Below are 55,789 nucleotides of genomic sequence, written 5' to 3'. Positions count from 1 at the left end.
CTTGGGGGTTGAACCAGCTTTGTGGCTCCGGTTTGCGGGCTGTCGCCTTGGGCATGCAGCAAATCGCCACCGGCGATGCCAACATCATTGTCGCTGGCGGACAGGAATCCATGTCGATGGCGCCCCATTGCGCCCATTTGCGCGGAGGCGTCAAAATGGGCGACTTCAAGATGATCGACACCATGATCAAGGACGGTTTGACTGACGCGTTTCATGGCTATCACATGGGCATTACTGCGGAAAACATCGCCCGGAAATGGCAGTTGACGCGGGAGGAGCAGGATAATTTCGCCTTGGCCTCCCAACAGAAGGCTGAGGCTGCGCAAAAAGCCGGACGATTCAAGGATGAAATCGTGCCCTTCACCATCAAGACCCGCAAGGGCGATGTGGTCGTTGCCGATGATGAGTATATTCGTCACGGCGCAACGCTCGAGTCGCTGTCGAAGCTGCGCCCGGCCTTCGATAAAGAGGGAACAGTCACCGCCGGTAATGCATCGGGGCTGAATGATGGCGCCGCGGCTGTTGTCCTCATGAGCGAGGACGAGGCAAAGCGCCGTGGCATCACGCCATTGGCGCGCATTGTTTCTTGGGCAACGGCAGGTGTTGATCCGGCCATTATGGGAACAGGGCCAATTCCGGCCTCACGCAAAGCACTGGAAAAGGCTGGCTGGAAGGCAGAAGACCTTGATCTTGTAGAAGCAAACGAAGCCTTTGCGGCCCAAGCCTGCGCGGTCAATAAGGATCTGGGTTTCAACCCGGATATCGTCAACGTCAACGGTGGGGCGATCGCTATAGGCCATCCAATTGGTGCCTCCGGCGCGCGCGTGTTGAATACATTGCTTTTTGAATTGAAGCGGCGCAACGGGACCAAGGGTCTTGCCACACTTTGCATTGGCGGCGGTATGGGCGTCGCTCTCTGCATCGAACGCATCAAGGATTAAACCAAATTTTGCCGGCTCTGCGCTTAGCGGGGCCGGCGTTTCTGCGGTGCGTCGTGCACTTCACACTTGTGATTTATTGACTGCATTTACGAGAGATTATTTCAGGGAGGGGAAACATGACAAAAACAGCTATCGTAACTGGTGGTACGCGCGGTATTGGTGCTGCAATCAGCATCGCTTTGAAAGATGCAGGCTACAAAGTCGCAGCAAGCTATGCAGGCAATGATGAAGCGGCAAAAAAATTCAGTGATGAAACCGGTATAGCGACCTATAAATGGGATGTGTCGAGTTACGAAGAATGTACAGCCGGTATTGCCAAGGTGGAGGCCGATCTGGGACCCATTTCGGTGCTCGTAAATAACGCCGGTATCACGCGCGACGCTATGTTTCACAAGCTCACACCAGGGCAGTGGACGGATGTCATCAATACCAATCTGAATGGCCTGTTTAATATGACTCATCCGCTATGGACGGGGATGAGAGACCGCAAATTTGGACGCATCATCAACATATCGTCGATCAACGGGCAAAAGGGTCAGGCTGGACAGGTCAATTATTCGGCTGCCAAGGCGGGCGATATAGGATTTACAAAGGCACTGGCACAAGAGGGTGCGCGGGCTGGCATTACTGTCAATGCGATCTGTCCCGGTTACATCGGAACGGAAATGGTGCGTGCAATTGATGAAAAGGTTTTAAACGAGCGCATCATCCCGCAGATTCCGGTCGGTCGTCTTGGCGAGCCTGAAGAGGTGGCGCGCTGTGTCGTTTTCCTGGCCTCAGACGAATCCGGTTTCATAACCGGCTCAACGCTCTCAGCCAATGGCGGACAATATCTGAGCTAAGACCGTTTTTACTGCAGGCGCGCTGCCGGCTGAGAATCCAGTCGGCAGAGGTGCTTGACTCTTGGTAAAAACTGATAATTCGCGGCGATGCGCAAAAGTTAATTTTTTTGCGCGATGTGGGCCTCCAACAAGTTGAGTGATTCAGCATGTAGTGATTATGCTTGGAAAAAATCTATATATCGCCGTGAACAAATCGGGAATATGAGCCTAAAGCTGATTCGTAGCCGATTCGTTCTGCTCGCGTTCTATTTCTTAACGGTATATTCCGTGAATCGATTAATGATTGTTTATCTGGATTGAGCCACTTACGTTCTGTAGATGCTGAGAATGCTATTTGGATGAACGCCAAACTTTGGTTTGCTCATTTGGGCGGTACTGGATTGTAGTTGATGAACCTTATGCCCAAGACCGAACTGCCTCTCACACTGACTGGCCGCGATGTTACGGCAGTTTTGGGGCCCACAAACACTGGCAAGACTCATCTTGCGATTGAGCGCCTGCTCGCGCACCGATCCGGTATGATCGGTTTGCCGCTGCGGCTTTTGGCGCGCGAGGTTTATAATCGTGTCGTGGAGCGAGCAGGCATTGCCAATGTCGCGCTGATTACCGGCGAAGAAAAAATCAGTCCGCCTGGCGCCCGTTATTCAGTTTGCACCGTAGAGGCCATGCCGCGCCATACGGATATGGATTTTGTTGCCATTGACGAAGTTCAGCTTGCCAACGATCTTGAGCGTGGCCACATTTTCACGGATCGCATTCTGCATCTCCGCGGGCGTCAGGAAACAATCCTCCTGGGCGCTGCAACGATGCGTGGCATTCTAGAGAAGCTTTTGCCGGGCATATCCGTGGTTACACGGCCAAGATTGTCCAATCTCGCCTATTCCGGTTCGAAAAAGATTACCCGCCTGCCACCGCGCACGGCGATTGTGGCTTTCGCGGCGGAAGAAGTCTATTCAATCGCGGAATTGATCCGGCGGCAGAATGGTGGCGCTGCGGTGGTCATGGGAACGCTAAGCCCACGAACGAGAAACAAGCAGGTGGAGCTTTATCAGTCCGGGGATGTGGACTATCTGGTGGCAACCGATGCCATTGGCATGGGGCTCAATCTCGACGTGGACCACGTTGCGTTTGCACAGGACCGGAAATTTGATGGATATCAGTTCCGCGATCTTTCACCGGCAGAAATCGGTCAGATAGCCGGGCGAGCCGGGCGCCATTTGCGTGACGGAACATTTGGCGTGACGGGCCATGTGTCAGGTTTCTCCGAAGCGCTTGTTCAACGTGTTGAATCCCATGCTTTCGATGCAGTGAAGATTTTGCAGTGGCGGAGTGCTCGTTTTGACTATTCCAGCCTCGATGCGCTGAAGCGCTCCATTGACACTCCGGCACCGATTGATGGTCTGACCAGAGCTCTTCCGGCGGTTGACCAGCAAGCTTTGGAGTTTCTTTCGCGTGATCCCGATATTGCTCCACTCGCAAATACGCCCGAACGTGTAGCACTTTTATGGGACGCCTGCGCCTTGCCGGATTATCGCAAGATTGCACCGGCGCAACACGCTGACATCATTGCGTCCGTATATACTGATCTTGTTGAAAAAGGTCATGTGAACGAAAATTATATGGCAGAAGAGGTTCGGCGGGCTGATTCCATTGATGGCGATATCGACGCTCTTTCGCGGCGTATAGCCCAGATCAGAACGTGGACATTTGTGTCTCATCGACCCGGTTGGCTGGCAGATCAGGCACATTGGCAAGAAAAGACGCGTGAAATTGAGGACAGATTATCCGATGCACTGCATGAACGGTTGACGAAACGCTTCGTAGACCGCAGGACAAGCGTGCTTATGAGGCGCCTGAGAGAGAATACAATGCTAGAAGCCGAAATTAGCCCTGCCGGGGACGTTGTTGTCGAGGGGCACCATGTTGGACGATTAGACGGGTTCCGTTTCACTGCGGATGCTCAAGATGATGGAGCGGACGCCAAGGCGATCAAAGCTGCAGCGCAAAAAGCGCTGGCGGCAGAGTTCGAAAATCGCGCTGAGCGGTTTTCGGCATCCGCCAATGGCGATTTTGCTTTGGCGTCAGATGGGACGCTGCGCTGGATCGGTGCGACTATTGCTTCCGTTGTATCCGGAGAGCAAGCGCTCAAGCCGCGCGCCGTATTGCTGGCTGATGAGCAGCTCACTGGCCCGGCTCGCGACAAGGTTGCCGCGCGGGTTGATCGCTTTCTCAACCACCATATAGACACGGTGTTAAAGCCGCTTGTTGATCTTGCCAATGCGGATGCGCTGGTCGGAATCACGAAAGGTCTTGCCTTCCGGCTGGTCGAAAACTTCGGTGTTTTGCAGCGCCGCGATGTTGCAGAAGAAGTTCGCGGGTTGGATCAGGACTCCCGAGCAGCCCTGCGCCGTCTCGGCGTGCGCTTCGGGGCGTATCACGTATTCTTGCCGGCTCTACTTAAACCGGCTCCCGCTGGTCTCTTGACGCTGCTCTGGGCGCTCAAAGAAGATGCCAAGGACCGTCCCGGGTATGGCGACGTCGTTCAGGTATTGTCCGCAGGCAGAACCTCTGTGGTGACCGATGCAAGCTTTGATCCCGCATTCTATCGTCTGGCAGGATATAGATTGCTTGGTCGCAGAGCTGTCCGCATCGACATCCTTGAACGTCTGGCGGATCTCATCCGTCCTGCGCTGGCCTGGAAGCCCGGCACGGGCACTCGTCCCGATGGCGCCTATGACGGATCACGCTTTCTGGTAATCCCAGCCATGATGTCGATCCTCGGTGCAACTGCCGATGATATGGAGGAAATCCTCAAAAATCTTGGCTATCGTCAGGAAGCCGTTGAACCTGCGATTGTTGCTGCCAAATTGGCGGAGCTAGAAGCGGTCGCAAGTGCTGCACCAACGAAAGAGACTGCAGTGCCTGCTGCAGAACCGGTTGGTCCGGGGTTTGCAAATGCGCCAGTGGTGCAAGCTATAGCCAAACCATCCCAGCCGACTGCTGAAACAGCAACGCCAGCGGTGTCGGAAGAAGCACCAAAGCCAATTCTCTTGTGGCGTCAGGCACGTTTCGATAATCGCAATAATCGTGGAAATCACGAGAAACGCGATCATCAGCGCGGTGGGCAAGCACGAAACGGCCAATCTGAGCAGAGAGCTGCCCAGCCCAACCGCCCGGCTGCGCCGCAGAATGAACGTGGTGAACGCAAGGAACATTTCCGGGGCAAAGGCAAGCCCGCAGGCAATGAGCGCTTTAAACAGGATGGCGCGAAACATGGCGGAAAACCACAGGGACAACATAAGGCTCCAACCAAGCGTCCCGAGCGTGAGGAACGTCCAGTTAAAATCGACATGGACTCGCCTTTTGCCAAGCTGCTCGCTTTGAAGGAACAAATGAAAAAATAAAATGATGGCAGAGGCCGATAACGAAGGAAAGAAAGGACGGCGCATTGATAAATGGCTGTTCTTTGCGCGGGTGGTAAAATCCCGCTCCCTTGCGGCCAAGCTGGTATCCAGCGGGAATGTCCGTCTAAACAAAGTGAAAATTGATCAGCCATCGCAGAATGTCAAAGTAAGCGATGTGCTGACAATTTCCTTGGACCGTCGTGTCCTGGTTTATGAAGTTGTTGCGGGTGGAGAAAGGCGCGGGCCAGCTGAAGAGGCGAAGAAACTCTACAGGGATCTGTCTCCGCCGCCCATGCCGAAAGAAATTAGCCGTCTGGACGCTTTACCAAAGCGTGATGCCGGCAGCGGCCGACCAACAAAAAGGGAGCGCCGGCAAGTTGATCGTTTGATGCAGGGCAAAAACGATGATTCCAACTCATAATGTGGCCAACGTTTAATCGAAATAAATTTGCTCGGTTTTGACCTAAGTAGAGTACACTATACCGATAATACACCATTCGCCGGGAACGAATTGCTTGTTTGCGCTTGTTGAAGGTGCGAACAATGCGATCAAAGGCTCGCCGGTAAACCAACGCCCGCGTTCTGGTGCCGCAGTCTTGTTCTTACCTCTTGTCAGTTTGGCAGCAAATCGTTACCTCACGATTGTACCCCGCTGATCGTGGTGTCTTCTGGAGCCAGTAAATGACTTATGTTGTGACCGACAATTGCATCCGCTGCAAATATATGGATTGCGTTGAGGTCTGTCCGGTCGACTGTTTTTATGAAGGTGAAAACATGCTCGTCATTCACCCGGACGAATGTATTGACTGCGGTGTTTGTGAACCTGAATGTCCAGCGGAAGCTATCAAGCCGGACACTGAGCCAGGTTTGGACAGCTGGTTGCAGCTGAATGCCGAGTATTCCGAGAAGTGGCCCAATATCTCCACAAAGGGCGACGCCCCGTCGGATGCCAAGGAAATGGACGGTGTGGCAGGCAAATTCGAGAAATTCTTTTCTCCGGAGCCTGGCGAAGGCGATTAATAGCCCAGGAATCAGACTTGGCTAAACTGGAGTTGGTGCAATAAGCAAGGCTTTGAGCCCCATTTTTTGAGCAATTGCAGCAAAAATTTGATTCTACGCGGTTTTCATGTTATGGTGCTGAAATATGTTGATCATTGGACGTCAATTTCGTGGCGCTAAAGTATAAATCACCACTTGGCTAGATTTTTTTCGGACGCAACAGTTCAGGGTATGCTTGTTTGTCATTCAGCCCAACTGATCCGTCCGGATTGCTTTTGCGCGACACTATTGACGACCGACAAACCGGGTTCCGGTTTCCAGTGGTTGGTTTAACCGGTGCGTTTTGCCGGGCGCAGCAGGGAGTAATGAAGCGCATGACAGTAGTTCCGCAGAAAAAAGCCGCCCAGCGTATTGGATTTAAAACGGGCGAATTTATTGTATATCCGGCACACGGCGTTGGTCAAATTGTCAATATTGAAGAACAGGAAGTTGCGGGCCACAAGCTTGAACTGTTTGTTATTGATTTCCAGAAAGACAAGATGCGTCTGAAAGTGCCAGTTGCCAAAGCAACAGCCATCGGCATGCGGAAACTTTCTGAAACAGATTATGTAGAGCGCGCATTGAAGGTCGTCCAGGGACGGGCCCGTATCAAGCGCACCATGTGGTCTCGCCGCGCGCAGGAATATGATGCGAAAATCAATTCAGGCGATTTGATTTCGATTTCGGAAGTTGTGCGTGATCTATTCCGTGCCGACAATCAGCCGGAACAGTCTTATTCAGAACGCCAGCTTTACGAGGCAGCACTTGATCGCATGGCTCGGGAAATTTCCGCCGTCAACAAGATGTCAGAAACCGAAGCTGTCCGTCTTATCGAGGTAAATCTCGCTAAGGGTCCTAAGCGCGGTGCTAAGGCAGATGATGCTGAGGCAGAAGTTGAAGCAGATGTAGTTGCTGAAGACGAGCAGGAAGAGGCAGCATAAGAGCTGTCTTTCTCGCCAAAACACAGCCCGGCAGCGATGCCGGGCTTTTTATTATTCGCTGATAAGCTTCACCTTGTCGCCGACGGATACGGTTCCGCCGGGCGGCATGGCGTTGATCAGGCGAAAGAGGTCAAGCTTGCGGTCTGTACCCAGGATTTTGCTTGAAAGTGATGAAAGAGTATCGCCGGGCTTTACTGTCACAACGCGGATGCGCAAAGGCTTTATGGCGGCTTTCTCTTCAGGCGTCAGGAGCTTGAAGCTCTGAACAACCGTTTGCGAGGCGGGTATTAGCGCTGAGCTTCCTGCTGGAGCCGCAGTCAGGAAGCGATAAATGCGATTACCGGCATTGATCACGAAAATATCAAACTCCCAGCGATCGGCCTTTGCCTTGGCGCTGGCCGCAGGCATGCCGTTAAAGGTCGTAGCGGTAACGCTGGCGTCGACAAGCCCGGTCACCCAGCCGCTGCGCATGTAGTCGGTCATTGACGGATTGCCGGATATTTGTGTCCCATCAAACCGGACGGCTACTTCTCCCGGGCCCGTCGCCATAACGGCATCGGCGCTGTTGTCGATGGTGAAGCCTTCAGGAACAGTGAAGCTCACGCCCAGAAGTGGATGGACGAAATTGCGGCCCCGCACATAGCCTTCTTCCGGCGTATCGCCATATAGGATGCCGTCTATACCCTGCAGGAACGATTCGCGGTCGGTCGTGCCAACGCCGGGGGCACCGATACGGCGGGCATGCCCACGCGCAAGTTCAATTCGCTGCGGTGCCGAGGGGTGGCTGGCAAGGAAATCGAGGCTGGCATCGGTAGCGCCAGACACGTTACGGAAATCAGCATAGGAAGCCATGGATTGCAGGAAACGTGGCGCAGCAAATGGATCATAACCCGCTTCGCCAATCATCTTGATGCCGATCGCGTCGGCCTGAAGTTCCTGATTGCGTGAAAACTGCGCCATCCGCAGCTTGCCGCGGATCAAGGCTTCCTGTCCGGCGGTGTCGCCCTGCAGAACTTCCGATACGACGCGTCCGGCAATAACGGCTTCCTGTTCGCGCTGCTGGCGCTCTATACCGTGATTGGCGATTACGTGGCCCATTTCGTGAGCAATCACGGCGGACAGTTCCGCGCTGTCATTGGCGAGGGCGAGGAGGCCGCGGGTGACATAAAGATACCCGCCCGGCAAGGCAAAGGCGTTGATGTTGGGCGAGTTGAGAATCGTTATGCGATAGGTGTGGGTCGGGTTGTCCGAAACCGTTGTCAGATTGCCAACGACTTTGGCGACCATGCGCTCCAGTTTTGCATCCTTATACTCGCCGCCATAGGTCGCGAGAATACGGGGATGCTGCTCAGCGCTAAGTTTGGCGAGCCGGTCGTTCTTATTAACATTGTCTACCGTGACCGGGTTCGATGACGGGCCAAGCGCCGCATCTTCCTTGCTAATATTCAGCACTTGGCAACCTGAGAGAAAGGCAAGCATCAGCATGAGCTGCGCCGGCTTTCTGCCCTGCTTAGCTGCTTGAAACCATCCTGTATTCAAGGGAGACGTGTGCGAACCCAGAATCATATCCTTTTTGTATTAAGCGCCAGGAGACTCGTATGTCTTTGTTCTTGCTAGCCCGATGTGCGGCCCGGAGCAAGAATTTCATTGTTTTCCTGACCGGGGCAAGGCGTCGAAAATATGTCAAAGGCCAGACTCTTTGCTACCGAGGTAATTTCGCAACAGGGCAGGGCCATCGTCTGACAGCAGATCCTTGGCCGGGCCGGAAGCAGCAATGTGCCCATTATCAACGAAGAGCAGCGTCGATGCCAGCCGCAAAGCGTCGTCCGGATGATGCGTGACCATGATAATTGTCATTCCGGTTTCTTTTTGAAGATTCTCAATAAGTTCCAGCATTTCGTGACGCAAAGCAGGGCCAAGGGAAGCGAAAGCTTCATCCAGAAGCAATACGGGACGGTTGCGCACCAATGCGCGGGCGATTGCCACGCGCTGTCGTTCTCCCCCGGAAAGAGCCTCGGGCTTCCTTCCCTCTTTTCCGGCAAGCCCGACTTTCCGAATCGCTGCCTGAATTTCCACTTTGTCGACTTCATCAAGCCTCAAATCCGAACGGCGGCCCAATCCGACATTGGACATCACATCCAGATGGGAAAAAAGATTATTGTCTTGAAACACCATGGAGACTGGACGGAGCGATGGCGGAAGACTGGTCACGTCAACCTCATTGATTAGTACCGAGCCACCAACAGGCTTCTCGAACCCGGCGATGAGATTAAGCAGCGTCGATTTTCCCGATCCGCTCGGGCCGATGACGGCGGTTATTGTGGAGGCTTGAATGGACACATCAAAGTGCATTGCCATGTCCCCATAGTCGAAACGCACGGCGTTGAGACGAACAGAGACGCCATTTGTTTTTGCGGGCTTAGCCATTTGCACTGCTGTCCCTTTTGGCCAGTCGAATTGCGCCTCTATCGGCGATGATCATGAGAATGAGGCACAGCGCAGCAAGAATTAGTGCCAACCCGGCGGCGTCGGCGGTACGATAGCTTCCCATGCGTTGCAACAGCAAATAGGGCAGGGTCAGAACGGTGTCGTTGCCAAACAGGGCAATTGTTCCGAGATCACCAAGGGACAAAGCCATGGCAAAGGCAAAGGCTATGCCGAGCGGATGTTTTAAAATTGGCCAATCGATAATTCGGAGCCGGTTCCAACCCGCAATGCCCAATTGCTCGCACAGTCTGTTGTGGCGGCTTGCCGCTGTATCCCATGACGGTCGAAGAATCCGGAACGCAAAAGGGATGGCCATAGCGGCATTGACGCATATTACCATGAAGGGTGCGAGGCTGAATGGATCGACAAAGTGGTGGGAAAGAATGAACCATCCCGCACCAATGATGATAGGCGGCACTACCATGATCAAGCTCGCACCAAGATCAAGCGAGCGCTCAAATATTCCAGCTCTGGCGTAGCGCCGCCGGGTTGCCAAAAACTCCCGCGCAATCACCAGACTAAGCGAAATTATCAGTGAAAGTGCGGCCGCGATTGCGCCAAGAACAAGACTGGTGGCAATTGCGCGCCAGACGGTCGTTTCGGACAGTAGACGGGTAATATCTGCCGACAAGCCGGAAACGACAGTGCCTGCCATGGGCAAGGCTACGAACAGAAAACCGGATATAATCAGAGCAATGTTCCATAGTCTTTGCGGCAATGAAGGCATGTCGAAGCGGCGGGTCGTGATACGCAAGCTGAAGCCTTCTTCTGTCGGACGCCCAGCGAGTGATAGAAGGCCGAGCACGATAATTGTCAGGCAAAGCTGAAGAAGCGTCAAGGACACCGCTCTGGCTATATCAAAATCGAAGTGAAGCGACTGGTATATTGCAACTTCGAGTGTCGTGGCGCGAGGCCCTCCGCCGAGTGTCAGCACCACGGTGAATGAAGTAATGCACAGCATGAAGATCAAGCCAGCCACACCCGATATACTGCGTAAAATGACCGGCCATTCGATTAATTTGAACTGTGTCCAGTTGCTCATCCCCAGTTGTGAGGAGAGTTTCCAATAATCTTCGGGAATGGAATCCAGACCTGAGAGAATGAGCCGTGTCGTCAATGGCAAATTGAAAAATACATGGGCGAGAAGAATGCCCGTCAGCCCGTAAATATCGGGAACCAAATCAAGCCCCAGCCATCCGAGGATAGCAGCCAGCAAACTGTTTCGTCCGTAAATGCTGGTGACACCGAGCACGGCAACGAGCGCTGGCAGCGCCAGAGGCAAGGCAAACAGACGCAGGAGCATTGCGCGTCCCGGAAAGCTCTGCTGCGCATGCAATGCACGGGCAAGCGGGATGGCAAAGCCGACAGAAAGCACCATGGAAAGGAGCGCTTGAAGGATTGTGAAGCGTGCAATCCGCCAAATGTAGCTGTCAAAAGTAGCAAAGCCCTCCGTGCCTCCACGGAAAGATTCAATGGCGAGACTGAGGAGAGAGCCGCCCGCCAATATGCCCAGAAAGGCGAGAGCGAGGCCTCCCGCCAAGGGTTTCATCGAAGAGGCGGCCATCTATGCTACTTGCTCATGGCTTCAAGCCACTCGTCGATCCAGGCTTTGCGATTTTTCGCCACTTCTTCAGATGTGAAAGTCAGTGTCTTTGCTGGCTTTACCAATGTGTCAAAGGCTGGATTGAGCGGATTTGAGGTTTTAGCTGCAGGATACATCCAATTGTTTTCGGGAATGGTATCCTGAAATGCCGTGCCGGTAACAAATGTCAAAAACTGCGCAGCAAGCGGGTTCTTGGCTCCGTTTACAGTTTGCGCTGCAACCTCGACCTGCAGGTAATGTCCTTCATCGAAGGATGCTGCCTTGTACCGATCGGTTTTGTCCGCGATCAGATGATAAGCGGGCGACGTAGTATAGGAAAGCACCATGGGCGCTTCACCTTTGGTAAAAAGCCCATAGGCTTCTGACCAGCCGGGCGTGACGGTTAAAACGCGATCCTTGAGTTTGGCCCAGGCTTCATTGGCCTTGTCCCCGTAAACTGATTTCATCCACAATACGAGACCAAGGCCCGGTGTAGACGTGCGAGGATCTTCAATAACGATCTTCTGCTTCGGATCGCCATCAACCAAATCCTTCAGACTAACCGGTGCGTCTTTGACTTTCTCTGTGTCATAAATGACAGCGAAGTAGCCATAATCATAGGGAACGAAAATGCTGTCCTTGAAGCCGCCAGGAATGTCGATAGCAGTTGTATCTACGCCATGCGGCGCAAAAAGTCCGGTTTGCTGAGCTTCAAAAGTCAGGTTCGTATCCAGACCGAGAACAATATCCGCCTTTGTCGATGCGCCTTCAAGCTTCAGACGGTTAAGCAGCGCAACGCCATCGGCGACTGCTACAAAGTCAACAGTACAGGTGCATTGCTTCTCAAAGGCTTCTTTGACTTTTGGCCCTGGCCCCCATTCAGAGGTAAAGCTTTCATAGGTGTAGACTGTCAGCTTGCCATCCGCATTTGCTGGGCTGGAAAGGCCAAATGCCAATGCGCTGGAAACAAGGGCAAATTTCATAAATTCGAGTGGCTGCATAGGCGCCTCCTAAAGTTGAATTTCAAAAGGATAGGTGCGCCGGCTTGTGAAGCCGCATCTAATCCCTCCGCCGGTACAAACCGGATCAGGTTCCGCGGGTTGACTGGATTGGTTCCAGTCTCTCAGCCTGTTGATGCAGGCACCCCGTTAGAGCAAAGCCAGATTAGTGACTGTGTCCTGCCAACGCAAGCGCCCATCGCCTAGCTGGTTGTTTTTGTTATGCCTTCCCCTTGCCACGCCCGCTTTTGCGTCTGGCTATTGAGATGGTGGGAAAGACGGGCGGTCATCGAAGCGCGTCTTTGTAGTGGGTAAAGCGATCCGAAGACCGCCCGTCCGGCGATTTTGCATTCTGTCCGTTCCGCTTGGGAGGCCTCGGCTACCCAAGGAGTGCCATTTGCGGCGCGCCATGCGTTAGCCTTGTGCCCCTTAAAGTGCTCGTCCAGCACGCGCCGTTCCTAGTAACGGCAGGGGAACCCTTGGACAGAACGTCCCCGGATGGCGGGTCCGTAACCCGCCATCGGAGGCGCCCATCCTTCCCCAAACTTCGAACGGCTCCGGAAGCTGTTCCCCGCGGGAAGGACAGGAGCAGAATAGTTCAGAGCGGGAACTGTTGGATAAGTTTGTCGAGATTATTTTTGGAAAGTCTGATTTGCACAAACCAAATGCGCCCTTCGACAAGCTCAGGATGAGGGAGGTCGGTTGATTGCAGGGCGCCAACTCTTGCAACTCTTGCAACTATTGCAACTCTTGCAAGTTGTCGCTGCAACCCACAAAACTTCCCTCATGGTGAGCTTGTCGAACCACGCACTATATCGAATGCAGCTTATCCACCTCACTCGCGGCGAGTCATCCTGAGCTAGTTGAGGGTTGAGTTGCTCAAAATAGGATTGCCCTCAAGTTTGAACTCATCGATAAAGGCACTGATAATCGCGACGAGCATTTCGGGTTGTTCCACGCAGGGAATATGCCCGGCATCCTTGATGACTTCGTAGCGCGCGCCCGGAATCAATTTAGCCATTGAAAGCACGACGTCCGGCGGTGTTGAGCCATCTTGATCTCCCACAATACAGATTGTTGGAACCGATATTCGGCCTGCGTCTTCTGTCAGGTCTGCATCACGAATTGCTGCGCAGGTTCCGGCATATCCGGCCAATGGTTGACGGATCAGCATGTTCCGGTAGCCGGTTAAGGCAGGGCTGCTTTCACGATGAAATGTCGGGGTAAACCAGCGTTCGAGGATCGTGTCGGCGATGCTTTCAATACCATTTTCCTCAAGCGCGGCAATACGTGCGTTCCAGGAATCGGCATTGCCAATCTTGTGCGCGGTATCACACAAGACCAGTGCCCGAACCAGATCGGGACGGGAAGCATAAAGCCCCTGCGCAATCAGTCCGCCGACAGAAAGACCGCAAATGATTGCATTTTTAACATTGAGGAAATCCAGCAGACCTGCCAGATCGCCGACATGATCGTCGAGAGAATAGGGAGACGTGCCGACACTCGAAAGCCCGTGGCCGCGCTTATCATAGGTGACGATAGCAAAATCACCCGCTAGGCGAATAATGACATCGCGCCAGATGCGGAAGTCAGTGCCCAGAGAATTGGCAAAAACGATCACAGGTTTTGACGCTGGTCCGCCAATCAGCTGATAATGCAGCGTCACACCATTTATATCGGCAAATTGCACCTTGCTCTCCCTTTTATCCAGAATGATATGTGCGTACGGTTCTGTAGAATGAATGATCAGGGACGATCAACCGCCGAATAATTATCTATTGATGAAGCGGCAACAGACCGGCTCAAATCAACAGGCAAGAAGAAAGCATATGAGGCAGCATGATGGGTGACGTATTTATCTGCGACTATATCCGGACGCCCATTGGCCGTTTTGGTGGATCACTGGCTGGAGTTAGGGCGGACGATCTTGGGGCTATTCCAATCAAGGCATTGATGGAGCGTAATAAATCGGTCGATTGGGCAGCAATCGATGAAGTGATTTATGGATGCGCCAATCAGTCTGGCGAAGACAATCGCAATGTCGCCCGCATGTCGGCACTGCTTGCGGGATTGCCCGTGGAGGTGCCCGGCACCACGATGAACCGGCTATGCGGTTCCGGCATGGATGCCATCATCACAGCCGCACGCGCCATTCGCGCCGGTGAAATGGACATTGCCATTGCTGGCGGTGTCGAGTCCATGTCACGCGCGCCCTTTGTGCTGCCCAAGGCAGACAGCGCCTTTTCCCGCAATGCAGAAATTTACGATACGACAATCGGCTGGCGCTTCATCAATCCACTTATGCAGCAGCAATATGGTGTGGATTCCATGCCTGATACCGCCGAAAATGTTGCCGAAGAGTTTCTTGTCTCCCGCGCCGATCAGGATGCTTTTGCTGTGCGCTCCCAGCAGCGAACCGGTCGGGCTCAGGAGAATGGTCGGCTTGCCAGCGAAATTACCCCGGTTCGCATCGCGCAAAGAAAAGGCGAGCCCATTATCGTTGATAAAGACGAGCATCCGCGCCCCCAAACGACAATTGAGGCTCTAGCCAAATTGCCGACGCCATTTCGATCCGGCGGAACTGTGACGGCAGGAAATGCTTCCGGCGTTAATGATGGCGCGGCAGCCCTCATCATTGCCTCCGAAGAGGCTGTAAAAAAGTACGGCCTCAATCCCATCGCGCGCATCCTGGGCGGGGCGACGGCGGGCGTGGCACCCCGTATTATGGGAATTGGCCCAGCGCCTGCGACGAAGAAGCTTTGCGCGCGCCTCGGATTGGCGCCAGCTGATTTTGACATTATCGAACTCAATGAAGCTTTTGCCTCGCAGGGACTTGCAACATTGCGCGATCTTGGAATTCCCGATGATGCGGAACATGTAAATCCGAATGGCGGCGCTATCGCCCTGGGGCATCCGCTGGGCATGTCAGGAGCACGCATTGCGGGAACGGCAGCGCTTGAATTGCAATTGCGCGAGGGAAAACTCGCTCTGGCGACAATGTGCATTGGCGTTGGACAGGGCATTGCTATCGCGCTTGCAAGCGTTTGATATCGGACGCAGAGCTGTCTGGTGGAAGCGTTTGACGCATGCTATGGGCGGGTCATGAGCAAATTCGTTCTTCTTTTGGGCGGTTCCGTCCATGTCACCGATCGCCTTTTGAAACAGGTAGCCGGAGCCAGGGTTCTGGCGGCTGATGGTGGTATCGCCCATGCCGCACCACTGGGCCTCACGCCTGAACTTTGGCTAGGCGATTTCGACTCGACATCGCCCGAGCTGGAAAAAGAATATGCGCATGTGCCGCGCCAGGTTTTTCCGGCAGCAAAGGATATGACCGATGGCGAACTGGCCTTGAACGAGGCATATCGACTGGGGGCGACCGAGCTTGTACTTTGCGGTGCATTTGGTGGAGTGCGCACCGATCACACGCTTCTGCATTTGACGATGGCGACCGCCCATGCGGCGCAGGGACATAAGATCATCCTCACCAGCGGAAGCGAAGAAGCCCACCCACTTGTGGGCGGTGAATATGCTTTCGATTTCGTCGATAAGACGCAGTTCAGCATTGTTGCATTTTCGCAATTACACGGACTTTTTATCGATGGAGCACGCTGGCCGCTTGAAAATGTGGAACTTTCTTTCGGTTCATCGCTTACTGTCTCGAATGCCGTATGTGGAACCCTCCACGTATCGCTCCATTCGGGCAAAGCAATCCTGATTGCAGCGCCGCCAGTTGCCTGACGCTTGTCAATATAAGCGGAAAGTGTAATGTGTGCAGCACAGCATTGGGGACGCAAGCTGGTAAGTTTGGTTTTAGAAACGGGAGAGGTCTTCCATGTTGAAAAGTTTATCTACAGTTGCAGTTGCCGCAGTTTTGGCATTCTCGGTTGCTGGTTGTACAACGAGTGAACAGCGGACAGCCGGATATGGTGTCGGTGGTGCAGCACTTGGTGCATTGGCAGGTGGCGCTATCGGTGGTGGTCGTGGTGCTTTGGCCGGTGCGGCAATCGGCGGCGCATCAGGCGTTGTCGTTGGCGCAGCAACATCAGACGGCGGACGCCGTTACTGCACATATGAAAATCGCTACGGCGAGCGCTATCGCGCACCTTGCCGTTAAGCAGTTATAGTTTTCGAAAAACAGGCCGGTTTTCCGGCCTGTTTTTTTGTGCGTACCGGACGCGTGTTCCGTTGATCTTTCTTCTGCCGTATTGAGGAAGCAGGATTTTCCCGCACTTTTTAAATGGAGAGGTTATTATGAAAATTCGTTTTGCTGCCATAGCAGCCACAGCACTTCTGGCATTTACGATCGCCGGATGTGAGACGAGCCAGCAAAATCAACGTGCCGGGACGGGTGCATTGATTGGTGCTGGCGCTGGTGCCCTGGCCGGACAGGCTTTGGGGCGTGATACGAAAAGCACGGTGATCGGTGCTGCGGGTGGCGCTTTGCTTGGCGCGGCTGTTGGTACAGCCACGACACCGCGCGGTGGAAACGAGAATCTATGCCGTTATCAGCGGCCTGACGGATCGATTTACAATGCTCCCTGCCAAGGCAATGGCGGAGGTGCCTATGGAAATGGACGATATCCGGATGATGATGGATACCGGTCTGAGCGGCGCCGGTATAGTTCCGACCCATACCGCGATGACAATTACTGATCACAGAATATCGATTTAGCGCAAGCAGGCCGGAATTTCCGGCCTGTTTCGTTTGACAGAACAGATATTCTCATCGACAAGCCCTGACAAAACCTGCTCGAACTCCCGGATTGATACGTTTGATGGCTCCACCACTGTTACGCCTTGATAGAATTGCCCTGACTTTCGGTGGCACGCCCCTTTTGACCGATGCGGCCATCTCTGTCAGCGAGAATGATCGCATTGCGCTTGTAGGACGCAACGGTTCGGGCAAATCGACACTGCTTAAAATCGCCGCCGGATTTGTCGTCCCAACGGACGGCGAAGTCTTCAAACATCCGGCTGTCACGGTACGCTATCTGGCTCAGGCACCCGATATGGATGGATTTGCCAATGTGCGGGCCTATGTCGAAGCGGGACTTGGACCGGCAGATGATCTTTACCGTGTCAGTTACCTGCTTGAGCATCTGGGACTGACGGGGGAGGAAAAGCCGGAAAATCTTTCGGGAGGAGAAACACGTCGTGCTGCTTTGGCAAAGGTTCTTGCACCGCAGCCGGATATCCTTCTGCTTGACGAGCCGACCAACCATCTTGACCTGACAACCATTGAATGGCTGGAAAGTGAGTTGCGCCAGATACGCTCGGCCATCGTGGTAATATCGCATGACCGGCGGTTTCTGGAGAATGTCAGCCGTTCTACCATCTGGCTTGATCGAGGCGTTACGAAACGGCTCGATCAAGGGTTTGGCTCGTTCGAGGAGTGGCGCGACAAGGTTCTGGAAGAAGAAGAGCGCGACCTGCACAAACTTGGACGTCAGATTGTACGCGAGGAACATTGGTTACGATACGGCGTTACGGCACGGCGCAAACGTAACATGCGTCGGCTCGGCGACCTGCAATCCATGCGCAGCGAGTTTCGTAACCATCGTGGCGCGCAGGGCAAGGCGGTTCTCAAGGCCAGCGATGCCAAGGAATCTGGCAAGCTTGTTATCGAGGCGGAACATCTTTCCAAGAGCTATGATGACCGCATTCTCGTGGATGATTTTTCCACCCGTATACAACGCGGAAATTGCGTGGGATTTGTCGGGCCGAATGGAGCGGGTAAGACGACGCTCCTCTCCATGCTGACAGGATTGCTCAAGCCGGATAGCGGCTTTGTCAAACTGGGAACAAATCTTGAGATTGCGGTGCTGGATCAGCGGCGGGACAGTCTAAATCTTGAACAAACCTTGTCAGACTATTTGACCGACGGGCGCGGAGAGAATGTTATCGTCAATGGCGAGCAGCGCCACGTTGCCTCCTACATGAAAGACTTCCTGTTTCAACCGGAGCAGTTGCGCACGCCAATCCGCGAGCTATCGGGTGGTGAGCGCGCACGTCTGATGCTGGCGCGGGTCTTGGCGCGACCTGCCAATCTGCTGGTTCTCGATGAGCCGACGAATGATCTCGACATGGAAACGTTGGATCTGTTGCAGGAATTGGTTGCTGGCTTTGCCGGGACAGTGCTGCTCGTCAGCCATGATCGCGATTTCCTTGACCGTACCGTAACGTCAGTCATTGCTCCCGAAGGCAGTGGAAAATGGCTGGAATATGCCGGTGGCTACACGGATATGCTGGCGCAGCGCAAGGAAACTGCCATTGCGACCCGGAAGGAATTGAAAGCCGCCAAGCCGCAGGCTTCATCTGGTGTGGCTTCTGAAAAGGCGCCTGCTGCACGCGATGAAAAGCGCAAACTCTCCTACAAGCAGAAATTTGCACTCGAAACGCTTCCAGCTAAAATTGAAGCGCTGCATCGCGAAATTATCAATTTGGAAAAGAAGCTGGCCGATCCAGATCTTTTTGCAAAGAATCCGGCCCTGTTCAACAAGACGGTTGAGGAGATCGGCAAGAAGCGTGCAAGTCACGAAGCGCTCGAGCACGAATGGCTCGAGCTTGAAATGCTCCGTGAGGAAATTGAAGGCTAGATTAAACTCGCAATTGTGCCCAATGATCGGAACGAAAAACCGGGATTCCAGTTCTCGTTCCGATTTGAAAGACAGCAGTAAATAAGCGGTTATTCTACGAGCTTCAGCTCACGGAATGTTGCGAGGACCGTCGCCTGCTGTTCTTTGATATAAGCGGCAAATTCGGTGGATGGCTGGTAAAGATCAACCCAACCATGCTTTTTCAATGTTGCTTGCCATTCCGGGCTTTGCGCCATTTTAGAAAAGGCTGCATCAATATCCTTCGTCTGTTCTTCCGACAGGTTGGCTTGTCCGAGGAAGCCGCGCCAATTGACCAACTCAACATCGACCCCTTGTTCCTTCATCGTTGGCACATCAATGCCTTCGAGCCGCGTTGCAGAAGAAATCCCGAGTGCTCGCACTGTTCCGGCTGAAATTTGTCCGGCAAACTCGGAATAGCCGCCTGCACCAACGGAAATATGCCCTCCCATTACCTGTCCGAGCATCTCACCTCCGGCACCGATGGCGACGTAATTCATCTTGGAAAGATCGCCGCCAATTGCCTTGACGATCATGCCATACAGCAAATGGTCGACACCACCGGCGGCGAAACCGCCCAACGATACTGATCCCGGATCAGCTTTGAAGGCTTTGACCAGATCATCCATATTTTTCAATGGCGAATCTGCCGGGACGACCAGCGTAAGATACTCGCCTGTCATCCGCGCGATGGGCTTGGTCTGGTCCATTGTTACGGGTGCGTTATTGGTCAGGATCGAGCCAACCATGCCGATCCCCGTAACAATGAGGCCCGTATCGGGATATTTCTTCGAAACAAATTCGGCCAGGCCAATAGTGCCACCGGCTCCCGGTCGATTAACAACCTGGATGTCGCCAGCGAGCTCGAGGTCCTGAAGCGATTGTTGTGTCGAGCGTGCCAATTGATCATAGCCGCCTCCCGGACCTGCCGGAGCGATGATTTCGATATTCTTTACCGCGTCGGCCTGAGCCGATGAGGCCATGCCAAAGGCCAGCGCAAAAGCAAGCGTGCGAAGTTTCATGTATTTCCTCCCTGAAAGCTCCCTTGCTTTGCACTTTTGTACAAAGCCTTCAGAGGCTGCGGGAAGAATCTGTCATGGAGCTGTCTTTGAGGAGGGCAGGAAATCCGTCAATTGGCCTTCGGAGCGAGACGCGCTGCAAGCGTTTCGATGCGTCCAGCCACCTCGGACAGAACGCCAGTAATAGCCGAATCATTCTTGTCGGCCTTGGCTAACGCCTCATCCCGGCTCTTGCGCAAGGCTTCCGCTTCATTTTCCAGACCGGTCAGACGCAACTGCAATTCATGGAGTTCGTCTGTAACCATGATGCCGGCCATAACTGTCAGGCGCAGATCGCCAATCTCGCCGAACGAGGATTTCAGGTGTGTCACGTAACGATCAAAACGTTCTGCCAGACCGGTCAGATGTTGTTCCTGACCCTCGTCACAGGCCATTCTGTAGGCTTTGCCATCGATCGTTACGGTAACGGTAGCCATGGTTGTTTCTTCCTGTTCTATCGATCAAGGACCGTGCGGATGGATTCCATCGCAGCGACAAGGCGGCGTGAAACTTCTTTATTTGCCGCCTCAAGACGCTCAGCCCGCCCTTCAGACGCATCAAGCTCCTGAGCCAGCTTACGCCGGTCCATGTTCATCCGCTGGACCTCTTCTTCCGCTTCAGCAAAATCGCCCTCATGCTCAAGACGCATTTCAACTGCATTCTCAAGCGTGGAGAGGGATTTGGCCAATCTTTCCAGTACTTGTTTGAGGGTGGCTTCAGATGCCATTTTCGACGTTTCCCCTGTGTCTCAATCTTTTCAGCGAATCGCAAAAAGAAGAACGACTTATGACAGAGAGTCTAGTGGTTACATTAATGCTGCGTCAATCAATCCGAACGGCGCCGTGGCACTCATGCACCGATAATAATGTGCTCCAATGAATGTCTTCCTGCAATACCGTCCCAATTTGGCCAGCTTTTGTTGACTCCCTCTCGACACCTGCTATTTGTCGCGTGCCTTTTGGATATTGTCTAACCGGCATCCAGAAACGGCATCTCTTTTCCACTTCGAAAGACGGTGACTATGACCAATTCTGAAAAATCCAATCAAATGGCCAACGCAATCCGCTTTCTATCTGCGGATGCAGTGGAAAAAGCAAATTCCGGCCATCCCGGACTTCCCATGGGCGCAGCCGACATTGCGACCGTCCTTTATACAAAGTTCCTGAAATTCGATCCAAAGGCTCCGCACTGGCCGGACCGCGACCGTTTCGTACTGTCCGCAGGTCATGGTTCGATGCTGCTTTATTCGCTGCTTTATCTGACCGGCTACGAAGATATTGACATCGACCAAATCAAAAATTTCCGCCAGCTTGGCTCCCGTACCGCTGGGCATCCTGAATATGGTCATGCTGCCGGTATTGAAACAACAACTGGTCCATTGGGTCAGGGCCTTGCCAATGCTGTTGGCATGGCTTTGTCCGAACGCATCATGAATGCGCATTTCGGTGATGCTCTGGTCGATCACTACACCTATGTCATTGCCGGTGATGGTTGCCTCATGGAAGGCATCAGCCAGGAAGCGATTTCACTTGCTGGTCATCTCAAGCTGAACAAGCTTATCGTTTTCTGGGACCACAACAACATCTCGATCGATGGTCCGGTTACATTGGCCGACAATACCGATCAGCCAGCCCGTTTCGAGGCTTCCGGGTGGAATTCAATCAGCGTCGATGGCCATGATCAGGATGCGATTGCCACCGCTATCGAGCGCGCCAAGAAATCCGACAAGCCGACACTGATCGCCTGCAAAACCACAATCGGTTTTGGTGCTCCGACCAAGGCTGGGACGAACAAGGTTCACGGTTCGCCGCTTGGTGCCGAAGAACTCGCCGGTGCGCGCAAAGCGTTGGGCTGGACTTCGGAGCCTTTTGTCGTACCTACAGAAACTCTCGACGAATGGCGCCTTGCCGGTCTGCGTTCTGCCAAAGAACATACCGCATGGACTGAGCGTCTGAATGCGACTGACGCGGAAATCCGTTCGGAGTTTGAGCGGCGCATGCGCGGTGATCTGCCGGGGAACTTCGAAGCAACAATTACAGCTTACAAGAAGAAGCTTTCTGAAGAAAAGCCAAAGGTTGCGACCCGCAAAGCTTCTGAAATGGCGCTTGAGGTTATCAATGGCGTGGTTCCTGAAACAATTGGTGGCTCCGCCGATCTGACAGGTTCGAACAACACCAAGACCAGCCAGACCAAGGGGATCACTCCTGAGGATTACGGCCAGCGCTATGTTCACTACGGTATCCGGGAACATGGCATGGCAGCAGCGATGAACGGTATCGCACTTCACGGTGGACTCATTCCATATTCTGGTACCTTTTTGACTTTCTCCGATTACGCACGCGGCGCCATGCGTCTGTCGAGCCTGATGGGTATCCGCGTCATCTATGTCATGACCCACGATTCCATCGGTCTTGGTGAAGATGGCCCGACGCATCAGCCGGTCGAACATCTGGCAGCCCTGCGTGCAATTCCAAACAATTATGTCTTCCGTCCGGCGGACGTTGTTGAAACAGCTGAGTGCTGGGAAATTGCGCTCAAGTCACGCACCACGCCATCAACCATCGCACTGACCCGTCAGAATCTGCCGACGGTTCGTGACGTGCATTTTGATGAGAATAAATGCGCTTACGGCGCCTATGAACTTGCCACTGCAAGCGGCAAGGCCGAAGTGACCATATTCGCAACCGGTTCGGAAGTCGAAATCGCTCTCAGTGCAAGAGCACAGCTTGAGAAAAACGGACATCCAACGCGGGTGATTTCGGTTCCTTGCTTTGAGCTCTTCGAAGCTCAGAGTGAAGAATACAAGCGCACATTGATTGGCGATGCGCCGGTCAAGGTGGCTGTTGAAGCTGCGATCCGCATGGGCTGGGACCGGTTTATCGGCACGGACGGGATTTTCATCGGAATGAACGGCTTTGGCGCGAGCGGTCCGATTGAAGAACTCTACGAGCATTTTGGCATTACGGCGTCACATATCGTCACTGCTGCTGAAGCAAAGTTGAAATAATCCATCTCGTTCCTCTATGATCCATTCAAGGGCTCCATACCCCTCAGGAGAAAAAACATGACAGTTCGCGTTGCAATTAACGGATTTGGCCGCATTGGCCGCAACGTTCTTCGCGCTATCGTAGAATCAGGCCGTACCGACATCGAGGTTGTTGCCATCAACGACCTGGGTCCTGTCGAGACCAATGCTCACCTTATGCGTTACGACAGCGTTCATGGACGCTTTCCCGGTACGGTAACAGTGGCTGGCGACACAATTGACGTGGGCCGTGGCCCGATCAAAGTCACCGCTGTTCGCAATCCAGCCGAATTGCCGTGGAAAGAGTTGAATGTCGATATTGCGCTGGAATGCACAGGCATTTTTACGGCCCGCGACAAGGCTGCAGCGCATCTTGAAGCTGGCGCAAAGCGCGTTATTGTTTCGGCTCCTTCCGATGGCGCCGATCTGACTGTCGTTTTTGGCGTAAACGATCACAAGTTGACCAAAGACCATATGGTCATTTCCAACGCTTCCTGCACGACAAATTGCCTTGCGCCGGTTGCTTATGTACTGAATGAAGCCGTTGGTATTGATCACGGGTTCATGACCACGATCCATAGCTATACGGGCGATCAGCCAACGCTGGATACAATGCACAAGGATCTCTATCGTGGACGCGCAGCTGCCCTGTCCATGATCCCTACTTCGACCGGTGCTGCCAAGGCTGTCGGTCTGGTATTGCCTGAACTCAATGGCAAGCTCGATGGCAGCTCCATTCGCGTTCCAACGCCGAATGTGTCTGTGGTCGACTTCAAATTCGTTGCCAAGAGATCCACTAGCGTTGCGGAAATCAATGATGCGATCAAGTCGGCGGCCAATGGCAAGCTGAAGGGCATTCTGGGCTTTACCGATGCCCCGAACGTGTCAATTGACTTCAATCACGATTCGCATTCATCGATATTCCACATTGACCAGACCAAGGTTATGGACGGCACATTTGTTCGTGTCCTTTCCTGGTATGATAATGAGTGGGGCTTCTCTAGCCGCATGAGCGACACAGCCGTTGCTTTCGGCAAGTTGATCTGACCGGCTTTGAAGTGATTTGATTTCAAATGGCGGGTCGACACACCCGCCATTTTTGTTTTTGATGGTTATACAGTCGGCTATACGGGCTTTCCCAAGCGGCTGTGTGCAGATGAGGTGAGTTTCATGACAAATTTCAAAACGCTTGATGATGCTGATGTTGCCGGAAAGCGTGTTCTCGTACGCGTTGACCTGAATGTTCCGGTGAGCGATGGCGTCGTGACAGATGCGACACGGATAGAACGCGTAGCTCCAACTATCCAGGAACTATCGAAAAAGGGCGCAAAGGTCATTTTGCTTGCCCATTTCGGTCGTCCGAAGGATGGCCCGGACCCACAGTTTTCGCTGGAGCCGATCGCCCATGCCGCCGCAAAGATAATTGGCCACAGTGTGCATTTTGCTGCCGATAGTATCGGTGAAAAGGCTGCTGAAGCTGTCGGCAAGCTGAAAAATGGCGATGTGCTGCTTTTGGAAAATACGCGTTTTCATAAAGGCGAAGAAAAGAACGACCCGGAATATATCAAGGCGCTGGCAGTCAATGGTGACATCTACGTCAATGACGCTTTTTCCGCTGCGCACCGTGCGCATGCTTCGACAGAAGGTCTGGCTCGTGTTCTGCCAGCCTATGCCGGACGAACGATGGAAGCAGAGCTTAAAGCGCTGGAAAAGGGTCTCGGCGCACCGAAACGCCCTGTCGTGGCCATTGTCGGCGGCGCAAAGGTTTCGTCCAAGCTGGATCTGCTCGGCAATCTGGTAGAAAAAGTCGATGCACTGGTCATTGGCGGCGGCATGGCAAATACATTTCTGGCGGCGCAGGGCGTCAAGGTCGGCAAATCGCTGTGCGAACACGATTTGGCCGGAACCGCGCGCGAGATCATGGCAAAAGCGAAAGCAGCTAACTGCACAATCATTCTTCCGGTGGATGCCATTGTGGCTTGGCATTTTGAGGCCAATGCCCCATTCCACGCCTATGGGCTCGATGCGATCCCCGATGATGGCATGATCCTTGATGTGGGTCCGCAATCCATTGAGCGCGTAAAGGCGGCAATTGATGATGCATCCACCCTCGTCTGGAACGGCCCGCTTGGTGCCTTTGAGCTGACGCCATTCGACAAGGCAACGGTGGCCGCAGCCCGTCACGTTGCGCAGCGTACCAAGGCCGGACATCTGGTTTCGGTTGCTGGCGGCGGAGATACCGTGTCGGCGCTCAATCATGCCGGAGTCGCCGATGATTTCAGCTATGTTTCAACTGCCGGAGGCGCTTTCCTTGAATGGATGGAAGGCAAGCCATTGCCCGGCGTCGATGTGCTGAAGAAGTAAGTTTTGCTCCCTGATCAAGCCCGGAAATCGGGCTTGATTACCAATTATAAGAAAATGTTATCCGGTTAAATCGGTTGAAAAAATTTCAATCGTTTCAGTTACTTGGTGCACCGTTTCGTTTGTCATAGGCTTCTGTTATGGGGCGGATAAGGGAAAAAGGAGTACATCAGTCTATGAGCGAACGTCTGGAAGATATAGCGGTTGCAATGGTTGCCAATGGCAAGGGCCTCCTTGCCGCCGATGAAAGTTCAGGAACAATCAAAAAGCGGTTCGATAGTATCGGGCTGGAATCCACCGCCGATAGCCGCCGCGACTATCGTGAAATGCTGTTCCGCTCCGATGAGGCGATGAAGAACTACATTTCCGGTGTCATCCTTTACGATGAAACCATTCGCCAGAATGCCAAGGACGGAACATCACTGGTCAAGATCATGCAGGATGCAGGCTGCATTCCAGGCATCAAGGTTGACGCAGGCGCCAAGCCGCTTGCTGGGTTTCCCGGCGAAACCATCACAGAAGGTCTGGATGGTCTTCGCGAGCGCCTAGCGGAATATTACAAGCTTGGCGCACGCTTCTCCAAGTGGCGGGCCGCTATCTCGATTTCCGACGGTCTGCCAACATGGGGTGCCGTGAAGCAGAATGCCCAAGCTCTGGCACGCTATGCCGCGCTTTGTCAGGAAGCTGGAATTGTACCAATCGTTGAGCCGGAAGTGCTTATGGACGGCACACCGGGCAATCACTCGATCGAACGCTGCTATGAAGTCAGCGAATGGGTTCTGAAGACCGTATTCGACGAGCTTTATGATGCACGCGTTGTTCTGGAAGGCATGATCCTCAAGCCGAACATGGTCGTTGCAGGACAGAAGGCCCAGAAGGCTTCCGTCGAGCAGGTTGCTGAGCTGACTGTGCGCCTGTTGAAGTCGACTGTTCCATCCGCTGTACCAGGCATTGCATTCCTGTCCGGCGGTCAGACGGAAGAAGAAGCAACAGCGCATCTATCGGCGATGAACGCTAATTTCACCATGCCTTGGAAGCTGACTTTCTCCTATGGTCGTGCCTTGCAGGCAGCAGCGTTGAGCGCCTGGAACGGGAAGTCAGAAAATGTTGCAGCAGGTCAGCGCGCCTTTGCACATCGTGCAAAAATGAATGGTCTTGCTGCCACTGGCGGCTGGAAGAAAGACCTGGAAAAGGCTGCTTAAGGGTCTCTTAAGCATTTTTTATCCAAAAGCGTATCTCATGGAGCCCGGGGAATCAGCCCGGGCTTTTTTATGGGACAACCAAAGACGAATGAAACCTGCGCCATTCCATCCTTTGCTGAGTTGGTTTCTTTATCCTGTCTATGCATGGCAGGGGATAAATGTACGATTGAAGACAGAGCGAATGATTCCGCCTGTTGGCCTGCCCGTGGGGGAAATTGCGGGCAAAGATCCGGCTATCCGGCTGCTTGTTCTGGGGGACTCGTCTGCCGCAGGGGTGGGTGTCACTGATGCATGGCAGGGGCTTTGTGTACGGTTGGCGGTCTATCTGCAGGGCCGGACAGGCCGTAAGGTCATCTGGCGTGCTGCAGGGTTCAATTCAGCAACATCGGGACAATTGCGCGATCATGTTGTGCCAAATCTGGAACGCGGAATGTGGACGCATATCGTTCTTTCAACCGGCACGAATGACACAAAGAATTTTCACTCGCTGCCACGCTTCAAGCGTGAGTTTGGCGGGCTTCTTTATGCACTGAGAGCGAAATGGCCTGAGGCCCACGTGGTATGGTCACAGGTGATCGATTTTCGCGATGTTCCGGCTATGCCTCCATTGCTCGGGCGTATTCTGGAAGGACGCGCTGTCGCAATCAACAAGCTCGGCGAAAGATTGTGCCGCGAGCGAATGGCTATTCCAGCGCTTCGCCTACCAGTGGAATCTGCCGAAGGTTTTTCCACGGACGGCTTTCACGCTTCGGCATTGGGCTATGATGCTTGGGCAAAACATCTCGTCCCCTACATCCTCAATCGCCCCCAGGTCGATGAGAAGGATGCCGCTTCCCCCGCTGGCGGCTAAACGCATTATCCTACGTGTCTTGAGACGCCAACGACCAAAATAGCCAGCACTGCTCCGACGGCGATTTTCCAGAAATCCTTGCGCTTTTTCAATCCGGGCAAGCCGAGCGGCTTGAATAGATGCAGCGCCATAATGACTATGAAAACAAAGGACAGGATTTTGGTCATGGATGATCTGTCTGCAATATCCTGTTGATTGAATTGAGCAGTGTGCCAAGCGCGGAGAATTGTCAATTCGCCCTTTGACTCCGCCTTCCGGATTTAGGATGCTTCTTACGGGAGGAATTTCATGACATCACTATATGCGCAGGTCTATCAGGATTGGCAGGCCGATCCCTTGGCATTCTGGGCCAAATCAGCAGTAGCCATCGATTGGATCAAGCCGTGGGATACGGTTTTTGATCCAGACAGTGGCCCTTATGGCCGTTGGTACGCGGGAGCTGAATGCAACACCTGTTACAACGCCGTAGACAGGCATGTTCTCGCAGGGCGTGGCGATCAGGACGCGCTGATCCATGATAGCGCCATAACAGGAACGGTTCGCAAGATAAGTTATAGTGATTTACAGGTCGAAATCGAGGCATTGGCGTCGGTGCTGGTCGATAAAGGGGTGGGGAAGGGGGATCGCGTTATTATCTATATGGCGATGGTGCCTGAAGCCGTTGTTGCAATGCTCGCATGCGCGCGCATTGGTGCAGTTCATTCGGTTGTCTTCGGAGGATTTGCCGCTAACGAGCTTGCAACAAGGATAGACGACGCCAAGCCGGTTATGATTATCGCTACGTCCTGCGGGCTGGAACCGGGCAGGGTGGTTGCTTACAAACCGATGCTCGACAAGGCTATCGAACAGGCCCAGCACAAAGTGGCTACTTGTCTGATCCTTGTGCGCCCGCAACAGCCGCATGAACTGGTTTCGGGGCGGGATATTGACTATGCCCAAGCAGTTGCCGCCTCTGCGGGGCGTAAGGTTCCCTGTGAGCCTCTTAAATCGACTGATCCGCTTTATATTCTTTATACATCAGGTACGACGGGACAGCCAAAAGGCGTTGTTCGCGACAATGGCGGCCATCTGGTCGCCTTGGCGTGGTCGATGGGCGCAATCTATGACACCTACCCGGGAGATGTGTTCTGGGCGGCTTCGGACATAGGCTGGGCCGTCGGCCACTCCTATATCGCTTATGCGCCACTTTTCGTTGGGGCGACGAGCATTCTTTATGAAGGCAAGCCGGTTGGAACGCCCGATGCTGGTACATTCTGGCGCGTAATCGCTGACCACAAGGTCAAGGTACTATTTACCGCGCCGACCGCATTTCGGGCGATCAAGAAAGAAGACCCCAAGGGCGAGCTTATCGGCAGATATGATATTTCTTCGTTGAAGTATCTTTTCCTGGCGGGAGAGCGCGCCGATACGGATACGATCAAATGGGCCGAACAAAAACTAGGCGTTCCGGTCATAGATCATTGGTGGCAGACCGAAAGCGGCTGGCCCATGGCAGCCAACCCGGCGGGGCTTGGAATGTTGCCGGTAAAATATGGCTCGCCGACGGTCCCAATGCCCGGTTATGACGTGCAGGTTCTTGACGATGCAGGTCATCCAGTCAAGCGCGGCGAGCTTGGCAATATCGTGGTCAAACTGCCCTTGCCGCCGGCATTCCTGCCGACATTGTGGAATGCGGACCAGAGGTTTCGCGAGGCGTACATCAGCGAGTTTCCGGGATATTACAAGACAGCAGATGCAGGCATCATGGACGAGGACGGCTATATCTATATTATGAGCCGCACCGACGACATCATCAATGTTGCCGGTCATCGCCTGTCGACCGGGGCGATGGAAGAGGTTCTTTCCAGCCATCCGGATGTTGCCGAATGCGCTGTTATCGGCATTGCCGACAGTGTGAAAGGTCAGGTTCCTTGCGGGTTCATTGTGCTGAAATCCGGCGTTACAAGGAGTGAAGCCGATATTGAGCAAGATTGCGTTGCTTTGATGCGGGAGAAGATTGGCCCGGTTGCTGCGTTTAAAATGGCCATAACGGCAAAACGTCTGCCCAAGACGCGCTCCGGTAAAATATTGCGGGGCACCATGCAGAAGATTGCCGATCAGGAGCCGTGGAATATGCCCGCAACGATTGACGATCCAGCGATTCTTGAGGAAATCCAGTTGGTGCTCAATGCACGAGGAATTGGTCTGGTTACTGGTTGACCATCTGCCATCCAAGGTTAAGCTCTGTTGTCAAATTGGAGACTGGCAATGGCATTGGATGGCAAAATCGCAATTGTAACGGGTGGCGCTCAGGGTATCGGGCTGGCCATTGCAAGGCGCTTTCTTCAAGATGGGGCCAGTGTTATGCTTGCTGACATCAATGACGCTCAGGGAGCCGCGGCGGTAAAAGAGCTGTCCCCTTTGGGTAAAGTCCGCTTTTCCTCAACAGATGTCAGCAGCAGGCTGGATGTGCACAATCTCGTGGCTGGAACAATCGAGGCATTCGGTGATGTGGATATACTGGTCAATAATGCTGGTATTGTACACACGGCAGATTTTCTCGACCTGAACGAGGATGATTTTGATCGGGTTCTGCGGGTTAATCTAAAAGGATCGTTTCTTTGTGGTCAGGCTGTAGCGCGGTATATGGTCAAAAAGATAAAAGACGGAGGTAATGCAGGCTCCATAGTCAATATGTCGTCAATCAATGCAGTCGTCGGTTTGCCGGAGCAAATTGCCTATTCGGTTTCGAAGGGTGGCGTCAGTCAATTGACCAAAGTCATGGCTCTTTCGCTCGCACCCTATGGGATTCGCGTGAACGCAATCGGTCCAGGCTCGATCAAAACCCAGATGCTGGATACGGTCAATTCGGATATGGCCGCAAAACAGCGGATATTGTCCCGTACACCGCTGGGCCGGGTGGGAGAGCCCTCCGAAATAGCTGCTGTGGCGGCGTTCCTGGCTTCAGATGATGCGAGCTACATAACGGGGCAAACGATCTATGCCGATGGTGGTCGATTACCATTGAATTATACAGTGCCGGTCAATGGATGATTTTTTAGGCTGTTGACATCCTACTGACAGAAGGTTGTCAGGAGGGGTATGCCATTATGTTCCCGTAGTCAGAAGGAGACAGGGATATGGCTTACCTCGATTTTGATATCGTACAGAGTGTGAAGCATTGGTTTTCCGAGTTTGCAATTCACCGGCAGGAGCTGCGTACGGAACGGCATCTTAACTCGCTTCCCGAGCATCTCTTGAAAGACATTGGCTGGCCGGATGCCTATGCTGAACGATTGGCAAAACGCAATTCCCTAGGCGAAGACGACACTGCCGTGCCTGCCACCAGTGATGAGCTTACGCCATGGCAGTTGGATTGGCCAAAACACTATGAGAGCTTAAAAGCTCGCAAATCCAGCCCCTTAGAGCTGGGATGTTGAATTTGACTGCCATGGAGGAGGGCTTCAATGGAAAAGAAACGAACAGTTGGATTTGTTTTCGTTGAAGGCTTTGCCGATTGGGAATTTGGCATGCTTTCCGGCTCGGTCAATGAGTGGTTTGGTGGCCGAGCCGTCTGCCTTTCACCTTCTCCGGGTCCGCTAAAATCAATTGGCGGCTTTCGCATGCTCCCGGATCGCGGTGTCGATCCATCAGACAATCTTGATCTTGATGCGGTTGCCGTCATTGGATCCGACACATGGTCGGACGCGGATGCTCCTGACATAACACCCTTATTGAAGGATGTTCTGGCGCGCGGTGGAATTGTCGGTGGCATATGTGCCGGTACTCTTGCACTGGCGCGTGCGGGCCTGTTTTCAGGCCGCAAGCATACCAGCAATGGAGCCGGTTGGATCGAATCGCGTCTGGATACTTATGCCGGGTCTGAGCATTATCAGGATGTGCCCTATGCAGTACGCGATGGGCATGTTGTAAGTGCGGCGGGAACTGCGCCCGGAACCTTTGCCATTGCCTTCCTCGAAGCGCTCTTTCCCGAACAAGCGCCCCAAATCGCCGAGATGCGTGAAATGATTGCAAGAGAATTTACTTCCCGAAGTGAGAAGGCTTGAGCGATGCGTAGAGCAGACCGACTTTTCCAGATTGTGCAGAAGCTGCGTGGCGGGCGACTTGTAACGGCAAGGCAACTTGCCGAAAAGCTTGAAGTGTCAGAACGTACGATCTATCGCGACATTGCCGATTTGCAGTCTACGGGCGTTCCCATTGATGGCGAAGCGGGCGTTGGCTATATTTTACGGGAAGGTTTTGACCTCCCACCCTTGATGTTCACCCGGGATGAGGTGGTAGCGCTTGTTGCTGGCGCGCGGCTGATAACTGCCTGGGGCGGTGCTTCCATGGCGCGCGCGGCCGAAGAGGCGATTATAAAGATCGGAGCCGTCCTGCCAAAGGAGGATCGCCCGCGTATCACCAACACACATATTCACGCATCGGGCACCAATATTAGTGATAGCGCACGCGCTTTGATTGATCTGGCAGAAAATGCTGCCGAACAATGCCGCGTGCTTTCGATCACCTATACCGACCTTGAGGGCAAGGACAGTACGCGGGATATCAGGCCACTCGGTCTGTGGTTTTGGGGAAAAGTCTGGACATTGATCAGCTGGTGCGAGCTGCGTAATGACTTTCGGACCTTCCGGATCGATCGCATCACCAAGGTTGAGAAGGCTGATCGCATCTTCCGTCAGGAGCGCGGCAGGACGCTTGCCGATTTCTACCGCAGGGTGGAACTTAGCGAAACACCCAATACCGAAGCCCGTGCTTCATAAAGCCTTTTAACTGGCAGTTGATCAATGGCGGTCTGGAAAGTTGCGCGCAGTATTGCGTAGGTTACGAAATGATAGCCGTCCTCCTCAGTTTCGCCCATCAGCTCCATTCCAAGCTTTTCGGCGACTCGGACTGATGCGCTGTTGCGAGGATCAATAGCGGCGATAATTCGATCCACGGTGGTCGCCTTGAAACCATGTTCAAGAACAGGCTTGGCTGCTTCCGTTGCGATTCCTTTGCCCCAAGCCAGACGGTTGAGACGCCAGCCGATTTCCATATCGGGCCCGATAGCATTATGGGGAATCAACAGCACCCAGCCAAGAAATTGATCCGAACGGGTTTTCTCGAAGATTGACCAGTAGCCAAGGCCGATACCGAAATCGGTTGTTATCCGATCCGTCAGAAACTGTCTGTGACTGGTGTCATCGGTCCATGGACCGGGGATGAACTTTGTCACAGCGGGATCGCGATCCATGGCAATGCAATCTTCGAAATGATCCATGGTCCGAGGTCGCAACAGCAAACGTTCAGTTTCAAAACCTGGAAGCATTGCTCACTCCTTGACGTAAAAAGCCTCGTCACGGACGAGGCTTTTGCTACATAGTCAGTCGAATGGTGCGGAGACGATTATTCCTCGTCTTCGTCGTCCTGACGGCCTTTTAAAGACGAAAGCTTGGCGAAAACTTTGTCTGCGTCAAGCTCCTGGTCTTCTTCACGAACCGTTGGCTGAATGTCGAGATTTTCAGTCGCGGAAGCTGGCAGAAGTGTATCGCCACCTTCGCCCGGTTGTACTGGACGCCCGCGCGAAGAACGTTCGACCTCAATATCCAGATCAATCTGCGACGAGAGGCCCAGTGTAACCGGGTCCATTGGTTGCAGATTGTTGGAGTTCCAATGGGTGCGGTTGCGGATCTGTTCGATTGTCGATTTGGTCGTACCGATCAGGCGCGAAATCTGCGCATCTTTGAGCTCTGGATGATTGCGAACGAGCCAGAGAATAGCATTCGGACGATCCTGACGCTTGGACAACGGCGTATAGCGAGGGCCCTTGCGCTTGGTCTCGGGAACGCGAACCTTGGGGTCCGAAATCTTGAGCTTATGGTTCGGGTCTTTTTCGCCCTTGGCAATTTCTTCGCGGGATAGCTGTCCGGTGATCAATGGATCAAGGCCCTTGATGCCTTGGGCCGATTCACCGTCCGCGATAGCCTTAACTTCAAGCGGATGGAGCGTGCAGAAAGCAGCGATCTGATCGAAAGACAGGGCCGTATTATCGACAAGCCAGACGGCCGTTGCCTTTGGCATTAGAAGCTGGGTGGCCATAGATATAGTCCTCTTGTTCGTCCGCTCCGGAGGGGCGGGACGTGGGTTCAACCACAATTTCCGGGATTTCGAGCCGTTATATAGCGGTATTTTAATCGATGAGCAAGAATCGCTTTGGGGATTCGTGCCATGTTCCAAATAACCGCACATTCCCTCGGGCAAGTGTTTCATCAAACTGTCATGTAAATGTCATGACACTGCAACAGACGCACGCGATCAGTCTCTTCAATTCAATCGGAGATTGTTCCAATGTCGCATCGTTTTCTCACCATCGGTCTTTGGACCATTCTGGCTGCATCCACAGCAATACCTGCAATGGCAGAACCAGTGTTCAACCGCATTGCAAGCTTTCCCGTGATTTCCAACCTGCCAAAGGATTCCGATCTCTCGCAGGTGACTTCTTCCGAGATCATCACAGCATCAGAAGATGGCAAGACATTGGTTTATTCGGACAGCCCAAATGGTGCGATCGGTTTTATTGATATCACTGAAGCAGGCAAGCCGCAGCCGCTGGGACAACTTAAGCTGGATGGCGAACCCACATCGGTAGCAGCCGTCGGTGCAAACGTCCTTGCCGCGGTCAATACTTCCAAGGACAAGGCCAATCCTTCAGGCCGCCTCGATGTGGTCGAGCTGGCCTCCCGCAAGGTGATTGCTACATGTGATCTCGGTGGACAGCCCGATTCTGTCGCTATCTCTCCCGACAAGACTTTTGCTGCCATAGCAATCGAAAATGAACGTGATGAAGAGTTGAATGATGGAGAAATACCCCAGCTTCCAAGCGGTAATCTCAAAATAATTTCGCTGAAGGATGGTGCTCCGGATTGCGCAACAGCGAAAACCGTTGAACTTACCGGACTTTCCGAAATCGCACCGGAAGATGCCGAACCTGAGTTTGTCTCCATCAACCGGGAAAACCAGATTGCGGTAACACTGCAGGAAAACAACCATATCGCAATTATCGATGCGGCGAGCGGAAAAATTACAAATCATTTCTCTGCCGGCACTGTCGATCTGGATAAAATCGACGTGGAAAAAGATGGCGCTCTCAAGTTTGATGGCAGTGCAAAAGGTGTTCTGAGAGAGCCTGACACGATCAAATGGCTCGACAATAACCGCGTGATTGTTGCCAATGAAGGCGATTACAAAGGCGGATCGCGCAGCTTTACAATATTCACCAAAGACGGGAAAGTTGCCTACGAATCCGGCGCATCGCTTGAGCATAAGATTGCTGAAGCTGGTCACTATCCCGATAAGCGCAACAAGAAGGGCGTAGAGCTTGAAGGGGCTGAGGTCGGCAAATTCGGCGATACAAACTACCTGTTTGTTGCCAGTGAGCGTGCTTCGATTGTCGGTGTCTACAAGGACACGGGCGCTGAGCCGGAATTTGTTCAATTGCTGCCATCAGGCATCGCCCCCGAAGGTGTATTGGCAATCCCATCACGCAATCTGCTGGTAACAGCCAATGAGGCTGATTTGATTAAAGATGGCGGCGTACGCTCGCATGTTATGATTTATGAACTCAAGGATCAGAAGCCGAATTATCCGCAGATCGTTTCGACGATGAAGGATGATGGAACGCCGCTTGGCTGGGGCGCTCTATCGGGATTGGTTGCTGATCTAAAGGAAGCGGGCAAGCTCTATGCCGTATCGGATTCCTTCTACTCCGCGGCGCCTTCGATCTTCACGATTGATGCGAACCAAAGCCCGGCAAAAATCACCAAAGCACTGGTCGTCAAACGCGGTGGGCAACCGGCACAGAAACTTGATCTTGAAGGCATCACCACGGATGGCGATGGCGGTTTCTGGCTCGCCAATGAAGGTGACCAGGCCAAGCTCGTGCCCCATGCAATTCTCAACGTAAACGGGAAAGGCGAGATCAAAAAGGAAATCGCACTTCCCGAAGAACTTCTGCCAAACCAGGTTCGTTTCGGCCTGGAAGGGATTACGCGTGTTGGGGAAGGTGATGACGCCACATTGTGGATGGCGATCCAGCGCGAGTGGAAGGATGACGAAAAAGGTTTCGTCAAACTGCTGAACTACAACATCAAGGATAAATCCTGGACTGCTGTTTCCTATCCGCTCGATAAAAGCGGAGCAGGTTGGGTCGGTCTTTCCGAAATTACCGCTCATGACGGTCAGCTTTATATCGTTGAACGCGATAACCAGATTGGTGATAAGGCTGCCAACAAACGGTTATATCGTGTGGCGCTAGAGGGTTTGAAACCTGCCAAGATCGGCGAAAAGCTACCCGTCGTTGAAAAGGTGCTGGCACATGATTTCATTGACGATCTCAAGAGCGCCAATGGCTACATTTCGGAAAAGCTTGAAGGGTTCGCTATTGATGTTGATGGCAATGGTTATGCCGTTACTGACAATGATGGTGTCGATGACTCATCGGGGGAAACCCTGTTTTTCGGCATCGGTAAGGTCCAGGCTACAAACTGATAAAACCGGAAATAAGATAAAGGCCGCATATAGCGGCCTTTACAGTCTTGGTTCAGCTTACATCTAAAACAATTTTGCCAATATGCTGGCCATCTTCCATACGCTCATGCGCGCGCCAGGCTTCATGCAGTGGATAGACCATATCGATCACCGGCGCGACTTTACGCTCAGCCAATAGTGGCCAAACGTTCAGTTCAAGCTCGCGGGCAATTCCGGCTTTGAACTCGATTGTTCGGGCCCTTAACGTTGATCCCGTATGTTGCAGTCGCTTGACCATCAGCTTGGTCATATCGGTCGTTGCCTTTGCCCCGTTGAGAAAAGCAATCTGCACGATACGGCCATCAATAGCCGCCGCGTCATAGTTCCGGTCGATGTAGTCGCCGCCAACCATGTCGAGGATCAGATTGGCACCTTTGCCGTCCGTAAGTCGCTTAATAGCCTCGACAAAATCCTCTTCGCGATAATTGATTGCGTGATCGGCTCCAAGCTTGACGCATGCTTCGCACTTGTCGCCTGATCCAGCCGTTGTAAATACGCGCGCCCCGAAGGCCTTGGCCAGCTGTATCGCTGTCGTGCCGATACCGGACGAGCCGCCATGGACGAGAAATGTCTCGCCGCTTTGCAGGGCGCCCCTTTCAAAAACATTGTGCCAGACGGTGAAGAATGTTTCGGGAATTGCGGCGGCCTCTATGTAGCCGTAGCCTGCCGGGATCGGCAGGGCGTTGGATTCATGAACCGTGCAATATTGGGCATAGCCGCCGCCGGCCACCAGTGCCGTAATACGTTCACCAAGGCGGAAACGGGTTACACCTTCCCCTGTTGCGACAACATCCCCGGAAATTTCCAACCCCGGAATGTCTGAAGCGCCTTGTGGCGGTGGATAATGGCCTTGCCGTTGCAAAACATCGGGACGATTAACACCGGCGGATCGCACTCGCACAAGAAGCTCCCCGGATTTGGGCGCAGGAACGGGTCTCTCGCCCGCTTTGAGTACCCTTGGGCCACCTGGAGAACTGATCTCAATCGCCGTCATCACTGTTGGAATCTCTTCTGCCATTATGAACTTCCCTGATATTGATTCATTGGAATAATTTGCAATTCCAAGTGGTTGGAATGTATCTTACTACGCGGAGGCGACAAGTGGAGGAAAGAAATGTCACTTTTCGATGAAGAGCCCCGGCGCAAGACTGTTCATGATATCGGCCAGGACTTGTCTTTGCTATCTGTTGCAGAACTTGATGAGCGTATAGGCTTGTTGCGTGCGGAGATTGTACGTCTTGAGGAGGAGCGTTCGCGAAAGGGAGATAGCAAGGTTGCTGCAGAGGCGCTCTTTCGCTGATTGATTTCAATTTGGTGCAGGTGCCATCAAGTTTCCGCATTGATAACCGAGAGAAAGCTGCATCCCTATCAATACAGAGCCGTCTTCCCCCCGCTCGTCCGAAGGATATCTCGTGTTTCGTTCATTCATTCAGGTCTTTGCGCTTCTTTGCGGCACATCTTTTCTCGTCATGGCTTCAGGCCTGCATGGATTATTACTGCCCTTGCGCGGCGGCGCCGAAGGGTTTTCAACGACATCGCTCGGTTTGCTGGGAACAGCATGGGCAGGTGGCTTTATAACAGCCTGCCTTCTTGCCCCGCGACTGGTGAGAAGAGTCGGACATGTTCGTGCATTCAGCGCCTTTGCCGCGATTGCGGCAATCGTTGCGCTGATGACCGGAATACTCGTTAATTCAACGGCTTGGATTGTCCTGCGCGCCCTCACCGGATTTGCCATGGCAGGCTCCTATATGGTGATTGAGAGTTGGCTTAATGAGCGGGCCACGAACGCCAATCGCGGCCAAATATTCGGTCTCTATATGGTGGTCAATTTCGGGTCGATAACGGTTGGCCAGCTGATGATCGGTTTTGGCGACGTGCATAATGGCACGTTCTTTATGCTGTCCGGCATATTGTTCTGTCTCGCATTGATTCCGACAGCTATTTCAACAGCCAGCAGTCCAAAACCATTGACGGAAGTGCAGCTTGATTTGCGTGCGCTTTACCGTAATTCGCCGGTGGCCTTTCTTGGCTGCATACTTATTGGCGTTGCCAATGGCGCATTCGGTACGCTGGGCGCTGTATATGGCGCTGCGACAGGAATTTCGGTCGGTGAAATCGCCTTGATGATGAGCGCCTCGGTGCTCGGCGGCGCGCTGATGCAGATTCCGGTCGGGCGTATGTCTGATCGAACCGACCGGCGTTATGTATTGGCCTTCGTTGGCGGTGCTGCGGCATTGATCGGGCTGTTGATTTTCTTCATCGCTCCAAGACATGCCACGATCATTCTCATCATGACGGCGATATATGGTGGCTTGGCCTATACGCTCTATCCCGTGGCTGTTGCGCATGCCAACGACTTTTCGGACTCCGAAAACTTCGTCAAAGTGACGAGTGGCCTGTTATTGCTCTATGGTTTTGGCACGATGATCGGTCCGGTACTGGGCGCCTGGGCGATGGAGACCATCGGAGCCGAAGGATTGTTTGCGATCACGGCACTGGCTCATGCGGCAATCATGTGTCATGCAATCATTCGCTCGCGAATGCGCGCGCCGGTGCCAATCGAACTGCGGGATAATTTTCAGACGGTGCATTCGGAACGTGCAACACCCGAAGGTGTAAAGCTTGATCCACGTGCGGAAACCCTGCCCGAATAGCGACAAATCCGTTGACATTGCTGGCGGTTTAAACCGAAACTGCAACATGGTCGAAACAGATGCTTTTGTTGCAATTTCCGATCCCAACCGCCGATACCTTCTTGAGGAATTGAGGCGGGGTCCAAAAACCGTGAATGAGTTGGCGTCCGGTCTTCCTATATCGCGCCCCGCGGTCTCCCAGCACCTTAAAGCACTGCTTGATGCGCAACTGGTTTCGGTGAAATCAGAAGGCACCCGCCGCATCTATGCAGTCGACGATAGCGGCTTTTTCCATTTGAATTTGTGGCTTGATCAGTTCTGGAATGAATAATCCGCCATAGCACCGGCAGAAAACTAATCCAAAGACATGAAAACCCGGCTGTCTGACCAGACGTGCCGGGTTTTCGGATCTGCCGCGTGATATACTCAGGCGGAATTCGGGGTCTATCTTGCCTTGCGACCCGGAGTCGTTTTAGTGGTGAGTAACGAGCGTACGAATTTTTTCGATTTGCTCTTTCAGCACAAGCTTGCGACGCTTGAGGTCGCTAATCTTAAGATCGTCCGTAGCTGGACTTAGCATTGCATCGGAGATTTCTTTCTCAAGTGCTCCATGCTTACGTTCAAGCGTTTCAAGATGAGACTCAATGGCCATGCGGCTTCTCCCTTGGTTAATTTCCTTGCTCGTAATGCCCTGTCAGCCAAGTAGCGGCTTTATGACAGAGCCGTGACACTCTGCCACTACTTGAAGCAATTGTCGAATATGTTTCGCAGGATTTTATTGTCACATGAAATGTGATATTGCGGCATACCGGCAAGTGACAGTGTTACTCCGGACCGCTTTTGATAATTCTACAGCAAAATACCGGGAATCACTGCATGTCCGATCAAGATCAGGCTGACATTCGATTGGCAGTCGCAAGATTGAAGCAAGAGCATCTGGACTTCGATGCAGCTATCCAGGCAATGATCCAAGTTGGTTGCGACCAGCTGCGTATCCAGCGCATGAAAAAGAAGAAACTCATCATCAAAGATAAGCTCATCGAGCTGGAAGACAAAATCATCCCCGACATAATCGCCTGATATCAAAGAGCAATCTGCGGTGCTGTGACTTATGCTTGCAGGCTCTTTGCTTTTACACTAATTCCCCCATTCCATTATTAGAGGATGCTCAATGGCTGATACACGTGCTGACGTAGCAATCATTATGGGAAGCCAGTCCGATTGGTCGACCATGCGTCATGCGGCTGAAACGTTGGACAGCCTTGGAATTTCTCACGATGACCGGATCGTTTCGGCGCACAGAACGCCGGATCGATTGGTCGAGTTCGCCAAAAGCGCGAGAGAATCTGGTTTCAAGGTCATTATTGCGGGTGCAGGCGGTGCTGCACATCTGCCAGGCATGGCTGCGTCCATGACGCCTTTGCCGGTTTTTGGCGTACCTGTTGAATCGAAGGCTCTCTCCGGCCAGGACTCGCTGCTTTCCATAGTGCAAATGCCAGCGGGCATACCCGTCGGGACATTGGCAATTGGCCGGGCAGGCGCGGTCAATGCCGCATTGCTGGCAGCAGCGGTTTTGGCTCTGCACGATAAGGAACTGGCAAAACGACTTGATGCTTTCCGGCAGGCACAAAGCGAGAAGGTTGCGATGCGGCCTTCCGACGAGGTTTGAGAATGATTTCTGCAGGTTCGACGATTGGTATAATCGGTGGTGGTCAGCTTGGACGCATGCTGGCTATAGCTGCTGCACGTCTCGGCTACAGAACAGTGATACTGGAGCCCCAAGCAGATTGCCCCGCAGCGCAAGTTGCCAATGAAGTTATTACCGCAGCCTATGATGATCATGACGCGTTGGAGCGATTGGCTGAGCTAAGCGACGTCATTACTTACGAATTTGAGAATGTGCCCGTCGACTCAGCGGAACTTTTGAGTGAAACGAAGTCAGTATTTCCGCCAGCAGAGGCATTGAAAGTCTCACAGGATCGCGTCACCGAGAAACGGTTTCTCAACAAGCTCGGCATTCAGACCGCGCAATGGCGCGTCGTCGAAAATGAGGTGGAGCTGGAAGCTGCCCTGCTTGCTTTTGGCGGCAAGGGCATCCTTAAGACCCGGCGCTTCGGTTATGATGGAAAAGGCCAGGCGAAGTTTTCCGGCGTGCCGGGCGAAACGGCCAAGGCCGGATTTGCCGCCGTTGGCAATGCTCCTTCCATTCTTGAGGCGCTGGTGGACTTTACTCACGAGATATCGGTCATTGCGGCGCGTGACGAGGCCGGCAATATCCGGGTTTATGACATTGCCGAGAACGTTCACAAGGATGGAATTCTCGCAAGCTCGACAGTTCCTGTTTCCGTGTCTTCAACAATGGCGGGCCTGGCAGCGGATGCGGCCCGCAAGCTGCTGGAAGGATTGAATTATGTCGGCGTGCTCGGCATGGAGTTCTTTGCGCTTGCCAATGGAACTTTGCTTGCCAATGAATTTGCACCGCGCGTGCATAATTCCGGCCACTGGACAGAAGCAGCCTGCGCCGTTTCACAGTTCGAGCAGCATATACGCGCCATTACAGGATTGCCTCTGGGCGATACGAGGCGGCATTCCGATTGTGTGATGGAAAATCTCATTGGCGATGATATTGCCCGCGTGCCAGAGATATTGAAAGAAAGCGGAGCCGTGGTGCATCTTTACGGCAAGGCCGAAGCGCGTCCCGGGCGCAAGATGGGGCATGTGACTCGCATAACCAAACGCCTCTGAATGCTGGAAAAGATAAGTTTTCTCGCTGAATCATGCGATGAATCGTGGGATGGGAGTTGACAATGCAGGCATTCCTTGGCTATTTCCCCGCAACGTGTTTCCGGCGCGCTTAAAAGGCGCGCTTTTTATTGGTGCCCGGTTTCGGGCGAAAGATACCGGTGCTGAAATGAAGATCAAGAACTCCCTTAAGGCCCTCAAAGCCCGTCATCGTGACAATCAGCTGGTCCGTCGCAAGGGCCGCATGTACATCATCAACAAGACTGCTCCGCGCTTCAAAGCACGCCAGGGCTGATCTTACCGTTTCACGGTTATTTGCATTTGACGTTTTGCTGATACGGACTAACATTCGTGTCATGCAGAACGTCTTTGCTATTTTAATCGGGCTCTCAACGGTACTTTCGCCAATGATTTCAATGGCGGAGAGCGCTGGGGCGCAAGAAAGAACCGGAACTGAGGATAGGGCTGATACGCAGGGGAAACCTGCTGAAGGCCAGGCCCTCACTCCGCAACAGGCCGCATTGCCCGGCAAAACATTGGCGGAAAAGCGTGCCGCCCGGCTGGATGAGCTTTTCGGTCAATTGAAGCGGGAAACCAACGCGATGAAAGCATCGCGGATTGCCTCGCAAATCCAAACCCAGTGGCAGAATTCCGGTAGCGCAAGCATCGATCTGATGATGGGCTGGGCCTCTAAGGCCATGGAAGATAAGAAGTATTCCGTTGCGCTGGATTTTCTCGATCAAGTCATCGTCATGAAGCCGGACTATGCGGAAGGCTGGAACCGCCGCGCCACATTGAACTATGTGATGAATGATTACGGCCGCGCCATGGCTGATATTCACAAGACGCTGACATTGGAACCACGGCACTTTGGAGCCATGGCCGGTATGGCTTCCATCCTCAAGGAAACGGGCCGCAAAGAGGCAGCGCTGGGCGCATTCGAGCAGGTTTTGAATGTCTATCCGATGATGCGTCAGGCTCAGAAAGAAGTCGGTGAACTGGCAGATGAATTAACCGGCCAACGCACGTAATTTCGTTGATTGCAACTAATCACAACTAAATCACCACTATCGATTGTAATTCTTCGGCAAATTTGCCCGTTTTTTCGGGAAAATCATTTAGCTTTGTGGGTATTTTGCTTAAAATGCTGAAAATGAGCGGGAAGCTCCATAGCTGTTGCGCTGGCGGCTCGTTGCAATGCCGTCCGCACTCTTTTCTAAACTGCCGTAGCTTTCGTTAGAGTAGCAACCAGCAATATGCTCAGCTTAAAATTGCAAATTCCGGCAATGCTTACGCATGCCGGAATTTTTATAATCAACCGCTTGCAGCGCTAGACGTCAGACGCTCGTTAGACCGTCGGAGCCGATATAGGCGATGCGCAGCATATTCGTTGAACCTGGGGTACGCAGGGGCACGCCAGCCGAGATGATGATGCGATCACCCGGATTACCGAACTCTTCCTGATAGGCAATGTGGCAAGCACGATCGACCATCTCATCAAGATCATAGGCCTCGTCGGTTACAACGCAATGCAACCCCCAGACGAGCGCTAGCTTGCGGGCGGTTTCAACGACAGGCGACAGCGCGATGATGGGTAAAAGTGGCCGTTCGCGCGCGGCACGCAAGGCAGTGGTTCCCGAGGCGGTATAAGTGACGATAGCTGAAAGATTGAGCGTTTCGGCGATCTGGCGGGCGGCGAGCGAAATTGCATCGGCACCGGTCGCATTGGGCTCGGGGCGCTGGGCATGGATGATGCCGGGGAAGTTTGGATCGCGCTCCACCTGTTCGGCAATGCGCGCCATTGTTGCGACGGCTTCTACAGGATAATCGCCAGCTGCAGATTCTGCCGAAAGCATAACCGCATCGGCACCTTCGAACACGGCTGTGGCAACGTCGGACACTTCGGCGCGGGTTGGCACGGCGGCAGTGATCATCGATTCCAGCATCTGCGTGGCGACGACAACGGGCTTACCTGCCCGGCGACAAGCACGAATGATCTGCTTCTGGATGCCAGGCACTGATTCCAGCGGCATCTCAACGCCGAGATCGCCGCGCGCAACCATAAGCGCATCGGAAAGCTCGATGATCTCATCAAGGCGGGTAACGGCCTGTGGCTTCTCAATCTTTGAGAGAAGAGCAACGCGGCCGCGCGAGATCTTGCGGACTTCGGCAAGATCCTCCGGCCGCTGGATAAAGGACAGAGCAACCCAGTCGATTTCTTCCTGCAGCACGGCATCAAGGTCGCGGCGGTCTTTCTCGGTCAGAGCGCCGACATCAAGTGTGGTGTCAGGCAGGCTGACGCCTTTCTTGTCGGAAATACTCGTTCCTGAAACAACCCGGCAGCGAATATGCTTGCCATCGGATGCCTCAGCGACAAGCGCCAGCTTGCCATCGTCGATCAACAGGCGATGACCCGGCTCAACGGCTTTGAGAATTTCCGGATGCGGCAGGTAAACGCGGGTGTTATCGCCAAGCGCTTCATTGTTGTCGAGGGTGAAGGTCTGGCCTGCAACGAGTTCCACCTTGCCTTCGGCAAATTTGCCCACACGCAGCTTGGGTCCCTGCAAATCGGCGAGAATGCCGATTGGCCGTCCGACTTCTTTTTCCACATTGCGCAAGCGGCGCACAAGTTCACGCATCAGGTCGTGGCTGGCATGGCTCATATTGATGCGGAAGACATCGGCACCGGCTTCGAACAGTTTGCGAATCATGCCTTCGTCGGAGGAAGCAGGACCGAGCGTGGCGAGAATTTTGACCTTGCGGCGACGTCTCATTGAGGAGGGGTATCCGTTACAATTGGAGATGAGGGAGGATTTTCTTCTGTCAGCTGGACCATCCAGCTCGTCTGCTCGCCCGTATCATATTCCTGAAATCCGGAACGCTGGAAACCGCGTGCGAAGCAGTCATTGATACCGGTTATCTTGAACTGGTTTTCGGCAACGCACATGTTGATCTTGCCGTCCCAGCGCCCGCCGCTTTGAGCATCTTCGGCGTAAAGGTAATAATAGCGCGATGTCAGCGGTCCGACAACCAAGGTGGTGCAGGAAGAGGCGTTGACATGCCACCAGCCTTCCGTGATCCAGCCAGTCTTGGCGCGGTAGCCCAGAGCAACGCCGACCAGATTTTGGGTGGAATTGCACACGCGGAAATCGGCATGGGCCTGGGTCGGCGCAAAAACGCTTCCCGAAATGAATATGAACAGAAATGCCGCGAGGAAGCTTCCCCATCTTAGCTTTATGCTCATACCCAATATTGCCTCCGTCCGGTCTTTTAGGGTCCTGCCAGCACCAAAATTAAGCCAATGGCTTCAGGGCAGGTAGACGAGGTTCCTTTTCCGTAGTTTCGCGCGCATTGTCAACGCGTGAATAAGTCGTAGAGGGGTGCCACGACAAGATTGTGATCGGCTGTGGTGTTTTTGGGACGATCCGGCTCAGGCTTCGATCTAATCGATTTGTATTGGTGAAAACTATTGTGCTCTAACACGGCCATCGTAAACGAATACAACCGGGAAGTTGTTTGAGCGTGTTTGGACTAAGGGTTAATTGTCAACGCATGATTTGCCGAGCATAGTCCTTGACAAGGGAAGCGGTGTTCGTGCTGGCCGCCGAAGCAGGACGAGGACAGGGTAATGGCAGGAAGCGACGTATTTTCGAAACAGACCAACAAGCCCAGGAAAGGGCAGTACTTTGTTCTTGATGTCAAATTGACGGGCGGTAAAGGGCACGGCGTTGTCTTCGAGAACGAAGAGCAACTACTCACTTTACCGCGCAGGATCATAAGGCCCGTCGATGGAGGTTTTCCTCCCCTTCGTGAAGTACCTCGATTAAGTTACGTTCCCAAAAAAGGAAATATGCCGCGGGATCTGGAAGGCGGGATGAGTGGATATTGGCTCGTCTCGGAACGTCTCAAGCAGATATTCGAGCAAGTCGATCCAGAAGGTTTTGCGTTCGTCGCGTGCGACTTTACCGTTGCAGATAGTTCGAAGGATTCTCAATACTACCTTTGTGATGTCATTCGCACTATCGATGCTCTGGACGAAGAAGCGTCAGTTTTACAAATTAAGTACGAGCTCGACTTAGATACCAGAAAAGAAGTTAAGTACTACAGTTTTGTGGGACGATGTCATCTAAGTTTTAAACAAAAGGCACTGCTCGAATATCATATATTTCGTACGCCATTTTCCGGAGTAGTATTTTGTGATCATATTCTGCGTGATGCCTGCCGAGCGGCAGGAATGAACCAAAAAGATGGAATTGGTGGTTTGCAGTTCCATGATGCTGCTGATTTTTAGAAGTTTATCCAACATATTTTTCATTTAAATATTTGATATTTATTATATATTTTAAAGGATTTTGATGTGAACGAATCTGTTCTAAAATCTCCTATTCAAGGTCATCACGTAATTCCAAAAGACGTGGGAGAGAACAATGTCCTTCTTAAAGAACTAGCTCGCCAAGGACTCTTCGACCTCAATGCTTCGCGAAATGTTCTGAATTTACCTGCCACTCAGGAGTTGGCAGAAAAACTGAAGCTTTCTCCGCATACAGGTGGCCCACTCAGCAGTTACCAAGAAGGCATTGCTAAACATATGCAGAGCCTTGCGGATTCCCCCAATGGCTTAAAAGCGCTTGCCGGAGACCGGGCCGCTGCCGAGCGCGTTGCGGGACGGGTAAATACTTTGCGTGATACGCTAAAGACAGCTCTCATTAACGGTGATCTTTTCACAAATACGCCTAAGGGCATAACGTCGGAAGCGATAAACAAGCTTAATCAGGAGTTGCTCGGCAAGCTGGATGATTATGCAACAAAACATGCCGATGCCATCTCGAAGATGGGCAAACTGGTAGGTCCTGAGGCTGAATGGACTGCCGTGTTGAAGTCATCAGAAGCTGTGGAGGAGGTTACCAAAGCTCTGCAAAAGGCTGGGAAAACAGGTGCGTTGGACAGTCTTGGAGCGGCTATCGGGCAGGCAACGGAAGTGGGGCGGTTCTCCCCATCGGTCTCACTGCGGGAGACTTTGGGCAGTATTTTCGGCGCATCTGCGAGGGGGCTGGTAAAAGGTCTGGGTGCAGCGGGTCTGGGTGCAGCGGGTGCCCTGCTTGATGCAAAACAGTCCATGGCACAAGCAAAGGAACTTGCTGCGAATGGCGACGTGGAAGGCGCCAATAGTGTCTTAAACGGTCTTGGTGCTCGCCTTGCTTTTGGTTGGATGGGTGCTCAATGGGGCGGATCAGCGGGAGTTGGTGTCGGACCCTATGGAGCACTCATTGGGGTTGTACTCGGAGGAGCAACTGGCGTAATTGGTGGTGAAGCGGCGGTCAAAGCCATCGAAAAAGCTGCTAAGGAAATATCAGAAGCGCTCGGACTGAGTTCGGGTGAGGTGACACTTGCTGTATCAGTGCGGCAGCCCGAAACTATCCTCAATCCCGATGGCACGAAAACAATAACCGAGTTTAATCCGGAGAATAACCAGCCATCCAGCATCAAAACCTATGACAAGGACGGTAAACTTAAGAGCCAGACCGAGACTGAATATGATCCTCTCACACATGTTAAAACTCGGGAATCTGTTTTTGATGGTTCGGGTAAGCAGATAAACGATAAGTATTTCGACCGCACGACAGGAAAAGAAACTTCAGAAACTACATTTAAGCCTGATGGAACTGGCACTACGACCAGCTATGATGCTTCTAATAATTCGCCTTGGCGTGAAGCAAAGGCCGAGTATGATGTTAATGGAATTCTTGTTTCAGAACGAAGACTTAACGATGACGGTAGCACGTGGGAAACGACGTTCTTTCCCGGTACAACCAAGGCCAGTACGCGAAGTGAGTATAATGCCGCCGGAAATCTGACTAAAAGTTCAACATTTAGAACTGATGGAACCAAAGCAGTTACATTGTATGACGTGACCGGGACAGAGACCTGGAAAGAAGCTTTGATAGAGTATCGTAAGGATGGCTCCCCTATTTCCGAAACCGGTATCAATAATGATGGCAGTACATATGATGCTGTCTTTGATAAGGATACTGGAGAGATCACGCGACGGCGCGTATACACAGCAGATGGCAAGCCCATATCCACTATCACCATACATACGGACGGAACGCAAAGCGTAACGCTGTATGATGCGGCCAATAAAGCCAACCGGCGTGAAGCAACCATTGATTATGACAAAAATGGCAAGCCTGTTTCACATAAGGTCATCAATGACGATGGCAGCAGCTATGACGTAAAGTACGATCCAAGTAGTGGCGCTATGACCGTCCGGACTGACTACAACGACAAAGGTCAGACGCTATCTGCCACGATATTTCGAACGGATGGGACGAAGGTCAAAAAGCTTTACGATGCTGGCGGCACCGGAGTGTGGAAAGAAGCCTCTATCGAGTATCGCACGGATGGCTCCTTGGTATTGGAAACAGGTATCAACGATGATGGCAGCAAATATGATGTTGTCTTTGACAAGGATACAGGCGAGGTCACCCGGCGTCGTGAATATACGGCGGATGGCAAGCCCACTGCGATCATCACTTTCCGCCAGGACGGAACGCAGAGCAAAACGCTTTACGATGCTGGCAACAAGGGCATCTGGCGCGAGGCAACCATCGATTATGGCAAAAATGGCAATGCTGTTTCCGAAAGAGGCATTAAGGATGATGGCAGCAGCTATGATGTAAAGTTCAATCCGGCTAGCGGTGCCATGACTGCCCGGACTGACTACAATGACAAGACGCAGGCGCTATCTGCCGCGATATTTCGGGACGACGGAACCAAAGCAATTACATTGTATGACGTGACCGGGACAGGGACCTGGAAAGAAGCTTTGATAGAGTATCGTAAGGATGGCTCTTTGGTATCGGAAACAGGTATCAACGATGATGGCAGCAAATATGATGTTGTCTTCGACAAGGATACAGGCGAGGTCATCCGGCGGCGGGAATATACGGCTGATGGCAAGCCCACTGCGATCATCACCTTCCGCCAGGACGGAACGCAGAGCAAAACGCTGTATGACGTAAATAACAAAGCCACATGGCGTGAAGCAACCATTGAATATGGCAAAAATGGCAATGCTGTTTCTGAGAAAGGCATCAAGGATGATGGTGGCAGTTATGAACAAAACTATGACCAGATTTCAGGAAAGGTGACTTCTAGGGCCGACTACAATTCCTCTGGGCAGCTCACATCAACAACGTCCTACCGACCAGACGGCACAAAAACAACTACGCTCCATGACGCTGAGAATAAAGGCACTTGGAGCGAGGCTACCGTTGAATATGACAAGGACGGCAATGCCATTTGGGAAGCCGGGGTTAACGACGATAAGACCCGATACTTTGCAAAATACGATCCAAAAACTCAAAAAATGACATCGCGGATTGATTATAATGCTGCAGGACAGACTACGTCGACGACTTCATTTGAAGCGAGCAAAATATTAAAAAATCTCTACGATCCTGCCAATCTGACACAACTTAAGGAGGCAATAATTGAGTATTTTTCTGATGGGCAACCCAATGTTGAAACAGCAGTACAGGACGATGGCACTAAATACCAGATAAAATACCATTATGGGCAAGTGGACATAGAAGTAATAGAATTGCCAGATGGCACTCTAATAGAGAAACAATTTAGGAGCGGCAGAGTTACGGATTATACCGAAATTGATATCGGGCAGAAACATGATTGGCTAAAGATTTATAGAGGTTTCGGGAAAGAGGATCGCTTTATGGACGATGGCAGTAGATATCAACTCTGGTTTGACGAGAAAGGAAATCCGAAAAGGGCCGACTATTATACTCGCAAAGGTGAGTATATCCCTGGAAATTACAATAAGGAAAAAGGATCTTTTAGTTTCGTACGCCAAGGCTCTGGCGGCTCTGGTGGTTCCAGTTTCTGGGATCAGGTTTCCTCTACTTTATCTGGCTTGCTCGGACCGGGGGGCACATCTGTTTCCTATACCTTTGGCAGCACGGCTACACCGTCTGTAGGGACATTCACGATGCCCCCTCCTGGTGGGTTCACGAGCGGGGGTAGTCTTTATAAAGTTCCTGCATTGCCAGCAATCTTTCCAGGCGGTGGCTTGCCAGCGGCAGGTAGTTTTATTCCTCTGCCAGTTACGGGGCCGATGCCTTCTACTAGACCCAAATTCATTGCAGACCCGAATATTATTAATGGGTGGGGAATCGGCCATTTTGACTTTGGTGACGGGACGTTCTCGAATCCAATTGAATTCCCCGCAGGTCGACCCCCACTGCGGCCTCCAGTGCTATTAGACCTGAACGGCGATGGAGCTACTGATCTGAGGCTGTACTCTGCTAACAATAATTTGGGCCCGCAGTTTGACTGGAATGGCGACGGCAATATGGATCAGACGGCTTGGGTCGGACCGAAAGATGGCTTTCTTGCCATCGACCTTGCAAAAGACGGCGCTACGGGAGCGGATGGCAAGATTGATCAGACGAGAGAGTTAGCTTTTTCGATTTGGAAAACCGAGGATGAAATCGCTGCGGAGAATGCAGAGTCAGTGACGGACCTTGAAGGGCTGCGCTATGCCTTCGATACCAACCGTGACAATGTTCTGGATGCGAATGATGCCCGCTGGAATGAATTTCGTGTCTGGCAGGATTTGAACCAAGACGGCATTACGGACGATGGTGAATTGAAAACCATGTCAGAGGCTGGGATCAAGCTGATTAATCTTCTGCCTGATCCGGCTGGGGCGAAGCAATTTGCAGACGGATCGGCAATTACGGGGACTGCAACTGCAACTATGACGAATGGATCAACCATGATGATTGCCGATGCAAGTTTGCGTTTTCAGCCGTCAATGCCCACGCATCTGATGAGTTAACAATACTTTGACGAGGGCGGCAGTTTACCGCCCTTTTTACTTGGACCGTGGGTTTTGAATCCTTTGATAGGTTGTCTGTAGAAGCATTCGGGATTTGCCCGGCGAACAATCTGCCTTGCATTGCTGCCTAGGGCATGAAAGACAAAAGCGGTCAGATTCACCGTTGCAAGAGCCTGTCTTCATGTCCTTTTCTCCCTATCATCTGGTTGATGGCGATTATGCCAAGGGCCTTGTCCTGCTTGCCGATCATGCGAGCCGCGCGCTGCCGGAAGAATATGGCTCGCTGGGGTTGGATGCCGCGCAATTCGAGCGGCATATTGCATATGATATTGGCGTCGAGCAGTTGACCCGCAAACTTGCCGCCATGCTTGGTGTGCCAGCGGTACTTGGCGGGTTTTCGCGGCTGTTGATTGATCCAAATCGCGGCGATGATGATCCAACCCTGATCATGCGTCTGTCTGATGGTGCCGTGATACCGCGCAACAATCCAATGCCTGAAGACGAGCGGAAGAAGCGCATAAACCAATATTACAGGCCCTATCATGATGCGGTTGCCGCGGCGATCGCGGAAACGGTGGAACAGAGCGGCAAGGCGCCCCTGGTTATTTCCATTCACTCGTTTACCGCATTCTGGAAAGCGACGCCGAGGCCCTGGCACGCCGGCATACTTTGGGACAAGGATCCACGCGCTGTGCTGCCTTTATTGGCGGGTTTACGGGCAGATCCCCTGCTGGTCGTTGGCGATAATGAGCCCTATGACGGGGCACTCAAGGGCGACACAATGTATACGCATTGCATCCTGCCGGGTTATGCCCATGCGTTGATCGAGGTACGCCAGGACCTGATTGGCGATGATGCGGGCACGACCTTATGGGCTGAGCGTCTGGGGCCAATCCTTGAAGGCATGAATGCAGTACCCGATATGCATGAGGTTCGGCATTATGGTTCAAGAACGGGAATAATTGAGGAGATCATCCATGACTGATTTAAGCCGGGAACAGCAAACCGAATTGGAGGCGGCGGCTTTCCGGCGTTTGGTGGAGCATCTGCGCGCCCGCAGCGATGTGCAGAATATTGATTTGATGAACCTGGCAGGGTTTTGCCGCAACTGCCTTTCCAACTGGTATCGCGAAGCGGCGGAAGCTTCCGGCATCGCGATCAGCAAGGATGAATCGCGCGAGATCATCTATGGCGAGCCCTATGCCGATTGGCAGGCAAAATATCAACGCGAAGCAAGTGACGCAGCCAAGGCAGCCTTCGAGACAAACAAGCCCGGGCATTGAAAGGTCCGGATGGCTGCGGTCGCAGACTCTATTTCCTTGACTCCCTAGCCCTTCGTCGGGCATCGGAACGCTCCGCGCGGCTTAACCCCGAGTCGCCAGTTACGTTTTACGGAGTGAAATATGAGCATGGATGATTTGGGCGCACAGGGCGGTGTCGAAGGTGTAGCGGCAGCAGAATTGCGTCAATTCATCGAGCGCATTGAGCGCCTCGAAGAAGAAAAGACCACGCTTTCCGACGATATCAAGGAAGTAATGGCTGAAGCCAAAGGCCGCGGCTACGACACGAAGATCATCCGCACCATTGTTCGCCTGCGCAAGAAGGACGCCAATGAGCGCAAGGAAGAAGAAGCGATCCTTGAACTTTATATGAATGCCTTGGGTATGGAATGATAGCCAGCCTGCGGGCTGGGTTTTAGTGAACGATGCGGGATCGTGCGATGCACGGTCCTTTCGTTTGGGCGCGGCGCTGGGGATGAAGTGGCGTCCTCTTTGGTAGCGAAACCATCCCTGATCTGACCACTGTCGCCCCAAACAACAAAACAGCCCGAAAGTTCTTCCCATAGGATCGTATATCCACCGGAAGCCATCCGGTCATGCAATTCAGGAAGTTTTGGATTTTCAATCTGGCCCATAGCGGTCTCCTTGACTCACTTGGACGGTGTCAGCACTTGCAGTTGAAAGGATGGTTGCCTCCTGAAAAGGTTGAGAAACGTCCAATGTTTCGATCAGCAGTTCGAAATGGGTAATGTCGCGCAGAGCCTTCAGATAGGTGTCGCGGATTTGATCGCCCGCTCCGCCTCGGCCTACACGGATAAACTGGCATTGCTCGCCAGCATCGATGGTTCCAACGATGTCCTCCGATTCAGAGAGCTTCAGGACGATCCAATTTAACAGTGTTTTTTGCTGCTCAACCCTGTCGCCGGATATAACAAGGCCTTCGGTAACAATTTACCACCACTGAAATTCACCAAAAGTTCCGTTTTTTCCCTCAAGGGGCGTGGAGATGAGCGGACGAGTTGTTCCGCTTCAAAAATCGATCAACGCCGCTCTGTCCTTCGCGGTAGAGCGGCGTTCTTTTGGGCTTCGGGTTCAGATTTTTGCGCAAGCTTCAGGTCGTGCCGTGAAATGACTTCCCGCAGATGGTGAGCGAGGCGGCGGTAATGGTCCGCAGTTTGCAGGGAAATGTCTTCCTTCTCGCCTGACCGCGATTTACGAAAGGCTTTTTCGACACCTTCCTCCAACCGGACAATGCGCTCTTCATGCTCCTGAACGGCCAGACGGAGTCTTTCGATAAATTCATTGTAGACTTTACCCATTACATCAATGCCCTGAGCCCGTTCATGCTTGCCTGCCAGTGGCAGCTATCTGGCAGTCTCGAAACGAGTGTAATAGCGATCAGTTCCATCGCAGACACTCGGTTTTGAATTCGTCCGGTGTCATGGGACCATGATCATTGATGTGAACTTTCCACACCGAATGAATATCCGCGAATGCTTCCGCAGCGGTCGTAAATGTCATGACATTCGAAGTGGTGATTTCATCAGGCACAAAAAGCTGGATCTTGGAATTGGATCAATTGGCATCGCCGTATCCGTCTAATTTTTCGACTGGTAAAGCTGTCTGGTTTTCCGGTTGCGAGTTTCTTTTTCGGACGGGGTCAACCGCCGGCGTCTGAGCATGCCATAGGCCATTATTATCCCGAGAATAATGGGTCCGCCGAGCACAACAAAAAGCCAAAGATATTACGGTTACCTCCTTTCGAAAAGTAACCGGTGTCGGTGAATTTTGGTTCCAACCATTAAAAGCTTTCAAGCAATACAAAGCCACAACCTTTGTCCAGCGCTTCGGCGGCCTCTCAATGTCGCCTGCCTTTGATTGCTGTAGGCACCATGCATCACAGGACCGGCTGGTGAAAAATAGAGCATCCCGAAGGCGTGAGGGCGACTGACGGAGGCACAGGTCTAAAACAACCGGCTTGATGGCAATTTTTTGGATCGCCGATAGTTCGTTAAATCAAATACTTACGTGAAATGTGGGCAGCTGAGCGAGCGCAGGCGCAATTTATTGCAGGCGCCCCACTTTACATTTTTCTATTAAGGATATTTAATATCCTTAAGGATAACAAATATCCGTAATATACGAATGGAGAGACATATGAGCCAACGCCTTAACTACATTCAGCAGTCGCCCGAGTTTTTCAAAAAGTTCATGGATTTCAGCCTGGCGCTCAAGGACAGTGCCATTGAAGAGAAGATCGAGGATCTCGTACATATCCGCGCCTCCCAAATGAACGGCTGCGCCTTCTGTCTCGATATGCATGTCAAGCAGGCCAAGATGCATGGGGAGACCGAGCTTCGTCTTTACCACATTGCTATTTGGCGGGAATCGACACTGTTCTCCTCGCGCGAGCGCGCAGCTTTGGCCTGGGCCGAGATTTTGACAAAGCTGCCGGAGCAGGGCGTTCCGGATGATGTTTACGAACGCGTTCGCGGCCAGCTCTCCGAGAAGGAGCTGTCTGATCTAACCTATACGGTCATGGCTATAAATGCCTGGAACCGCGCCAATGTGGCCTTCAGGACTGTGCCCGGATCATCGGACAAGGCCTTTGGTCTCGATAAGGCTGGCCTGAACTAAACCTTTGAACATTGATCTCTTAACACCCGGATTAACGGGCATCGAAGGACAATTGCCATGAAAATCGTTATTATTGGGGGAACTGGTCTGATCGGATCGAAGACCGTTGAACGCCTGCGCAAGAAGGGTCATGAGGTGGTCGCCGCCTCGCCGAATACCGGGGTCAACACGATTACCGGAGAAGGCCTGACCGAGGCGCTTGCCGGTGCGGATATCGTCCTTGATCTGGCCAATTCGCCATCCTTCGCGGACAGGGATGTTCTCGAATTCTTCCAGACCTCCGGTAAGAACCTGCTTGCAGCCGAAGCAGCGGCAAGCGTGAAGCACCATATCGCGCTTTCCGTGGTCGGCACCGAACGTTTGCAGGAAAGCGGCTATTTTCGCGGCAAGCTTGCGCAGGAAGAACTGATCAGAAAGTCGCCGATTCCCTATACGATTGTTCACTCAACGCAATTCTTCGAGTTTCTCAGCGGCATCGCAGAATCCGGGACGGTCGGCGACAAGGTGCATTTATCCCCTGCCTATGTACAGCCTATTGCTTCTGATGATGTGGCGGACGCCATGGCTGAAGTGGCGCTTGCATCGCCGGTCATGGGGACGGTGGAAATCGCAGGCCCGGAAAAGGTCCGGCTGAGCGATCTGGTTGGCCGTTACCTGAAAGCAACCAATGATCCAAGGTCGGTCGTGGTCGATGCTCACGCCAGATATTTCGGCGCGGAACTCAACGATGAATCGCTCGTGCCCGGCCTTGATCCGCGGCTTGGATCCATCGGTTTTGAAGAATGGTTCGCAACGGCGCCCCGCCGCAAGTGAGCCGCCAGACAGCGAAAATCGAAGGAGACTGAAATGATCAAAACCTCAATCACCGCATTGGCGCTTGGCTTGCTGCTCATGAACAGCGCTGCCACACATGCCGACGGGACAGATGCCAAGGTCACTATTGTTTACGAGCATGAGCTGCCGAATGTGCCGGGTAAAAGCATCAAGGGCATTCTTGTGGAATATGGGCCGGGCGGGTCTTCGCCGGGACATACCCACCCGAATTCCGCCTTTATCTATGCGACTGTTCTGGAAGGGGCCGTTCGCAGCCAGGTCAATGACGGCCCCGTGAAGGTCTATCGAGCCGGGGAAAACTTTTCTGAAACGCCGGGTGATCGCCATGGTGTGAGCGCGAATGACAGTAAAACCGACCCGGCACGGCTGCTTGCCGTATTTGTCGTCGATACCAACGAGAAAACCCCTTTGACCACCCCGATCAAGTAACATTCTTGTCGATATAATAGCCGATCACGCCGAACCGGGTTGGCCCGCATGTTATCTACGTGCGGGCCATAACCCATTCGGAACTCTTCTTCCAAAGATCAGCTGGAACGTCCTTAGCGAGTGTTTCGACCAGGCTGGCCAGCGTTACACTGCGCAACTTGCTGCGCCACGCCTCATCAGCATCCCACATGATGCGAGCCACGGAGCATGGCTTCGTATCGCAATGGTCTGCGGAGCGGCAAGGATTGTTCTCTCTGATATTATTGCAGACAAAGGTCGGGCTTTTCCCCTCAACGGCCTCGACAATATCCAGAAATGTAATTTCTGAGGTCGGTCTTGCAAGCCGGTAGCCACCGCTTGGCCCAAGTGTCGTCTCGACAATCGCGGCCTGCGAAAGATTTTGCAGCGCCTTCGATAGATATTCCTTGGGAACACCATGAAACTCAGCCAATGTCTTGGTTGAAAGATA

The 55,789-nt window shown here is 52.8% G+C and carries 56 protein-coding genes, 1 pseudogene and 1 riboswitch (2 of these 58 running past the window's edge); of the genes and pseudogenes, 39 read left to right on the top strand and 18 right to left on the bottom strand.

Annotated features, from left to right (window positions below; translation table 11 throughout):
- The 6 genes from AC6CHM_RS13375 to AC6CHM_RS13350 all read left to right on the top strand — a co-directional run.
- On the top strand, positions 1–941 hold the 3' portion of the coding sequence (locus tag AC6CHM_RS13375) for an acetyl-CoA C-acetyltransferase (protein WP_498173490.1). It extends 244 nt beyond the left edge of the window; the window shows 941 of its 1,185 coding nt (coding positions 245–1,185); the start codon falls outside the window, past its left edge; the stop codon is at positions 939–941.
- A 116-nt stretch (positions 942–1,057) separates the two neighbouring features.
- Positions 1,058–1,783: a beta-ketoacyl-ACP reductase gene (locus AC6CHM_RS13370; RefSeq protein WP_115054284.1), complete on the top strand. Its 726-nt coding sequence runs from the start codon at positions 1,058–1,060 to the stop codon at positions 1,781–1,783.
- A gap of 389 nt (positions 1,784–2,172) precedes the next feature.
- Positions 2,173–5,187, top strand: a complete 3,015-nt coding sequence (locus tag AC6CHM_RS13365) for a helicase-related protein (protein WP_498173489.1) — start codon at positions 2,173–2,175, stop codon at positions 5,185–5,187.
- Positions 5,188–5,191: 4 nt separating this feature from the next.
- Complete coding sequence (locus AC6CHM_RS13360) at positions 5,192–5,608, top strand: RNA-binding S4 domain-containing protein (RefSeq protein WP_115054759.1); 417 nt, start codon at positions 5,192–5,194, stop codon at positions 5,606–5,608.
- Positions 5,609–5,868: 260 nt separating this feature from the next.
- Positions 5,869–6,207, top strand: coding sequence for a ferredoxin FdxA (gene fdxA / locus AC6CHM_RS13355; RefSeq protein ID WP_115054282.1), 339 nt, complete (start codon positions 5,869–5,871; stop codon positions 6,205–6,207).
- 344 nt (positions 6,208–6,551) lie between these two features.
- A complete protein-coding gene (locus tag AC6CHM_RS13350) occupies positions 6,552–7,166 on the top strand; it encodes a CarD family transcriptional regulator (RefSeq protein ID WP_336440439.1) in 615 nt (204 codons plus the stop codon).
- A gap of 51 nt (positions 7,167–7,217) precedes the next feature.
- Here AC6CHM_RS13350 and AC6CHM_RS13345 read toward each other — a convergent pair whose 3' ends face one another.
- The 5 genes from AC6CHM_RS13345 to pcaD all read right to left on the bottom strand — a co-directional run bounded on the left by AC6CHM_RS13345 (position 7,218) and on the right by pcaD (position 13,923).
- Positions 7,218–8,651 (bottom strand): M48 family metalloprotease, encoded by a 1,434-nt coding sequence (locus AC6CHM_RS13345; protein WP_307280939.1) that lies wholly within the window; start codon positions 8,649–8,651, stop codon positions 7,218–7,220.
- A gap of 198 nt (positions 8,652–8,849) precedes the next feature.
- A complete protein-coding gene (thiQ, locus tag AC6CHM_RS13340; RefSeq protein WP_115054281.1) occupies positions 8,850–9,593 on the bottom strand; it encodes a thiamine ABC transporter ATP-binding protein in 744 nt (247 codons plus the stop codon).
- The gene (gene thiP, locus AC6CHM_RS13335; protein ID WP_498173487.1) at positions 9,586–11,217 is read right to left on the bottom strand and encodes a thiamine/thiamine pyrophosphate ABC transporter permease; all 1,632 of its coding nucleotides are present in this window, start codon (positions 11,215–11,217) and stop codon (positions 9,586–9,588) included. Before thiP ends, thiQ begins: the two co-directional genes overlap by 8 nt.
- A 5-nt stretch (positions 11,218–11,222) precedes the next feature.
- Positions 11,223–12,236 (bottom strand): thiamine ABC transporter substrate binding subunit, encoded by a 1,014-nt coding sequence (gene thiB, locus AC6CHM_RS13330; RefSeq protein ID WP_498173486.1) that lies wholly within the window; start codon positions 12,234–12,236, stop codon positions 11,223–11,225.
- Positions 12,237–12,281: 45 nt separating this feature from the next.
- A riboswitch (TPP riboswitch) is annotated at positions 12,282–12,393 on the bottom strand.
- Positions 12,394–13,092: 699 nt separating this feature from the next.
- Positions 13,093–13,923 carry a 3-oxoadipate enol-lactonase gene (gene pcaD / locus AC6CHM_RS13325; RefSeq protein ID WP_498173484.1) on the bottom strand — a complete coding sequence of 277 codons (831 nt, stop codon included), beginning with the start codon at positions 13,921–13,923 and terminating at the stop codon, positions 13,093–13,095.
- A gap of 152 nt (positions 13,924–14,075) precedes the next feature.
- Between pcaD and pcaF the strand changes: the two genes are divergently transcribed.
- From pcaF to AC6CHM_RS13300, 5 genes and pseudogenes are all read left to right on the top strand, one after another.
- Positions 14,076–15,281 carry a 3-oxoadipyl-CoA thiolase gene (gene pcaF, locus AC6CHM_RS13320; RefSeq protein ID WP_307286264.1) on the top strand — a complete coding sequence of 402 codons (1,206 nt, stop codon included), beginning with the start codon at positions 14,076–14,078 and terminating at the stop codon, positions 15,279–15,281.
- Positions 15,282–15,335: 54 nt separating this feature from the next.
- Positions 15,336–15,971: a thiamine diphosphokinase gene (locus AC6CHM_RS13315; RefSeq protein ID WP_115054113.1), complete on the top strand. Its 636-nt coding sequence runs from the start codon at positions 15,336–15,338 to the stop codon at positions 15,969–15,971.
- A 94-nt stretch (positions 15,972–16,065) separates the two neighbouring features.
- Entirely contained in the window at positions 16,066–16,347 is a 282-nt protein-coding gene (locus AC6CHM_RS13310; RefSeq protein ID WP_008128299.1) for a YMGG-like glycine zipper-containing protein, read from the top strand.
- 137 nt (positions 16,348–16,484) lie between these two features.
- Positions 16,485–16,814, top strand: a pseudogene (locus AC6CHM_RS13305) (YMGG-like glycine zipper-containing protein); the annotation flags it as partial.
- A gap of 194 nt (positions 16,815–17,008) precedes the next feature.
- On the top strand, positions 17,009–18,829 hold the full coding sequence (locus AC6CHM_RS13300; RefSeq protein WP_498173482.1) for an ABC-F family ATP-binding cassette domain-containing protein: 1,821 nt from the start codon (positions 17,009–17,011) through the stop codon (positions 18,827–18,829).
- 89 nt (positions 18,830–18,918) lie between these two features.
- Here AC6CHM_RS13300 and AC6CHM_RS13295 read toward each other — a convergent pair whose 3' ends face one another.
- The 3 genes from AC6CHM_RS13295 to AC6CHM_RS13285 form a co-directional block, all read right to left on the bottom strand.
- On the bottom strand, positions 18,919–19,869 hold the full coding sequence (locus AC6CHM_RS13295) for a Bug family tripartite tricarboxylate transporter substrate binding protein (protein ID WP_498173481.1): 951 nt from the start codon (positions 19,867–19,869) through the stop codon (positions 18,919–18,921).
- A gap of 107 nt (positions 19,870–19,976) precedes the next feature.
- Positions 19,977–20,342 carry a cell division protein ZapA gene (locus tag AC6CHM_RS13290; protein WP_115054117.1) on the bottom strand — a complete coding sequence of 122 codons (366 nt, stop codon included), beginning with the start codon at positions 20,340–20,342 and terminating at the stop codon, positions 19,977–19,979.
- 17 nt (positions 20,343–20,359) lie between these two features.
- A complete protein-coding gene (locus AC6CHM_RS13285; RefSeq protein WP_115054118.1) occupies positions 20,360–20,632 on the bottom strand; it encodes a DUF4164 domain-containing protein in 273 nt (90 codons plus the stop codon).
- A gap of 294 nt (positions 20,633–20,926) precedes the next feature.
- Between AC6CHM_RS13285 and tkt the strand changes: the two genes are divergently transcribed.
- From tkt to AC6CHM_RS13260, 5 genes are all read left to right on the top strand, one after another.
- Complete coding sequence (tkt, locus tag AC6CHM_RS13280; RefSeq protein WP_440810565.1) at positions 20,927–22,912, top strand: transketolase; 1,986 nt, start codon at positions 20,927–20,929, stop codon at positions 22,910–22,912.
- 57 nt (positions 22,913–22,969) lie between these two features.
- The gene (gene gap / locus AC6CHM_RS13275) at positions 22,970–23,977 is read left to right on the top strand and encodes a type I glyceraldehyde-3-phosphate dehydrogenase (RefSeq protein ID WP_115054120.1); all 1,008 of its coding nucleotides are present in this window, start codon (positions 22,970–22,972) and stop codon (positions 23,975–23,977) included.
- A 123-nt stretch (positions 23,978–24,100) separates the two neighbouring features.
- Positions 24,101–25,294, top strand: a complete 1,194-nt coding sequence (locus tag AC6CHM_RS13270) for a phosphoglycerate kinase (RefSeq protein WP_498173479.1) — start codon at positions 24,101–24,103, stop codon at positions 25,292–25,294.
- Between the two features lie 173 nt (positions 25,295–25,467).
- Positions 25,468–26,493, top strand: a complete 1,026-nt coding sequence (locus tag AC6CHM_RS13265) for a class I fructose-bisphosphate aldolase (RefSeq protein WP_307280904.1) — start codon at positions 25,468–25,470, stop codon at positions 26,491–26,493.
- A gap of 88 nt (positions 26,494–26,581) precedes the next feature.
- Positions 26,582–27,343: an SGNH/GDSL hydrolase family protein gene (locus AC6CHM_RS13260; RefSeq protein WP_307280902.1), complete on the top strand. Its 762-nt coding sequence runs from the start codon at positions 26,582–26,584 to the stop codon at positions 27,341–27,343.
- A 5-nt stretch (positions 27,344–27,348) separates the two neighbouring features.
- On the opposite strand, the gene AC6CHM_RS13255 is transcribed toward AC6CHM_RS13260, so the two are convergent.
- The gene (locus AC6CHM_RS13255; protein ID WP_307280899.1) at positions 27,349–27,510 is read right to left on the bottom strand and encodes a hypothetical protein; all 162 of its coding nucleotides are present in this window, start codon (positions 27,508–27,510) and stop codon (positions 27,349–27,351) included.
- A 121-nt stretch (positions 27,511–27,631) separates the two neighbouring features.
- Between AC6CHM_RS13255 and AC6CHM_RS13250 the strand changes: the two genes are divergently transcribed.
- The 5 genes from AC6CHM_RS13250 to AC6CHM_RS13230 all read left to right on the top strand — a co-directional run bounded on the left by AC6CHM_RS13250 (position 27,632) and on the right by AC6CHM_RS13230 (position 32,103).
- The gene (locus tag AC6CHM_RS13250) at positions 27,632–29,542 is read left to right on the top strand and encodes a propionyl-CoA synthetase (RefSeq protein WP_498173477.1); all 1,911 of its coding nucleotides are present in this window, start codon (positions 27,632–27,634) and stop codon (positions 29,540–29,542) included.
- Positions 29,543–29,590: 48 nt separating this feature from the next.
- Positions 29,591–30,376 carry an SDR family NAD(P)-dependent oxidoreductase gene (locus AC6CHM_RS13245; protein WP_115054126.1) on the top strand — a complete coding sequence of 262 codons (786 nt, stop codon included), beginning with the start codon at positions 29,591–29,593 and terminating at the stop codon, positions 30,374–30,376.
- Between the two features lie 86 nt (positions 30,377–30,462).
- Complete coding sequence (locus AC6CHM_RS13240) at positions 30,463–30,762, top strand: DUF1127 domain-containing protein (protein ID WP_162802576.1); 300 nt, start codon at positions 30,463–30,465, stop codon at positions 30,760–30,762.
- Positions 30,763–30,789: 27 nt separating this feature from the next.
- Positions 30,790–31,389 (top strand): DJ-1/PfpI family protein, encoded by a 600-nt coding sequence (locus AC6CHM_RS13235; protein WP_115054127.1) that lies wholly within the window; start codon positions 30,790–30,792, stop codon positions 31,387–31,389.
- 3 nt (positions 31,390–31,392) lie between these two features.
- Positions 31,393–32,103 (top strand): helix-turn-helix transcriptional regulator, encoded by a 711-nt coding sequence (locus AC6CHM_RS13230; protein ID WP_115054128.1) that lies wholly within the window; start codon positions 31,393–31,395, stop codon positions 32,101–32,103.
- Here the strand turns inward: AC6CHM_RS13230 and AC6CHM_RS13225 are convergent.
- The gene (locus AC6CHM_RS13225) at positions 32,049–32,651 is read right to left on the bottom strand and encodes a GNAT family N-acetyltransferase (protein ID WP_498173475.1); all 603 of its coding nucleotides are present in this window, start codon (positions 32,649–32,651) and stop codon (positions 32,049–32,051) included. The genes AC6CHM_RS13230 and AC6CHM_RS13225 overlap by 55 nt on opposite strands.
- Before the next feature lie 77 nt (positions 32,652–32,728).
- Positions 32,729–33,421 (bottom strand): DUF1013 domain-containing protein, encoded by a 693-nt coding sequence (locus AC6CHM_RS13220; RefSeq protein WP_115054130.1) that lies wholly within the window; start codon positions 33,419–33,421, stop codon positions 32,729–32,731.
- Positions 33,422–33,670: 249 nt separating this feature from the next.
- On the opposite strand from AC6CHM_RS13220, the gene AC6CHM_RS13215 reads away from it, so the two are divergent.
- Positions 33,671–35,869 carry an esterase-like activity of phytase family protein gene (locus AC6CHM_RS13215; protein ID WP_115054131.1) on the top strand — a complete coding sequence of 733 codons (2,199 nt, stop codon included), beginning with the start codon at positions 33,671–33,673 and terminating at the stop codon, positions 35,867–35,869.
- 52 nt (positions 35,870–35,921) lie between these two features.
- Here the strand turns inward: AC6CHM_RS13215 and AC6CHM_RS13210 are convergent, their stop codons facing one another.
- Positions 35,922–36,926: an NAD(P)H-quinone oxidoreductase gene (locus AC6CHM_RS13210; protein WP_498173473.1), complete on the bottom strand. Its 1,005-nt coding sequence runs from the start codon at positions 36,924–36,926 to the stop codon at positions 35,922–35,924.
- 96 nt (positions 36,927–37,022) lie between these two features.
- On the opposite strand from AC6CHM_RS13210, the gene AC6CHM_RS13205 reads away from it, so the two are divergent.
- The 3 genes from AC6CHM_RS13205 to AC6CHM_RS13195 all read left to right on the top strand — a co-directional run bounded on the left by AC6CHM_RS13205 (position 37,023) and on the right by AC6CHM_RS13195 (position 38,872).
- Positions 37,023–37,208 carry a DUF1192 domain-containing protein gene (locus AC6CHM_RS13205; RefSeq protein ID WP_115054133.1) on the top strand — a complete coding sequence of 62 codons (186 nt, stop codon included), beginning with the start codon at positions 37,023–37,025 and terminating at the stop codon, positions 37,206–37,208.
- Positions 37,209–37,320: 112 nt separating this feature from the next.
- Complete coding sequence (locus AC6CHM_RS13200) at positions 37,321–38,562, top strand: MFS transporter (protein WP_115054134.1); 1,242 nt, start codon at positions 37,321–37,323, stop codon at positions 38,560–38,562.
- 46 nt (positions 38,563–38,608) lie between these two features.
- Complete coding sequence (locus AC6CHM_RS13195; RefSeq protein WP_008128262.1) at positions 38,609–38,872, top strand: ArsR/SmtB family transcription factor; 264 nt, start codon at positions 38,609–38,611, stop codon at positions 38,870–38,872.
- A 141-nt stretch (positions 38,873–39,013) separates the two neighbouring features.
- Here the strand turns inward: AC6CHM_RS13195 and AC6CHM_RS13190 are convergent, their stop codons facing one another.
- Complete coding sequence (locus tag AC6CHM_RS13190; RefSeq protein ID WP_115054136.1) at positions 39,014–39,193, bottom strand: YdcH family protein; 180 nt, start codon at positions 39,191–39,193, stop codon at positions 39,014–39,016.
- Positions 39,194–39,417: 224 nt separating this feature from the next.
- On the opposite strand from AC6CHM_RS13190, the gene AC6CHM_RS13185 reads away from it, so the two are divergent.
- The 5 genes from AC6CHM_RS13185 (at position 39,418) to AC6CHM_RS13165 (ending at position 42,314) form a co-directional block, all read left to right on the top strand.
- Entirely contained in the window at positions 39,418–39,621 is a 204-nt protein-coding gene (locus AC6CHM_RS13185) for a YdcH family protein (protein ID WP_008128260.1), read from the top strand.
- A gap of 91 nt (positions 39,622–39,712) precedes the next feature.
- Positions 39,713–40,210: a 5-(carboxyamino)imidazole ribonucleotide mutase gene (gene purE, locus AC6CHM_RS13180; protein ID WP_115054137.1), complete on the top strand. Its 498-nt coding sequence runs from the start codon at positions 39,713–39,715 to the stop codon at positions 40,208–40,210.
- Between the two features lie 2 nt (positions 40,211–40,212).
- Complete coding sequence (locus AC6CHM_RS13175; protein WP_115054138.1) at positions 40,213–41,286, top strand: 5-(carboxyamino)imidazole ribonucleotide synthase; 1,074 nt, start codon at positions 40,213–40,215, stop codon at positions 41,284–41,286.
- A 166-nt stretch (positions 41,287–41,452) separates the two neighbouring features.
- On the top strand, positions 41,453–41,578 hold the full coding sequence (ykgO, locus tag AC6CHM_RS13170; protein ID WP_040856283.1) for a type B 50S ribosomal protein L36: 126 nt from the start codon (positions 41,453–41,455) through the stop codon (positions 41,576–41,578).
- 61 nt (positions 41,579–41,639) lie between these two features.
- Positions 41,640–42,314 carry a tetratricopeptide repeat protein gene (locus AC6CHM_RS13165; RefSeq protein ID WP_498173470.1) on the top strand — a complete coding sequence of 225 codons (675 nt, stop codon included), beginning with the start codon at positions 41,640–41,642 and terminating at the stop codon, positions 42,312–42,314.
- A gap of 306 nt (positions 42,315–42,620) precedes the next feature.
- Here AC6CHM_RS13165 and pyk read toward each other — a convergent pair whose 3' ends face one another.
- Positions 42,621–44,057 (bottom strand): pyruvate kinase, encoded by a 1,437-nt coding sequence (gene pyk / locus AC6CHM_RS13160; RefSeq protein WP_115054140.1) that lies wholly within the window; start codon positions 44,055–44,057, stop codon positions 42,621–42,623.
- Positions 44,054–44,527, bottom strand: coding sequence for a DUF1036 domain-containing protein (locus AC6CHM_RS13155; RefSeq protein WP_307286259.1), 474 nt, complete (start codon positions 44,525–44,527; stop codon positions 44,054–44,056). The genes pyk and AC6CHM_RS13155 overlap by 4 nt, the downstream gene beginning before the upstream one ends.
- A gap of 384 nt (positions 44,528–44,911) precedes the next feature.
- Between AC6CHM_RS13155 and AC6CHM_RS13150 the strand changes: the two genes are divergently transcribed.
- The 5 genes from AC6CHM_RS13150 (at position 44,912) to AC6CHM_RS13130 (ending at position 51,813) form a co-directional block, all read left to right on the top strand.
- Entirely contained in the window at positions 44,912–45,574 is a 663-nt protein-coding gene (locus AC6CHM_RS13150) for a DUF1629 domain-containing protein (protein WP_498173468.1), read from the top strand.
- A 66-nt stretch (positions 45,575–45,640) separates the two neighbouring features.
- On the top strand, positions 45,641–50,140 hold the full coding sequence (locus AC6CHM_RS13145) for an SPM autocatalytic domain-containing protein (protein ID WP_498173466.1): 4,500 nt from the start codon (positions 45,641–45,643) through the stop codon (positions 50,138–50,140).
- Positions 50,141–50,321: 181 nt separating this feature from the next.
- The gene (locus AC6CHM_RS13140) at positions 50,322–51,125 is read left to right on the top strand and encodes an N-formylglutamate amidohydrolase (RefSeq protein ID WP_440810546.1); all 804 of its coding nucleotides are present in this window, start codon (positions 50,322–50,324) and stop codon (positions 51,123–51,125) included.
- On the top strand, positions 51,118–51,423 hold the full coding sequence (locus tag AC6CHM_RS13135; RefSeq protein WP_115054144.1) for a DUF1244 domain-containing protein: 306 nt from the start codon (positions 51,118–51,120) through the stop codon (positions 51,421–51,423). The genes AC6CHM_RS13140 and AC6CHM_RS13135 overlap by 8 nt, the downstream gene beginning before the upstream one ends.
- A gap of 120 nt (positions 51,424–51,543) precedes the next feature.
- The gene (locus tag AC6CHM_RS13130; protein ID WP_008128240.1) at positions 51,544–51,813 is read left to right on the top strand and encodes a DUF2312 domain-containing protein; all 270 of its coding nucleotides are present in this window, start codon (positions 51,544–51,546) and stop codon (positions 51,811–51,813) included.
- Here AC6CHM_RS13130 and AC6CHM_RS13125 read toward each other — a convergent pair.
- Entirely contained in the window at positions 51,786–52,055 is a 270-nt protein-coding gene (locus tag AC6CHM_RS13125) for a hypothetical protein (RefSeq protein ID WP_307280842.1), read from the bottom strand. The genes AC6CHM_RS13130 and AC6CHM_RS13125 overlap by 28 nt on opposite strands.
- Before the next feature lie 106 nt (positions 52,056–52,161).
- On the opposite strand from AC6CHM_RS13125, the gene AC6CHM_RS13120 reads away from it, so the two are divergent.
- A complete protein-coding gene (locus tag AC6CHM_RS13120) occupies positions 52,162–52,314 on the top strand; it encodes a hypothetical protein (RefSeq protein WP_307280839.1) in 153 nt (50 codons plus the stop codon).
- 146 nt (positions 52,315–52,460) lie between these two features.
- Here the strand turns inward: AC6CHM_RS13120 and AC6CHM_RS13115 are convergent, their stop codons facing one another.
- Positions 52,461–52,739 carry a hypothetical protein gene (locus AC6CHM_RS13115; RefSeq protein WP_115054145.1) on the bottom strand — a complete coding sequence of 93 codons (279 nt, stop codon included), beginning with the start codon at positions 52,737–52,739 and terminating at the stop codon, positions 52,461–52,463.
- An 838-nt stretch (positions 52,740–53,577) separates the two neighbouring features.
- On the opposite strand from AC6CHM_RS13115, the gene AC6CHM_RS13110 reads away from it, so the two are divergent.
- From AC6CHM_RS13110 to AC6CHM_RS13100, 3 genes are read left to right on the top strand one after another with little or no spacing between them, the layout of a single operon-like run.
- Complete coding sequence (locus tag AC6CHM_RS13110) at positions 53,578–54,057, top strand: carboxymuconolactone decarboxylase family protein (RefSeq protein WP_498173464.1); 480 nt, start codon at positions 53,578–53,580, stop codon at positions 54,055–54,057.
- A gap of 57 nt (positions 54,058–54,114) precedes the next feature.
- Positions 54,115–54,870: an SDR family oxidoreductase gene (locus AC6CHM_RS13105; protein WP_498173462.1), complete on the top strand. Its 756-nt coding sequence runs from the start codon at positions 54,115–54,117 to the stop codon at positions 54,868–54,870.
- Positions 54,871–54,903: 33 nt separating this feature from the next.
- A complete protein-coding gene (locus AC6CHM_RS13100) occupies positions 54,904–55,320 on the top strand; it encodes a cupin domain-containing protein (protein WP_498173461.1) in 417 nt (138 codons plus the stop codon).
- A 55-nt stretch (positions 55,321–55,375) separates the two neighbouring features.
- Here AC6CHM_RS13100 and AC6CHM_RS13095 read toward each other — a convergent pair whose 3' ends face one another.
- A protein-coding gene (locus AC6CHM_RS13095; RefSeq protein ID WP_307280830.1) for an RrF2 family transcriptional regulator crosses the window boundary here: on the bottom strand, positions 55,376–55,789 show its 3' portion. The gene runs 72 nt beyond the window's last position; the window shows 414 of its 486 coding nt (coding positions 73–486); its start codon lies off the right edge, out of view — the gene reads right to left on this strand; it ends in the stop codon at positions 55,376–55,378.

This window comes from Phyllobacterium sp. GQ127 (assembly GCF_059758635.1).
This window is presented reverse-complemented; position numbering and strand designations above follow the sequence as displayed.

What these genes read in the sequence shown, in the direction of transcription:
- AC6CHM_RS13115 (WP_115054145.1), bottom strand. Translation starts at nt 52,739, where the DNA reads ATGGGTAAAGTCTACAATGAATTTATCGAAAGACTCCGTCTGGCCGTT.
- AC6CHM_RS13125 (WP_307280842.1), bottom strand. Translation starts at nt 52,055, where the DNA reads ATGGGCCAGATTGAAAATCCAAAACTTCCTGAATTGCATGACCGGATG.
- thiQ (WP_115054281.1), bottom strand. Translation starts at nt 9,593, where the DNA reads ATGGCTAAGCCCGCAAAAACAAATGGCGTCTCTGTTCGTCTCAACGCC.
- AC6CHM_RS13290 (WP_115054117.1), bottom strand. Translation starts at nt 20,342, where the DNA reads ATGGCTACCGTTACCGTAACGATCGATGGCAAAGCCTACAGAATGGCC.
- AC6CHM_RS13230 (WP_115054128.1), top strand. Translation starts at nt 31,393, where the DNA reads ATGCGTAGAGCAGACCGACTTTTCCAGATTGTGCAGAAGCTGCGTGGC.
- thiB (WP_498173486.1), bottom strand. Translation starts at nt 12,236, where the DNA reads ATGCAGCCACTCGAATTTATGAAATTTGCCCTTGTTTCCAGCGCATTG.
- AC6CHM_RS13165 (WP_498173470.1), top strand. Translation starts at nt 41,640, where the DNA reads ATGCAGAACGTCTTTGCTATTTTAATCGGGCTCTCAACGGTACTTTCG.
- AC6CHM_RS13295 (WP_498173481.1), bottom strand. Translation starts at nt 19,869, where the DNA reads ATGAAACTTCGCACGCTTGCTTTTGCGCTGGCCTTTGGCATGGCCTCA.
- AC6CHM_RS13195 (WP_008128262.1), top strand. Translation starts at nt 38,609, where the DNA reads ATGGTCGAAACAGATGCTTTTGTTGCAATTTCCGATCCCAACCGCCGA.
- thiP (WP_498173487.1), bottom strand. Translation starts at nt 11,217, where the DNA reads ATGGCCGCCTCTTCGATGAAACCCTTGGCGGGAGGCCTCGCTCTCGCC.
- AC6CHM_RS13265 (WP_307280904.1), top strand. Translation starts at nt 25,468, where the DNA reads ATGAGCGAACGTCTGGAAGATATAGCGGTTGCAATGGTTGCCAATGGC.
- AC6CHM_RS13245 (WP_115054126.1), top strand. Translation starts at nt 29,591, where the DNA reads ATGGCATTGGATGGCAAAATCGCAATTGTAACGGGTGGCGCTCAGGGT.
- AC6CHM_RS13300 (WP_498173482.1), top strand. Translation starts at nt 17,009, where the DNA reads ATGGCTCCACCACTGTTACGCCTTGATAGAATTGCCCTGACTTTCGGT.
- AC6CHM_RS13285 (WP_115054118.1), bottom strand. Translation starts at nt 20,632, where the DNA reads ATGGCATCTGAAGCCACCCTCAAACAAGTACTGGAAAGATTGGCCAAA.
- purE (WP_115054137.1), top strand. Translation starts at nt 39,713, where the DNA reads ATGGCTGATACACGTGCTGACGTAGCAATCATTATGGGAAGCCAGTCC.
- AC6CHM_RS13210 (WP_498173473.1), bottom strand. Translation starts at nt 36,926, where the DNA reads ATGGCAGAAGAGATTCCAACAGTGATGACGGCGATTGAGATCAGTTCT.
- AC6CHM_RS13225 (WP_498173475.1), bottom strand. Translation starts at nt 32,651, where the DNA reads ATGCTTCCAGGTTTTGAAACTGAACGTTTGCTGTTGCGACCTCGGACC.
- AC6CHM_RS13315 (WP_115054113.1), top strand. Translation starts at nt 15,336, where the DNA reads ATGAGCAAATTCGTTCTTCTTTTGGGCGGTTCCGTCCATGTCACCGAT.
- AC6CHM_RS13250 (WP_498173477.1), top strand. Translation starts at nt 27,632, where the DNA reads ATGACATCACTATATGCGCAGGTCTATCAGGATTGGCAGGCCGATCCC.
- AC6CHM_RS13345 (WP_307280939.1), bottom strand. Translation starts at nt 8,651, where the DNA reads ATGCTGATGCTTGCCTTTCTCTCAGGTTGCCAAGTGCTGAATATTAGC.
- AC6CHM_RS13100 (WP_498173461.1), top strand. Translation starts at nt 54,904, where the DNA reads ATGATCAAAACCTCAATCACCGCATTGGCGCTTGGCTTGCTGCTCATG.
- AC6CHM_RS13175 (WP_115054138.1), top strand. Translation starts at nt 40,213, where the DNA reads ATGATTTCTGCAGGTTCGACGATTGGTATAATCGGTGGTGGTCAGCTT.
- AC6CHM_RS13365 (WP_498173489.1), top strand. Translation starts at nt 2,173, where the DNA reads ATGAACCTTATGCCCAAGACCGAACTGCCTCTCACACTGACTGGCCGC.
- gap (WP_115054120.1), top strand. Translation starts at nt 22,970, where the DNA reads ATGACAGTTCGCGTTGCAATTAACGGATTTGGCCGCATTGGCCGCAAC.
- AC6CHM_RS13215 (WP_115054131.1), top strand. Translation starts at nt 33,671, where the DNA reads ATGTCGCATCGTTTTCTCACCATCGGTCTTTGGACCATTCTGGCTGCA.
- tkt (WP_440810565.1), top strand. Translation starts at nt 20,927, where the DNA reads ATGACCAATTCTGAAAAATCCAATCAAATGGCCAACGCAATCCGCTTT.
- AC6CHM_RS13105 (WP_498173462.1), top strand. Translation starts at nt 54,115, where the DNA reads ATGAAAATCGTTATTATTGGGGGAACTGGTCTGATCGGATCGAAGACC.
- pyk (WP_115054140.1), bottom strand. Translation starts at nt 44,057, where the DNA reads ATGAGACGTCGCCGCAAGGTCAAAATTCTCGCCACGCTCGGTCCTGCT.
- AC6CHM_RS13185 (WP_008128260.1), top strand. Translation starts at nt 39,418, where the DNA reads ATGTCCGATCAAGATCAGGCTGACATTCGATTGGCAGTCGCAAGATTG.
- AC6CHM_RS13240 (WP_162802576.1), top strand. Translation starts at nt 30,463, where the DNA reads ATGGCTTACCTCGATTTTGATATCGTACAGAGTGTGAAGCATTGGTTT.
- AC6CHM_RS13220 (WP_115054130.1), bottom strand. Translation starts at nt 33,421, where the DNA reads ATGGCCACCCAGCTTCTAATGCCAAAGGCAACGGCCGTCTGGCTTGTC.
- AC6CHM_RS13140 (WP_440810546.1), top strand. Translation starts at nt 50,322, where the DNA reads ATGTCCTTTTCTCCCTATCATCTGGTTGATGGCGATTATGCCAAGGGC.
- AC6CHM_RS13310 (WP_008128299.1), top strand. Translation starts at nt 16,066, where the DNA reads ATGTTGAAAAGTTTATCTACAGTTGCAGTTGCCGCAGTTTTGGCATTC.
- AC6CHM_RS13135 (WP_115054144.1), top strand. Translation starts at nt 51,118, where the DNA reads ATGACTGATTTAAGCCGGGAACAGCAAACCGAATTGGAGGCGGCGGCT.
- AC6CHM_RS13370 (WP_115054284.1), top strand. Translation starts at nt 1,058, where the DNA reads ATGACAAAAACAGCTATCGTAACTGGTGGTACGCGCGGTATTGGTGCT.
- AC6CHM_RS13360 (WP_115054759.1), top strand. Translation starts at nt 5,192, where the DNA reads ATGGCAGAGGCCGATAACGAAGGAAAGAAAGGACGGCGCATTGATAAA.
- AC6CHM_RS13205 (WP_115054133.1), top strand. Translation starts at nt 37,023, where the DNA reads ATGTCACTTTTCGATGAAGAGCCCCGGCGCAAGACTGTTCATGATATC.
- AC6CHM_RS13120 (WP_307280839.1), top strand. Translation starts at nt 52,162, where the DNA reads ATGGGTAATGTCGCGCAGAGCCTTCAGATAGGTGTCGCGGATTTGATC.
- AC6CHM_RS13130 (WP_008128240.1), top strand. Translation starts at nt 51,544, where the DNA reads ATGAGCATGGATGATTTGGGCGCACAGGGCGGTGTCGAAGGTGTAGCG.
- fdxA (WP_115054282.1), top strand. Translation starts at nt 5,869, where the DNA reads ATGACTTATGTTGTGACCGACAATTGCATCCGCTGCAAATATATGGAT.
- ykgO (WP_040856283.1), top strand. Translation starts at nt 41,453, where the DNA reads ATGAAGATCAAGAACTCCCTTAAGGCCCTCAAAGCCCGTCATCGTGAC.
- AC6CHM_RS13155 (WP_307286259.1), bottom strand. Translation starts at nt 44,527, where the DNA reads ATGAGCATAAAGCTAAGATGGGGAAGCTTCCTCGCGGCATTTCTGTTC.
- AC6CHM_RS13235 (WP_115054127.1), top strand. Translation starts at nt 30,790, where the DNA reads ATGGAAAAGAAACGAACAGTTGGATTTGTTTTCGTTGAAGGCTTTGCC.
- AC6CHM_RS13350 (WP_336440439.1), top strand. Translation starts at nt 6,552, where the DNA reads ATGAAGCGCATGACAGTAGTTCCGCAGAAAAAAGCCGCCCAGCGTATT.
- pcaF (WP_307286264.1), top strand. Translation starts at nt 14,076, where the DNA reads ATGGGTGACGTATTTATCTGCGACTATATCCGGACGCCCATTGGCCGT.
- AC6CHM_RS13270 (WP_498173479.1), top strand. Translation starts at nt 24,101, where the DNA reads ATGACAAATTTCAAAACGCTTGATGATGCTGATGTTGCCGGAAAGCGT.
- AC6CHM_RS13255 (WP_307280899.1), bottom strand. Translation starts at nt 27,510, where the DNA reads ATGACCAAAATCCTGTCCTTTGTTTTCATAGTCATTATGGCGCTGCAT.
- AC6CHM_RS13190 (WP_115054136.1), bottom strand. Translation starts at nt 39,193, where the DNA reads ATGGCCATTGAGTCTCATCTTGAAACGCTTGAACGTAAGCATGGAGCA.
- AC6CHM_RS13110 (WP_498173464.1), top strand. Translation starts at nt 53,578, where the DNA reads ATGAGCCAACGCCTTAACTACATTCAGCAGTCGCCCGAGTTTTTCAAA.
- AC6CHM_RS13260 (WP_307280902.1), top strand. Translation starts at nt 26,582, where the DNA reads ATGAAACCTGCGCCATTCCATCCTTTGCTGAGTTGGTTTCTTTATCCT.
- AC6CHM_RS13150 (WP_498173468.1), top strand. Translation starts at nt 44,912, where the DNA reads ATGGCAGGAAGCGACGTATTTTCGAAACAGACCAACAAGCCCAGGAAA.